We start from the raw sequence: 56,479 nt of genomic DNA on the forward strand, positions 1-56,479 counted from the left end.
ACTGGCCGCTGGAGGATCTGCGCAGCTATGTCATGGCGCAGGCGGAGCGGGTGCGTGAGCGCGGCTGGCATCTCCAGTTCTACGCGCCCGGCGCCGTCGTGCGCGCGCTGATCCCGTATCTGGCGCCGCTCGATGTGCCCTACGTCATCGATCACATGGGGTACATGAAGCGCGCGGACGGTTTCGGCGAAGCCGATTTCGAGGCGCTCACGGGGCTGCTGGACACCGGCAACTGCTGGATCAAGCTGTCCGGGCCCTACCGGGTCGCCGGGTCCGCGCCGCTGTCGTCGGTGGCGCCGCTGGGCCGTGCGCTGGTGGCCGCGCGGGCGGACCGGCTGGTCTGGGGCTCGGACTGGCCGCATCTGCCGGACGGGCAGCGCGACACCGGTGAGGTGCTCAATCTGCTGCGCGACTGGGCGCCCGACGAAGGGGACCGCCGCACGATCCTCACCGACGGCCCGACCCGGCTCTTCTTCTCCTGACCCACCCCCGCGACCCGTTCCATGAAGGGCACCCTCACGGGCGGGATCCCGGCGGGCGGGCGGCACAACGGGGGACGGATCGCCTTCGGCCCGGACGGCATGCTGTACGCCGGCGAGTCCGGCGAGGACTCCTGGGACGAGCTGAACCGGATCGCGCCGGGCGGCAACTACGGCTGGCCGGAGGTGGCGGGCGAGGGCGGGTCGTGCGCGTATCCGGAGCCGGTCGCCACCTGGCCGGTCGCCGACGCGAGCCCCGCCGGGATCGCCGTCGTCGGTGCCACGGTCGTCCGTGCTCAGCAGAGGTAGAGGCGCCGGGTCCGCCGGACGACGTCCCGCAGCGCCCGTTCCCGCCAGGCGGTGGTGGTCGCCGCCCGCCAGGCGGGATGGTCGGTGGCGCCGGGGTGGGTGAGGTCGTGGACGGTGAGCAGTTCCTCGCCGGGGCCGCGCAGTCGGCGGTACTGGCGTACGGCCAGCCAGCCGGGGTTGCGCAGCAGCAGCGGGATGTGTTCGCCGCGGTACCAGTCCAGCAGCCCGCCGGGGTCGGTGGAGGTGAGCGCGACATGGAGCTGGCAGACGACCGCGGTGTCCGGTACCGGGGCGAGTGTGGAGCTGTGGATCTGGGTGTACGCCTCCGGTGCCGCGGTGGGCGCGGTGGGGAGGTAGTGGAGGTCCAGTGCGGGGCCGTCGTCGGTCAGGGGGACGAGGTGGCGCAGGTGCGGACGGCCGAGGGCCGCCGACTCCAGGACGAGGAGCCGGCGGCCCGTTCGTTGGTCAGGAGGCATCGAACCGGTAGAGGACGGTGTCGGTGGCGAAGGTGACATCCGGTGCGAGCGCGTTGGAGACGGCGAGCAGGATGCCGCCGTCCTCGGCCGGGATGACCACGGCGTCGGTGCCACCGGTGGTGGCGAAGGTGTCGACCACTTCCGGCTTCCCGTCCTGGATGCGGTACACGTAGGACGTCTGCTGCGGGGTGGGGTTGGCCTGGCCGCCGGTGACGAAGGTGACCCGGACCAGGTAGGGCCCGCCGGGGGCGTCGACGACGGCGAACTCACGGCCGCCGGGGCCGCCCTCCAGGGTGGCGTGGGCGACGAACTCGCCACCGTTCCAGCGCAGGAGCTGCGACTCGGAGAACATCGAGGCGACGGCGAGATAGGTGGTGCCGGCGGTGGTGATCGGGGCGAAGGCGCGTCCGCCGGTGGGCACCAGGTCCTGGTGGTCGACGAAGGCGGTGCCGTCCCAGCGGTAGAGGCGGCTGGGCAGGACATGGTCGGCGTGCGCCAGGTAGTGCTGGCCGTCGAGGGAGAAGTACGCGAAGTTGTAGCCGCCCCGGGAGGGGATGTCCTGGAAGCGCTCGAACCGTTCGCCGCTCCACCGGAACACGGCGGAGCTGACATCGAGGTCGCCGGGGCGGTTCTGGGCGAGGGCGAGGAAGTGGGTGCCCTCGATCTCGAAGTGCCGCCACTGCTTGGCGGCGTAGCTCGACACCGTCTGGAACGGGACGAAGCCGCCGTCGGTCCATTCGTAGATCGGGGAGCCGGTGAGGAAGTTGTAGGGGCCGCTGCCGATCCGGATGGAGGCGACGGCGAGGAAGCGGCGTCCGTCGATCTCGAAGAACTCGGCGTCCTCGCCGCCGGTGCCGGGCAGCTTCCCGGCGGGGGTGAAGGTGTCCCCCTCGCGGCGCAGTACCAGGACGTCGGTGTTGGAGTTGCCGCCGTTCATCCCGCCCGGGGAGCCCTCCGCGTCGTAGGCGAGCTGCGGGACGATCAGGTGGCCGGCGCCGTCCACCTCGAAGTACTCGACGGCGCGGGCCGCGGAGGTCGGGATCCGCTGGATCTCGGACAGCAGGTTGCCCATGGGGTTCCTCTCAATGCCGGGTGAAGTCACGTGCATGCGGGGTTACTTGCGTGTGGGGTTACTTGTGACTGGGGTCAGTTGAATTGAGTCGAGTGGTGGGGGTCATGCGGTGAAGTTGCCGCCCGGGAGCCAGACGATGTCGTTCGCCGTGGTCTCCTCGGGCAGGTAACCGAGTGCGGAGTAGACGTCCAGGAGCCGCTGGATCACGGCGACGGGCATCGGTTCGGCGGCGTAGTCGGGCAGGTTGTCCGCGGGGACGGGTTCGTCGACGAGGCCGGTGCCGACGCTGGCCTCGGAGACCTCGTCGGGGTGGGCCGCCGCGTAGGTGTACGCCTCCAGGACACCCTGGGCGAACCGTTCCGCGGTGTCCTCGTGGTCCCCCAGGTACTCCTCGGAGGCGATGAGGACGGCGCTGGGCGCGCCGGCCACGGTGAGGTCCTCGGCGGATCCGCCCTCCAGCAGCTTGACGTCGCCGCCGTCGAGGGCCTGGCCCAGGAAGGGCTGGAAGAGGTAGCCGGCGTCGGCGGCACCGCTGGCCACGGTGTCGCCGATCGAGCCCAGCGGCACCTGGAGCAACTGCATCGCCTCGTAGTCGCCGCCCATGCCGCTGACCCGGAGGTCCATCAGCGCGGTGCGGGCGGAGTCGGGGGTCGCGAGGATGCTGACGTCACCGAGGTCGGTGGCGGTGCTGGAGGCGGGGACGATCAGGCCGTCGTAGCCGCTGTCGGCCGGGCGGAGCCGGTTGACGGCGGAGACCATGGTGACCGGGAGTCCCTCGCTCCGGGCGCTGATGTAGGAGTCGAACCCGGTCATGGCGAACTGGAACTGCTCGGCCAGGATCGTCGGTACGGCGAGGGATCCGCTGGTGGCGGTCTCGATGGTGACATCGAGGCCGAGGTCCTCGAAGGTGCCGTTGTCCACGGCCATGTACATCGGTGTGGAGGATCCGGCGATGGCGCCGACGGACACCCTGACCGGGGTGAGTCCGTCGGCGGATTCCGCATCGGTGCCGGAATCGCTGCATCCCGCGAGCGCGACGATCGAGATCGCCAGGCCCGCCGCACATGCTCTCGTCATTGAACGCATTGCTTTGCTCCTGAAGTCCGATGGGAGCGCTCCGACGTGGCGGCGCGTCCTGCGCAGAGCATAGGAGCGGCGTTCCGACAGCGATATGGAAGATATATCTTCAGTGCCCGGCGGTGAGATTGCGCTTCGCCTGGTCCAGCATTTTCGCCCCGTCCGCGCGAATGTGTTCACGCATGAGCCGGTGCGCGGTCTCCGGATTCCGGCACTCCAGGGCGTCGACCATCGCGAGATGGTCGTCGATGATCACCGACATGGGGCGGTGGGTGTCGATGTCGGCCATCAGATGGTGCAGTCGGCGCACCTGGTTGAGGAGATTGGTGACGGTGGCCGCGGCTCTGTCGTTGCGGGACAGCCGGGCGCAGGTGAGGTGGAACTCGCGGCCGGGCGGCGACTGGCCGTCCAGTCCGTCGAGGGGGTCGATCGGCTCCTCGGTCCTGCGCCGCAGCTCACTGATGTCACGCAGGGTGGCGAACCGTGCGGTGCGGGCGATCAGGGCGGGTTCGATCATCACCCGCAGCTCGAAGATCTCCCGCACGTCGTGCAGCCGCAGCCGGCGCACGAGGTAGCCGCGGCGGGGCGCGATATCGATCCAGCCCTCCTGGCTGAGCAGCCGCAGGGCTTCACGCACGGGAGTTTTCGAGACTCCGTACTGTTCGGCGAGTTCGGCCTCCAGCAGCAGATCGCCCGGTTTCCAGGTCGCATTCAGCAATGCTTCCCGCATGTGTTCGCTGACGCGGTCGCCCAATGAGGGTGCCGGGCTGATGTCCGTTGCCGATTGGGGATGCCACAGGAATGTCATGGAAGATCATCACCCGTTCGGGACGGGAGGAAAATCGAAACACTCGGCCGGATTCTCCACGAGAAGCCGGTTGAGGGTCGATTCATCGTGACAGACAATCGAGATCCCGTCGACCAGATCGGCATCGTCCGGAATAAATCCATGGGTATTGGGGTGGGGGAAGTCCGAGCCCCACACACAGCGGTCGGGGCGGTGCTCGAAGAGTTCCCGCGCGAAGCGCAGGGCGTCGTCCAGGGCGGGCGGGCGGCGGGCGAGGCGGTCGGCGGCGCTGAGCTTGACCCAGGTGTCGCCACGGTCCAGCAGGGTCAGGAGGGTGTTCCGCTGGGGGCCGTCCCGGGGGTCGATCCGGCCCATGTGGTCGATGACCACCCGGCCCCGGTACCCCTCGGCGCGCAGCCGGTCGGCGAACCGCAGGATGCCGGTGCCGATGACATGGACGTCCAGATGCCAGCCCAGCTCCGCGACGAGGGCGAGGGTCCGGGCGAACTCGGCGCGGCCCGGTTCCGAGGCCGGGGTGAACTGCACCCGGGCGCCGCGCATCCCGGCGTCGTGCCAGCGGCGCAGGGTCGGGAGGTCGGTGGCGGTGTCCAGGAGGGCGACGCCCCGGTAGCGGCCCGCGCCGCGGCGCAGGGCGTCGAGCAGGGCGGAGTGGTCGCGGCCGTGGCAGGTGGGCTGCACGAGGACCGCGCGGTCGAAGCCGAGCGCCCGGTGCAGTTCCCGCAGCCGCTCAAGGGGCACGTCCTCGGGGGTGTAGGGCCGGTCGGCGGCGTACGGGAAGACGGCATGCGGCCCGAAGACATGCACATGAGCGTCACAGGAACCGGGCGGCGGGACGAGCCGGGGGCGGTGGGTGAGGGGGCGGGGGCCGGGAGTGGTGGAGAGCGGGCCTGGGGTGGTGGGGCGGAGGCCGGGGGTGGTGGAGAGCGGGCCGGGAGTGGTGGGGCGGAGGCCGGGGGTGATGGGGGGTGGGCCTGGGGTGATGGGGCGAGGGCGAGTGGACTCGGGGAGGGACGGGGCGAGGGGACGGGAGCCGGGGGACTCGGGGAGCGGCTCGGTCATGGGCGGCCCGCCCCCACCACGCGGTCCTCGGGCGTGAGACCGGCGGCGTTGAGGAAGCGGGAGACCATGTTGTAGCAGGAGACGACCGCGAACAGCTCCACGAGCTGCGCGTCCGGGAACTCGCGCGCCGCCAGCGCTGCGGTGGCGTCGGTCAGCCCGGCGGTCCGGGTCAGCTCGTCGGTCACCGCGACGACGATCCGCAGCCGGGCGGTGCCGGGCAGGGGGTGCTCCTCACCGGGGCTCGCGGGGCTGCCGTCGCCGGGGAGGACAGGTCCGGCCTCGCCCGGCAAGCCGGAGCTGCCCTCACCGGGAACAACGAGACCCTCCCCACCCGGCAAACCAGAGCCACCCCCACCAGAGACAACGACACCCTCCCCACCCAGCAAACCAGAGCCACCCCCACCAGAGACAACGACACCCTCCCCACCCAGCAAACCAGAGCCACCCCCACCAGGAACAACGGGACCCTCCCCACCCCGCAAACCAGAACCACCCCCACCGGAAGCAACGAGACCCTCCCCACCCGGCACGACAGAGCCACCCCCGTCCCACAAGGCGGAGCCTTCCCCGCCCCGCAAGGCGGAGCCGCCCCCGCCCAGCCGAAGAGCCCCGCCCTCGCCCAACCCGGCGATGAACCCCTCGTCCAGCCCCGCCGCCCGTGCCGGCGGCAGATGGGCCGCCCATTCGTAGGCGGCGCCATTGAGGGCGGCCACGCGCAGGGCGACCGTCTCCACGGCGTCGGCGCCGATCGAGAGCCCGCTCCGTACCGTGCCGAGGAACCCGTTCCAGGCGTCGAGCAGGGCGGGATTGTGGGCGAGGGTGGCGTCGAGCGCGGTGATGACTCCCCCGCGCCGGGCCCGTACCTGCTCAGCGACATCGCCGGGCACCGGCGCGAACGCGACTCGGGGCACCGTCAGCCCTTCGCGTTCTGGACGGCGGTCAGCACCCGGGTACGGGCGGAGACGAAGGCCGGGTCGGATTTCGTGCTGATCTGGTCCCGCTCGGCGGGCAGCTCGACCACCACCTCCTCGATGATCCGCGCGGGCGCCCGCCCGAGGACGAGGACCCGGTCGGCCATGTAGACCGACTCGTCCACGTCATGGGTGACCAGGACGACGGTCATATGGAACCGTGAGCGGATGCTCAGGACGAGGTCCTCCAGGTCGGAACGGGTCTGGGCGTCGACGGACGCGAACGGCTCGTCCATCAGCAGCGCCTCCGGCTCGTAGGCGAGGGCGCGGGCGATGGCGACGCGCTGCTGCATCCCGCCGGAGAGCTGCCAGGGGTACTGGTGGGCGGCGTCGGCGAGCCCGACCGCGTCCAGCGCTTCGAGCGCGGCGGCGTGCCGGGCCCTCTTGTCCAGCCCCTTCGCGCGCAGCGGCAGCGCGACATTGCCCTCCACCCGCAGCCAGGGGTAGAGCGAGCGGCCGTAGTCCTGGAAGACGAGGGCGACCTGCCGGGGCGGCTCGTGGACCTCGTCGCCGTCCACGTACATGCCGCCGGCCGTGGGGCGTTCGAGTCCGGCGATACAGCGCAGCAGGGTGGTCTTGCCGGTGCCGGAGGGGCCGACGATCGACACGAACTCGTTGGCGTCGACGCGGAAGTCGATGCCGTCGAGGACGGCCCGGGGGCCGTTGCGGGTCGGGAAGGTCTTGCCGAGTCCCTTCGCCTCGATGCGGCACTGGATGGTGGTGGCGGGGGCGGCGCCGGGCGCCGCGGGCTCGACGTCGGACGTCGTCGTCATCGGTTCGCTCCCGTCGGGGTGGGTCGGCTCACGCTCAGGCATGCGTCCTCCCGTGGAGGCCGCGGTGCCAGGCGAGAACCCGGTACTCGAAGAGATGAAACAGCTTGTTGAGGAAAAACCCGATAAAGGCCATGACGAGAATCCCGCTCCACAGCGCGGTCATGTCGAACGCGCCCTCGGCCTGGCTGATGAAGTTGCCGATGCCGGAGGAGGAGACGACCATCTCGGAGATGATGATGAGGATGATGCACTGGGACAGCGCGACCCTCATTCCGGCGACGATCTGCGGACTGGCCGCCGGAAGGGTCACGAAGAGCAGCGCGGTCGGGCCGGAGAGGCGGTAGCTGCGCCCGGTGTCGCGGACCGTCGGCTCGATCGCCTTGACCCCGTCGAGGGTGTTGAGCAGGACGGTCCAGATCGCGGAGAAGACGACGAGGAACACCTTCATCTCCATACCGACCCCGATGATCACGATGAGGATCGGGACGATGGCCGCGCCGGGCATGGCCCGGAAGAACTCCAGCAGCGGCGCGATGAGCCGCTCCAGTCGGGGCAGCCGGGCCAGGACCACCCCGGCCGCGACCCCGAGGACCACCGAGAACGCGTAGCCCAGCAGGATCGCCGAGAGGGTCGGCATCACATCGGCGAAGAACCGCTCCGAGAACCAGGTCTCCATGAATCTGTCCCAGATCGCGCTGAGCGCCGGGAAGTAGAAGGAGGTCATGCCCAGTTCGCCGCTCAGCCACCAGGCGAAGACCAGGACGGCGGGGACGGAGAACTCGACGGCGGTCGTCAGCGCCCGCCTGCGCGTGAGGTGCGGCATCGGTCGTACCTTCCGGGCGGTCATCGGAACTTGGGGTTCCAGAACAGGGCGGTCCGCTCCACGCGCTGGAAGACATACGCGATGACCAGGCCGAGGACCGAGGCGGCGACGAAGTAGACGAACGCGATACCCGGTCGCGCGTTGGCGCTGCTGCGCAGGATCTCCAGGCCCAGTCCGGGCACGCTGGTGATCAGTTCGACGCCGATGCACACCCCGAGGGCGATGGTGGCGGCGATCCGCAGTCCGGTGCCGATGAACCCGGCGGCGCTCGGGACGTAGAGGAAGCGGATCCGGTCCGGCAGGGTCAGGTGGTACGAGACGGCCGTCTCCCTGGCGACCCGGTCGACCTCGCGCACCCCGTAGGCGGCGTGCAGGATCATCTGGGCGACCGTGGCCAGGAAGACCAGGATCACCTTGGTCAGCAGCGAGGTCCCGTAGGTGAGCACCAGGATCGGGGTGACCACGATCAGCGGCAGGGACCGCAGGATGTCGACGGTCACCCGGGTGGCGTGGTCCAGGATGGTGAAGGTCCCGATGAGCAGGCCGACGGGCACGCCGATCAGAAACGCCAGCGCGAGCCCCAGCGACCAGCCGAGCAGGGTCTGCCCGAGGGCGTTCCAGAAGGTGTCCGTGACCACCACCTGGGCCGCCGCGGTGCGGAAGGCCGGCACCGTCGGGAGGACCGGGCTGTCGACGGCCACGGCCAGCCACTGCCAGAGGGCGAGGCCGGCCAGCAGCAGCACGCCCCAGCGGGCGACCCGGGCCGGGACGGTCTCGGCGGCGGCCGGACGGCCGGGGCCCGCAGGGCGTGATTTCAGGCCGATCATGACGTGTCACCGCGCTCGCGCATGGTTCTACTCCCTTGTAGAGGCCAGACGACCGGTCGTCCGAGTGCTCGGCATCGTAAGTGCGGCCAACCCGGCGCATACATGGCAGATATATCTCCGAACCCCTGGGGTGCGGGAGGGGAGCTGCGGCCCTTTTTGTCCAGCGGGGCGCGAGTTGCGGGTTTCGGGACGGGTCAGAGCGGGCGGACGAGGCCAGTCTCGTAGGCGGGTCAGAGCGGGCGGACGGGACCGGTCTCGTAGGCGGGTCAGAGCGGGCGGACGAGGCCGGTCTCGTAGGCGAGGATCACGGCCTGGACGCGGTCGCGCAGTCCCAGCTTGGCGAGGATCCGGCCGAGGTGCTTCTTGACCGTGGGCTCGGCGAGCCGGGTGGCGGCGGCGATCTCGGCGTTGGTGAGGCCGCGGGCGACGCTGACGAGGATCTCGCGCTCGCGGTCGGTGAGCAGCCCGAGGCGCCCCTCGACATCCCGGCCGGAGGCGGGGGGCAGTTGATGGGCGAAGGTCTCCAGCAGGCGCCGGGTGATACGCGGGGAGACGGCGGCCTCCCCGGCGGCGACATCCCGGATCGCGGTGAGCAGATGCTCGGGCCGGGTGTTCTTCAGCAGGAAGCCGGACGCCCCGGCGCGCAGCGCGTCGAAGGCGTATTCGTCCAGGTCGAAGGTGGTGAGGACGAGTACGCGGGTGTGCGGCGACTCCCGCAGCAGCCGCCGGGTCGCCTCGATGCCGTCGGTCCCGGGCATGCGGATGTCCATCAGGACGACATCGGGGCGCAGTTCGCGCGTCAGACGCAGGGCGGTCTCGCCGTCGGCGGCCTCACCAACCGGCTCCAGGTCGGGTTCGGCGCGCAGGATCATGGTGAACGCCACGCGCAGCAACTCCTCGTCGTCGACCAGGAGCACGCGGGTCGTCATGCGGTGCCGTCCAGGTCGAGGCGGGTGAAGACCCGCCAGCCCCTGCCGGGTTCCGGGCCCGCCCAGTGGGTCCCGCCGAAGGCGGCGGCGCGTTCCCGCATCCCGGCGATGCCGCGGCCGGGCGGCCCGGCGGGGACGGCGGGACCGTCGTCGGTCACCTCCACGGTGACGGCCCGCGCCGAGCAGGCCACCCTGACCTCGGCGCGGGTGCCCGGAGGCGCGTGCCGGAGCGTGTTGGTCAGGGACTCCTGCACGATGCGGTAGGCGGTGAGCTGAGCCGCGGCGGGCACGTCCGCCGGGTCACCGTCCAGCCGCAGCAGCACCGGCAGCCCGGCGGCCCGCAGTTGCCCGCACAGTTCCTCCAACTCCGGTACCCCGGGCGCCGGATGAAGCCCGTCGTCGTCGCCCGCCTCCGTCCCCCGCAGAATGCCGAGCGAACGGCGCATGTCGGTGAGCGCCTGCCGACCGGTCCTGGCGATCTGGTCGATCACCGGGAACGGGTCGCCGGGCCGGGTGTGCGCGGTCGCGTCGGCGAGGGCGGTAATGACGGACAGGTTGTGGGTGACGCTGTCGTGCACGTCCCGGGTGATGCGGGCCCGCTCCTCCGCCACGGCGAGTCGCGCCCGCTGGTCCCGCTCGCGTTCGAGATGGGCGACGCGCTCCTCCTGGGCACGGCGCCTGATCCGTGCGTTCGCCCCGAGGAGGGCGGCGGCGACGACCAGGGCGGTGGTCGCGGCGGCCGAGGCGAGGAAGCGACCCTCGGGCGCCCAGCGCGCCGCCGACATCAGCGCGCCGGTCTCCAGCACGCCCACGGCCAGCAGGGCGCGCCGCGCCTCGGAACGGGCGGTGACGGTCCCGAGCGCGATCAGCAGCGCGGCATCGGCGGGCAACTGCACACCCAGCAGCCACTGCACGCCCGCGACGGCGGCGATCACCCCGAACACGGTGAGCGGCGCCCGCCGCCGCCACACCAACGGCAGCACCAGCGCCGCCTGCAACACCACTCCCCGGGCACCCTCCATCTGCCCCTGCCCGAAGGTCACCACGAAGAGCACCACCGCGAGCACCGCGTCCTGCACGACGGACGGCACCTCCACCACCCGCACCAGCAGCCGCCTGACCGGGAGCAGGACGAGGGACTCTCCGGGAGGGGTGGTGGGCATTCGAGTCATGCTGATACGTCCCGTCCAACCGATGCGCGCACTGCGACGGTCCCCCTCGCAGTTCCTGCCACTGCTGCCACTGCTGTAGATACTCCCCCACGTCACCCACCCGCCCGATCCTCCCCGGGGAGGAGGCTCCACCCCCGGGGGAGACCACCGTCTCCCGGCCGGCTCATCCCGCCGCACGGCGCCCGCCCGACCACCCTCTTGAAAGGCTCCTCCCAGCACCTGCCCACCCCTCCCGAGGAGCCACCCCATGCCACCACGCCCCACCCGCAGAACCCTCCTGAAACTGGGGACGGCCGCCCTGGCCGCGACGAGCACCGCCTACACCACCGGCCCGGCACAGGCCACCCCCGCCACCCCCGCCACCCCCTCCCCCAGCACCCCCACTCACCCCCACCCGGTAACCCTCCCCCCACCCACCTCACCCCACCCCATCGGCACCGTCGAACTGCATCTCGTGGACCGCTCACGCCCCGACCCCCTCCTCCCGTCGAAACCCTTCCGGGAGCTGATGATCGGCATCCGGTACCCGGCGGAGCGGGGAGGTGCGCACCCCAGCGCCCCATGGCTCGGCCCGGCCGCGGCGGCCGACTGGGACCGGCACTCCGCACCCGGTCTGACCATCCCGACCGGCGCGGTGGACTGGCGGGGCATCCGCACCCACGCGCGGACCGGCGCCCCGGTCGCCCGGTCGGCGGGACGGCTGCCGGTCGTGCTGTTCTTCCCCGGCGACGGCGGCAACCGCGCGCTGGGCACCACCCTGGTCGAGGAGCTGGCCGCCCGGGGCTACGCCGTGGTCACCGTCGACTCCACCTACGAGGCGGAGCAGGTCGAGTTCCCCGGCGGCCGGGTCGAACGGGCCGTCCCGCTGCCCGACGAACTGACCCCGGAGGTCATCGCGGCGCTCCTGGCACTGCACTCCCGCGCGCGCCTCGCGGACGCCGGGTTCGTCCTCCGTCAGATCGAGATCCTGGCCCGGGGAGGCAACCCCGACGCCGGGGCGCGCCCCCTCCCGGCGGGACTGCCGGCGGCGCTGGACCTCTCCCGCACCGGGGTGCTGGGCCAGTCGCTGGGCGGCTCCGTGGCCGCGCAGCTCGCCCACGACGACCCGCGGATCGGCGCGGCGGTCAACCTCGACGGCGAGTTCATCGGCGCGGTGGCCGGTACCGGTGTCGGCACACCGTTCCTGCTGCTGGCGTCCGGCCCGCACGCCCTCGACACCGTCCCCGGCTGGGACACCTTCTGGGCGGCCTCGACGGGCTGGAAGCGCGCGCTGCGGCTGCGCGGCTCGGCGCACGGCTCGTACACCGACCTCCAGGTCATCCTGCCGCAGCTCACCCCCCACCTGGAGATCCCGGCGGCGCCGGAGCTGATCGGCACGATCTCCCCGGCCCGTTCCCTGGCGGCCCAGCGCACCGCCGTGAGCGCGTTCTTCGACCTCCATCTGAGACACCGCCCGACCGGCTTCTTCGAACGCCCGGGGGTGCGGTACCCGGAGGTGGAGGTGCTGGGGTGAGTGGGGGTGCTGGAGTGACCGGACACACCTTCGCCCGACGACACCGTCCCCTCCCCCGTTCGAGCCAACCACCCCCCGCTCACGACTACCCGCCCCCGGACCGGGCAGCCACTCCGGGGCCGGGGCGGTCGGTCCCGGGTCATGGTGGAGAAAGGTGACAGTGTCATGCGTACCGAGGCCATTCAGCGGGTCACGCTCGTGTTCTCGCTGTTCGATGTGAACGGCAACGGGGTTCTGGACGCCGAGGACTTCACGCTCATGTACGACCGCGTGGCCGACGCGGCGCCGCTGGCCGATCAGGGCACCAAGGACGCGATGCGGGCGGCCTTCGAGGGGTACTGGACGGCCCTGCTCACCCAGCTCGACGCCAACGGGGACGGGGTGATCAGCCTGGAGGAGTTCACGGCGTGCGTCCTGTCGCCCGAGCGGTTCGAACCGGCGGTCACCGCGTTCGCGGAGGCCCTCGTGGCGATCGGCGACACGGACCGGGACGGATTCGTCGAGCGCGCCGACTTCACCGCCCTGATGATCGCGATCGGCTTCCGGCCCGCCAACATCGAGACCCTCTTCGACGCCTTCGGCCCCACGGCGGAGGACCGCATCCTCGGGGCGACCTGGCTGGAGGGGATCAAGGACTACTACGCCCCGGACAAGGCGGGCATCGCCGGCGATCATCTCGTCACCGGCACGGGCGTCTGACCCACTGACCCACCGTTCCCGGGCACGGGCGCTGACCCGCTGGACCGCCGTATCCGGGCACGGGGTCTGACCCACTGACCCGCCATACCCCGGCACGGGGCCTCACCCGCCGACCCGCCGTATCCCGGCACGGAGTCTCACCCACTGACCCGCCGTATCCCGGCACGGGAGCTGCCCCACTGGCCCGCCATACCCCGGCACGGGGCCTGACTCGCTGACTTGGCGATCCCGGGCACGGCGCTCCCCTCGTCCGGCCCCGGCCCTCGGCCGGGCGGTTCGCCGCTCCGGTCGAGGGCCGGGTGAGCACCGGACGGGCAAGGCCCCCAACCCGGTCGCCGCCCGCCAACCCCTTTCGCTAGGTTGCTCCTTGACCCCTCATTCGACCGGTCCGGAGGACAACGCATGACGGAGACGCCCGCCGCCTCGATCGACGCCCGCCGGCGCATCAAGACCGATCAGCCGCACACCGCCCGGATCTGGAACTACTGGCTGGGCGGCAAGGACAACTACGCGGTCGACCAGGCGGCCGGGGACCAGATCCGCCAACTGCACCCCGGTATCGGCGACTACGCCCGCGCCGACCGGCTGCTGCTCGGGCGGGCCGTGCGGTATCTCGCCGGGGAGTGCGGGATACGCCAGTTCCTCGACATCGGCACGGGTCTGCCCACCGCCGACAACACCCATGAGGTCGCCCAGAGCGTCGCGCCGGAGTCCAGGGTCGTCTATGTCGACAACGACCCCATCGTGCTGGCACACGCCAAGGCCCTGCTGACCAGCACCCCGCAGGGACGCACCGCCTACCTCGACGAGGATCTGCGCAATGTCGACGCGGTGCTGGAGCAGGCGGCGCGGACCCTCGACCTCGACCGTCCGGTGGCGCTCATGCTGCTCGGGGTCGTCATCTTCATCGAGGAGGACGAGGCCGCGTACGGCATCGTGCGGCGCCTGATGGACGCGCTCCCGGCCGGCAGTCATCTCGTCCTCACCCACACCATCACCCGGTCCGACATGCCGGACGTCGATGCCGCCGTCGCCTTCTGGAACGAGCACGGCACGCCGAAGCTGACGCAGCGCACCCCGGCCGCCGTGACCCGTTTCTTCGACGGGCTGGAGCTGCTCGACCCGGGTGTGGTGTCCGCCAATCGCTGGCGCCCGGACGACGCCGGGGCCGAACTGCCCGCCGAGGTGGCCATGTTCGGCGGCGTCGGCCGCAAGCGCTGACCAGCCGATTCAGCGGTCACTCCCCGCCGTGGAACTACCGACGCCCGCCACCTCGGCCCGGCGTTGCACGATGACCGGTATGAACACGGAAGCCTGCGACCCGACCGAGTTGGCCACCCTCCGCAAGATCTTCGCGCCCCGTCCCGAGGCGGCGCCGCCGGCCGGCTGGGCGGCGGTGCGGTCCTTCGAGGTGGAGCGCGGCATCGTGCTGCCGGAGCCTTACCTGGGTGATCAACGAATTCGGCGCGATGCCCTTCGGTACCTCGCCGAGCACCTCTCCGATGCCGGGCATCCCGGGTTTCACCGGATGGGTGACCCACTGGGCCCAGGGCCGCTCCTGGTTCGCCGGTGCTCCGGGAGACGATCCGCGAGGAACGGCCCGAGAAACGGCCTGGTTTCGCCCCGTGGTCGAGCGGACCGGCGAGGCTCCCGGCGTCCCCCGAGGGGCCCGGGGCCCCCGGCTGCCCCTGGCGTGGATGAACGCCCTCGTCGCCGCGGAGCGGCCCCGCCCCGGCCCGACCGCCGGGTCCGCTCTCGGCGGTGGTGTCCGGGAAGCCGACCGGCGGTCGCCCTGGGGAGCGGCGACCGCCGGGTACTGCCTGACGCGGTGGTGCGGCGGGCCCGCGGACCCGCTGGCACTTTTACAACAGGCCCTAGAAGACGCTCAGGCCGTAGAGGCCGAGCGGCCGGGTGACCGGCTCGTAGAACGTGGTGCCGCCGACGGTGCAGTTGCCGCTGCCGCCGGAGAGCAGGCCGTACGCGGTGTTGCCGGCGAAGAGCGGGCCGCCGCTGTCGCCGGGCTGGGCGCAGGCGTTGGTCTGGATCGTGCCGTAGACCACCTGGCCGTTGCCGTAGTTGACGGTGGCGTTCAGCGCGGTGACCGTGCCGGTGCGGTAGCCGGTGGTGCTGCCGGAGCGCTCGATGCGCGTCCCGACGGTGGGTGTGCCGGAGTTGATGATGTCGCGGTAGGTGCCGTTGTGGAGGTACACGCGGCCGTCGGCGGCGGCCGGGTTGGAATGGGCGATGACGCCGTGGTCGAAGTTCGGGAAGACGGTCTGGCCGGACACCGCGGTGCCGATGTTCCAGCTCGGCCGGCCGGAGGTGCAGTGGCCCGCGGTGAGCGCGAAGTACTGGCGGGCGGAGTTGATGACGTTGAAGCCGAGGGAGCAGCGGACGCCGGACGAGGTGATGGCCTCGCCGCCGGCGATCAGTCGGCTGAACTTGCCCGGTGTGCGCTTGATCTGGAGCGCCCCGGACTGGGCACCGGCCGCCTGCTTGATCGCGTTGATCTCCGCCGCGGTGACCGTGCTGTCGGCGGTGACCACGATCTTGCCGGACGCCTTGTCGGTGTACCAGGCGGTACCGCCGATGTCGGCGCCGAGGACGGCGTCGCTCGCCGCGGCGAGCTGGCCGGCGGTCGGCTTGGCGGCGACGGGCGCCTGGGCCGCGACGGCGGTGGGCACGAGGAGCGCGGAGACGGCCGCCAGACCGGCGACGACGGTGGCGACACGGGCTCTGCGGGTGACGGAGTCCGACGGCAGGAACGTCTTGACCTTCACATGTCCTCCGATGTGGGGGTACGGGGCCGGTTCGCAGTCCGGCCCCTCGGCGTTGTCCGCGCCGGCTCCGGGACCGGACGGGCGTCCCGGGGCCGCCACGGCGACAGTTGGATGGTCGATGTGACTCGTCCCTGACAACAAGTTCGGCTTTCGGCCGCGCCCACAAGGGATTTCATCCGCACGACATCGTTGGCAGGAAGCCGCTCTTGCCCGATCCGGGGGCACATGCGGGGGCGCCCGGCGGGCCGCCCACGCCGCTGGTTCTACGTGTCAGCGCCCGGCGGATTCCGCCGCCCGGCCGGGCGGGGGACATCCGGGGCAAACGCGCCACCCGCCGGACCACGGGCGGTCCCCGCTTGTCCCAAGGCGAGGTAAAGGCATGGCTGTTCAGCGTCACACCGGGGCCGGGGAGAGGCCCCGGCGGCCCGTCCCGCCGTCCGGCGTGGCCGATTCGCGAAGATCGAGAGGAGGATTCCGGTACGCGGGGTGACGTCTCGGGGGAGGCCGGACCCGTGGTGGGGCCACCTTTCGTACCCGGCGGAGCGAGCGGCGGGCGGCCCGGGGGCCCGGCGCACGTGACGGCGGGAAATGCATGCGGGGGGCGGTGGGCGACCGGGGCCGTATGGGGGGATTGCCCTCGTTGCGGCGCGGGGCCCGGTGTCCGGTTCGGCGCCCGCGCCGAAGGGAGCGGTTCCGCGCCCGCTCCGGAAGCTGCATCTCCGGTTAGTTGCAGACGGACCGGCGGGCGGTCGCCCCGTCACCCGGTCACCCCGTCACCCGTCCTCGGTCACCAGTCACCGGTCACCGGTCGCCGGTCCGGAGTCTTCAATCCCCGCTCCTCAATCCCGGCTCCTCGGTCCCCGCGGCGATCAGCGCCCGCGGCCCCCTCCCCCGCCACCACCACCGCTGCCACCACCGCTGCCGCTGCCGCTGCCGCTGCCGCTGCCGAGCAACTCCTCCAGCCGGTCGAACCGTTCGTGCAGCGCGCGGGCCGTCTCCGCGTAGTCGCGTGCCACGGCCGCCTCCGCCCGCCGCACCGCCCGGTGCCGGCGCTCCTGGTCCCGCCCGACGAACCAGGTCGCCAGCGCCGCCGTGACCACCCCGTACGCGGTGATCCCGACGAGCATGACGGCCACGGCGACCAGCCGGCCCCACAGGGTCACCGGGTAGAAGTCCCCGTACCCCACGGTCGTCGCGGTCTCCGCCGCCCACCACAGTGCCCTCGGGTAGGTCGTCAGTTGCGCGCCCGCCGCTCCCCGTTCGGCCGCCACGACCCCGTAGGCGCCCACCAGCGTCACGGCGGCGAGGACCGCGGTCGCGACGCCCGCCGCCCGCAGGTGCAGGGAGCGCCCGCGGCCCAGCAGCACCTCGACCGCCCGCGCCAGGAATCCGGGCAACATCCCCGCATCCTGCGCCGCCCTCCCCCGCCCGGCCCGCCGCAACCCGCCGGACCCGCGCGAACCCGACCCGAACAGCGCACCCGGTCGGCGTCCGGTCAGAAGGCGAAGGACGCGCCCACCGGCAGATGGTCGCTGGCGGTGGCGGGCAGGGTCCACGCGGAGACCGGGCGCAGTCCACGGGCGAGGAGGTGGTCGATGCGGGTGAGGGGGAAGGCCGCGGGCCAACTGAACCCGAAGCCCGCTCCCGCCGCCTCCTGCGCGGAGGTCATCCCGTGCAGCCGCACGAGGGGCGCGAGCGCGCGGTCGTCGGTGGTGCCGTTGAAGTCGCCCACGAGGAGCGTGCGCGCCGACGGGTCCCGGCGCACGGCGTCGGCCAGCAGCCCGGCCGCCTCGTCCCGGCGGGCGGTGGCGAACCCGGCGCCGACCGTCACCCGCACTGACGCGAGATGCGCCACGTACACCGTGACCGGGCCCTTCGGGGTGGTGAGGGTGGCACGCAGGGCCCGGGGCCACGGCATGATGTCCACGGCCTCGGCCCCGCTCATCGCGTAGGTGCTCCACAGGCCGACCCCGCCCTGGACGGTGTGATGCCGGTAGCGGGCGGGAAGGGCCGCCCGGAAGGCGTCCCGCGCCGCCGGGGCCAGTTCCTGTACGGCGATCACCTGGGCGCCGGTCGCCGCCAGCGCGCGGGCGGTACGGGCCGGGTCGGGGTTGTCCTCACCGACGTTGTGGCTGACCACCGTCAGCTCGCCGCCCGGGGCGCTCCGGTCGGTGAGGGTGTCCCCGAAGAGGGTCAGCCAGGCCAGCGCCGGAAGCAGGGCGCCGATCACGGCGGGTGCGGAGCGGCGGAGCAGCGCGTACAGGAGCAGCGGGGGGACGGCCAGGGCCGACCAGGGGAGGAAGGTCCCGGCGAGGCTGGCGAGGTTTCCGGGGGTGTCGGGGAGGAGGGGGTGGGTGAGGAGGGCGAGGGCGCAGGCCGCGCCCAGGGCGGCGGTCCGGCGGCCCCGGCGCGGGTCGGTCCAGCGGCTTCGGCGGGGGGTGGTGGAGCGGCCTTGGTGGGGGGCGGTCCGGCGACTTCGGTGGGGGCTGGTCCAGCGGCCTCGGTGGGGGGCGATCCAGCGGCCTCGGTAGGGGGCGGTCCGGCGCCGGGGGGTGTCGGGTGACCCAGGGCTCTCCGTCCCGTCCCGCGCCTGTTCCGGCGGGGCCGCCGACCCTGGGGCACCGGCACCGGCACCGGCACCGGCACCGGTCCCCGTCCCGGTCCCGGTCCGTCTCCGTTCCGTCGGGGTCATCGGCCCGCTCCCCGTCGTGCCGCCGTGGCGAGGCGTTCCGTCACCTCGAACGCGGTCCGCAGGCCCTGGGCGGGGGTGGTGCCGGGGGCCTGGTGCAGGACGACGCCGAGGATGAGGCCCGCCGGGTCCCCTGGGGCGGCGGCGTCGGCGGCGGCGTCCCGGGGAGCCGTGGCCCGGGGAGCTGGGTTCCCGGGAGCCGTGGCCGCCCACATCAGGGCCCCGCCCGCCGGGGTGCTCGAACCGGTCTTGATGCCGACGATGCCTGCGGTGCCCAGCAGCCTGTTGGTGTTGGCGAGCGTCCCGACGCCCTGCCCGATGGTGGTCTCTCGGGTCGCGACGATCGCCCGGAAGGCCGGGTCCCGCATGACCGTGCGGGCCAGCCGCACCTGGTCGTCGGAGGTGCTGGTGGTCGTGGGTTCGATGCCGCTCGCGCCGGTGTAGGTGGTCCGGGTCATGCCGAGTTCGGCCGCCGCGCGGTTCATCTTGGCGGTGAAGGCGGCCTCGCTGCCCGCGTCCCAGCGCGCCAGCAGCCGGGCGATGTTGTTCCCCGAGGGCAGCAGCAGCATCTCCAGCAACTGCCGCTGGCTGAACCGCTGCCCTTCCCGGACGATCACCGTCGACTCCGCGGAGGAGAACGACTCGTCCGCCGCCCGCCGGTCGACCGTCACCGCCGGGCCGGACTCCCGCTCCCCCAGCCGGTGCCCGGTGAGGATCACATGGGCGGTCATCACCTTGGCGAGGCTGGCGATCGGTACGGGGCGCTGCGCCCCGCTCGTCCCGGACCGGCCGCTCACCGTGTCGATCACGCTGGCCTGCCCCTCGTCCGGCCAGGGCAGTGACAGCGCGCCGGGTCCGGCGGCGGCGTCGGCCGTCGTGCCCACCCGGTCCGGGGCGGGGCGGGTGGCCACGACCCAGCCGCCGAGGGTGGTCAGGATCAGGGCCGTCAGCGCGCCCCACAGCAGGAGCGTCCGCACGGACGGCCGACGGCCGCCGGACGGGCCGGGACGGGGACTGCGGGTGAGCTGGTCACGCATGGGCTGCCTCCGGGGACGAACGCGCGGAACTGCGCGTGTCCCCCACCCTGCGAAGCCGTGGTCTCCGGCCCGCGGAGACGGCACGTCGGTTACCGCTCGGGAATGTGTCCGCCGTGTATCAACGCCCGCCGCCCCGTCACTCGGGCACCCCGTCCCCGCCGGGCCCCTCCCCCGGCAGGGTCACGGTGGCGACGGCCCCGCCGCCCTCGGCGGCGTCCGCGTTGGCCAGGTCGAGGGCCGCCCCGATGACCCCGGCATGGCCCAGGGCGATGGTCAGCCCCAGCCCGTGCCCGTGCCCCCGCTCCGGCGCCCCGGTGCGGAACCGCTGGGGCCCCTCCGCGAGCAGTTCCTCGGGAAAGCCGGGCCCCCGGTCGCGGACGACGACGGTCCTGCCGTCGACCCGCACCTCGACCGGCGCCCGGCCGTGGCGGTGGGCGTTGTGGACCAGGTTGGCGATGATGCGGTCCAGTCGGCGCGGGTCGGTCATGAGCACCCGGTCGTCGACGACGACCGTGCGGGCCGGCTGCCCGGTCCGGGCCACCGCGTCCGCCACGACACCGCCCACCGGGACGGGCCGCGCGTCGGCGGCCTCCGCGCCCGCGTCCAGCCGGGAGATCTCCAGCAGGTCCTCGACCAGCGCCCGCAGCACCCCCACCCGGTCCCGGACGAGATCGGTGGCCCGGCCCTCGGGAAGCAGTTCGGCGGACGTGACCAGGCCCATCAGGGGAGTGCGCAGTTCATGGGCCACGTCGGCGGTGAAGCGCTGCTCGGTGCGCAGGCGGCTCTGGAGGGAGTGCGCCATCGAGTCGACGGCGCCCGCGATCTCCGTGATCTCGTCGCCGCGCCCGGTACCAGTGCCGGTGCGGGCGTCCAGGTCACCGTGGGCGATCCGGCGGGCGGTGCGCGCGACCCGGCGCAGGCGGCGGTTGAGGAGTGCGGTGACGACGAGGGAGAGGGGGACGACCACCAGGAGGGTCGCCGCCGACACCTTGGCCATGGTCCGGTCGAGGGCGGCCAGGTTCATCCGCTCGCTGCCCATGTGCACCGCGACGGCGAGCGCCTCCCCGTCGACCGGCCGGGCGGCCCACATCCACGGCCCGTTCCGGTCGGCGGTGTCGTACCAGACCACCGGGTCGTCCGAGCCCCGCATGCGGTCCAGGAGTTCGGGCGGCATTTCCGCCGGGTCGGTGACGGTGCCCTCCGGGGGTGTGCCGCCGCTCGCCCGGTGGGCGGCCACCGAGGAGGCGAGTTCCTCGACGGCACGGGCCGCGCCCTCGCGCTGGTGCCGGTCGACGGTGGCGTTGTGGACGAGGAGTCCCACGGCCAGCGCGACCGCGCAGGACGCGGTGACCACCAGCGCGGCGATCTGCCAGCGCAGTGATCTCCAGTTCCACAGGTTCCGCCACACCGTGGCGGCCGTGCTCCGCGCGTCCACGGCGTTCAGCGCCGCAGTTTGTAGCCGAAGCCACGGACGGTCTCGACGCGGTCCGCGCCGATCTTCCTGCGCAGCCGCTGCACACACAGGTCGACGACCCGGCTGTCGCCGTCCCAGCCGTAGTCCCAGACCTTGCGCAGCAGGGTCTGCCGGTCCAGGACGATCCCGGGGTGGGCCGCGAACTCCAGCAGCAGCCGGAGTTCCGTGGGGGCGAGGGCGATCCGCTCCCCGTCCCGGAACACGTCGAGGCCACGGGTGTCGACGGTGAGATCCCCGAAGACCAGCCGGTCCGACGAACCCGCCTTGCCCTCCGTGCCCTCGGTGCCGGGCGTTTCCCGCTCGCCCCCGGGGGTGAAGGTGGCGCGGCGCAGCAGGGCCCGGATACGGGCCACCAGCACCGGTGTGTCGACGGGTTTGACGACGTAGTCGTCGGCACCTGCCTCCAGGCCCGACACCACGTCCAGCGCGTCACCGCGCGCCGACATCATCAGCACCGGCGCCTGGCTGGTCTCCCGCACCTTGCGGCACAGTCCGATGCCGTCCAGTTCGGGCAGCATCACATCGAGGATCAGCAGATCGGGCGTCCGCTCCCGGAAGCGCTCCAGGCCGGTGAGTCCGTCGGCGGCCGACCGGACCCGGTAGCCGTAGCGCTCCAGCGCCATGGCGACCGAGGTCCGGATCACCTCGTCGTCCTCCACGAGCAGCAGTGCCGGGGCCTGCCGTCCGGCCCCGCCCGCGTCACCGCCTGCGGCGGCACGTTCCGCTTCGACGCTCACTCGACCCCCTCCGTCCGTTCCGGGCTGATTACCCTACCTCGGGGGGTTTGGGCAGGTGAGGGGGGATCCCGCAGGCACCCCCACCGGCGTCAGGCGTCAGGCGTCCGCCCCGCCCTCCAGGTCCCCTTCCGTCTCCAGGTACACCTGCCGCAGCGCCTCCAGCACCGCCGGGTCCGGCTTCTCCCACATGCCGCGGGACTCGGCCTCCAGCAGGCGTTCGGCGATGCCGTGCAGGGCCCAGGGGTTGGCCTCCTGGAGGAACTCGCGGTTGGCGGGGTCCAGGACGTAGGTCTCGGTGAGCTTGTCGTACATCCAGTCGGCGAGGACGCCGGTGGTGGCGTCGTAGCCGAAGAGGTAGTCGACGGTCGCGGCGAGTTCGAAGGCGCCCTTGTAGCCGTGGCGGCGCATCGCCTCGATCCACTTGGGGTTGACGACCCGGGCGCGGAAGACCCGGGAGGTCTCCTCCACCAGGGTGCGGGTGCGGACGGTCTCGGGGCGGGTGGAGTCGCCGATGTACGCCTCGGGGGCGGTGCCGCGCAGGGCGCGGACGGTGGCGACCATGCCGCCGTGGTACTGGAAGTAGTCGTCCGAGTCGGCGATGTCGTGCTCGCGGGTGTCGGTGTTCTTGGCGGCGACCGCGATCCGGCGGTAGGCGGTCTCCATCTCGTCGCGGGCGGGGCGGCCGTCGAGGTCGCGGCCGTAGGCGTAGCCGCCCCAGAGGGTGTAGACCTCGGCGAGGTCGGCGTCGGAGCGCCAGTCGCGGGAGTCGATGAGCTGGAGCAGGCCCGCGCCGTAGGTGCCGGGCCGGGAGCCGAAGATCCGGGTGGTGGCCCGGCGTTCGTCGCCGTGGGCGGCGAGGTCGGCCTGGACGTGGGCGCGGACGTGGTTGGTCTCGGCGGGTTCGTCCAGGGACGCGGCGAGCCGTACGGCGTCGTCCAGGAGGGCGACGGTGTGGGGGAAGGCGTCGCGGAAGAAGCCCGAGATGCGCAGGGTGACATCGATGCGGGGGCGGCCGAGTTCGTCGGCGGGGACGGGTTCGAGGCCGGTGACGCGGCGGGACGCCTCGTCCCAGACGGGGCGGACGCCGAGCAGGGCGAGGGCCTCGGCGACGTCGTCGCCCGCGGTGCGCATCGCGCTGGTGCCCCACAGGGAGAGGCCGACGGAGGTGGGCCAGTCGCCGTTGTCGGTGCGGTAGCGGGTGAGGAGGGAGTCGGCGAGGGCCTGCCCGGTCTCCCAGGCGAGCCGGGAGGGGATGGCCTTGGGGTCGACGGAGTAGAAGTTCCGGCCGGTCGGCAGGACGTTGACCAGGCCGCGCAGGGGGGAGCCGGAGGGGCCCGCGGGGACGAAGCCGCCGTTGAGGGCGTGGACGGTGTGGTCGAGTTCGGCGGTGGTGGCGGCGAGGCGCGGGACGACCTCGCGGGCGGCGAAGTCGAGGACGGCGGCGACCTGATCGCCGTGGTCGGTGGGGACGGCCGCCGGGTCCCATCCTGCGTCGTCCATGGCCTGGACGAGCGCGCGGGCGCGGGCTTCCGCCGCGTCGGCGGTGGTGCGGGTGGCGGCGGACTCGTCCAGGCCGAGGGCCTCGCGCAGTCCGGGCAGGGCGGCGGTGCCGCCCCAGATCTGGCGGGCGCGCAGGATCGCGAGGACGAGGTCCACGCGGGCGGAGCCGGTGGGCGGGGCGCCGAGGATGTGCAGGCCGTCGCGGATCTGGGCGTCCTTGACCTCGCAGAGCCAGCCGTCGACATGGAGGAGGAAGTTGTCGAAGCCGTCGTCGTCGGGGCGGGCTTCGAGGCCGAGGTCGTGGTCGAGGCGGGCGGCCTGGATGAGGGTCCAGATCTGGGCGCGGATCGCGGGGAGTTTCGCCGGGTCCATGCTGGAGATCTGGGCGTACTCGTCCAGGAGCTGTTCCAGGCGGGCGATGTCGCCGTAGGAGTCGGCGCGGGCCATGGGCGGGACGAGATGGTCGACCAGGGTGGCGTGGACGCGCCGCTTGGCCTGGGTGCCCTCGCCGGGGTCGTTGACGAGGAACGGGTAGACGAGGGGGAGGTCGCCGAGGGCGGCGTCGGGGCCGCAGGCGGCGGACAGGCCCGCGTTCTTGCCGGGCAGCCACTCCAGGTTGCCGTGCTTGCCGAGGTGGATCATCGCGTCGGCGCCGAAGCCGCCGTCGGCGACGGGCGCGGCGATCCAGCGGTAGGCGGCGAGGTAGTGGTGGGAGGGCGGCAGATCGGGGTCGTGGTAGATGGCGATGGGGTTCTCGCCGAAGCCGCGCGGCGGCTGGATGAGGATCAGCAGATTGCCGTGCCGCAGGGCGGCCAGGACGATGTCGCCGTCCCCTCCCCCGCTGCGGTCCACGAACAGCTCGCCGGGCGGCGGCCCCCAGTGCTCCTCCACCGCGTCCCGCAGCTCCTGCGGGAGGGTGGCGTACCAGCGGCGGTAGTCGGCGGCGGGGACCCGGACCGGGTTGCGGGCCAACTGCTCCTCGGTCAGCCAGTCCTGGTCGTGGCCGCCCGCGTCGATCAGCGCGCGGATCAGTTCGTCGCCGTCGCCGGAGGCGAGGCCGGGCACGGGCGCGTCCCCGAAGTCGTAGCCCTCGGCGCGCAGCCTGCGCAGCAGGGCGACCGCGCTGGCGGGGGTGTCGAGACCGACCGCGTTGCCGATCCGGGAGTGCTTGGTCGGGTACGCGGACAGCACCAGCGCGAGCCGCTTGGCAGCGGCCGGAATGTGGCGCAGCTTGGCGTGGCGGACGGCGATCCCGGCGACGCGCGCGGCCCGCTCGGGGTCGGCGGCGTAGGCGGGCAGGCCGTCGGCGTCGATCTCCTTGAAGGAGAACGGGACGGTGATCAGCCGTCCGTCGAACTCGGGGACGGCGATCTGGCTGGCGGCGTCGAGCGGGGAGACGCCCTCGTCGTTGTCGGCCCAGGCGTCCCGGGAGCCGGTCAGGCACAGGGCCTGGAGGATCGGCACGTCGAGCGAGGTGAGCGCGCCGGCGTCCCAGGACTCGTCGTCGCCGCCCGCGGACGCCTCGGCGGGGCGGGTGCCGCCCGCCGCGAGGACCGTCGTCACGATGGCGTCGGCCGCCCGCAGGGCGTCGATCAGCTCGGGTTCGGGGGCGCGCAGCGAGGCCACGAAGAGGGGCAGGGGGCGGGCCCCGGCGTCCTCGACGGCCGTGCAGAGGGCGTCCACGAAGGCGGTGTTGCCGCTCATGTGGTGGGCGCGGTAGTAGAGGACGGCGACGGTGGGGGCGCCGGGCTCGGGCTCCCGCGCGGCGCGTTCCAGCGGGCCCCAGGAGGGGGCGGGTGCCGGGGCCTCGAAGCCGTGGCCGGTGAGCAGGACCGTGTCGGACAGGAAGCGGGCGAGGTGCTCCAGGTTGGCGGGGCCGCCGTGCGCCAGATAGGCGTGCGCCTCGGCGGCGATTCCGACGGGGACCGTGGAGGCGGCCATCAACTGGGCGTCCGGGGCCTGTTCCCCGGAGAGGACGACGACCGGGCGGCCGTCCGCGAGGAGTGCCGCGAGCCCGTCCTCCCAGGCCCGCAGCCCGCCGAGCAGCCGGACGACGACCAGTTCGGCGCCGTCGAGGAGCGCGGGCAGGTCGTCCAGCGGGAGCCGGGAGGGGTTGGCGAAGCGGTACGGGACCGGGCCGGTCGCCGCGCGGGCGCTGAGCAGGTCGGTGTCGGACGTCGACAGCAGAAGGATCATGCGGCGTCGGCCTTCCTCGGGGTGTCCGCGCCCCGGGCGGTGTCGGACGGCGGGAGTTCCTGACTCGCCCGGCCGTGGGTGGCCGGGCTCACAGTGGCGGGACCGCGCCGGAGTCGCACCGGGCTTCCTCCCCTGGTCGCCGTCGTGGCGATGGTGATGGATCTGATGATCCACCGATCAGCATAGTAAGGGGGCGGGTGGCGCGGGCGGACGGTACCGCCGGAATGACGATAGGTATGCTCGCCGCCATGTCCACGGCTTCCTCCCGCCCATCTCCCCAGGCCACAGCGGCGCGGGAGCGCGGCGACGCCTGTCCGGGGGCCCTGCGGCTGCACCCGGCGGACGACGGGGCGCTCGCCCGGGTCCGGATTCCCGGCGGTGTCCTCACCCTTCCCCAGGCCGAGGCCCTCGCCGACGCGGCCGGGCGCCTGGGCGACGGGGATCTGCATCTGACCTCGCGCGGCAATGTGCAACTGCGCGGACTGGCCGACGGCTGCGGGGCCGAACTCGCCGCGCTGCTGGACGCGGCCGGGCTGCTGCCGTCGTCCGCGCACGAGCGGGTGCGCAATGTCGTCGCCTCCCCGCTGTCCGGCCTAGACGGGCGCGGGTTCACCGGGGTGCGGCCCTGGCTCACCGCCCTGGACGCGCAGGTGTGCGCGAGCGGGCCCGCCCGGGAGCTGTCGGGACGGTTCCTGTTCGCGCTGGACGACGGGCGCGGGGATGTGGCCGGGCTGGGCGCGGACGTGACCCTGCGGGCGGCGGCGGACGGGGGCGCGGTGCTGTGGGCGGGCCCGCTGGACTCGGACCGCTGGATCGCCGAACGGCTGTGGGTCGCCCACCGGGACGCGCCACGGGCGGCACTGCTGGCGGCGGAGACGTTTGTCGGGTTCGGTGCGGGGATCGGTGACGGGATCAGCAGGGATGGTGGCGGGCTCGGCGGGGAAGGCGGCGGGGGTGGCAGGGATCGCGGCGGGCTCGGCGGGAATGGTGGCGGAAGTGGCAGGGATCGCGGCGGGAGTGGCCGGGGCGGTGGCGGCGCCACGGTGTGGCGGGTGGCCGAACTGGGGGACGCGCGCGGTGCGTTCAACCGTGCGCTGCGGGCCCGGCTCGCGGTCGCCGGGATCGCCTTCCGGGCCGCCAACGGGGAGCCGGTCGCCACGCCGGACAGCGCCGGGCCGCCGCCCGGAATCGCCGGGTCCGCCCTGTCCGTCCATGTCCCGCTGGGCCGGATCACTCCTCCGCAGTGGCGGGCGCTGATCCGCGCGGCGGCCGGGGAACTGCGGCTGACCCCGTGGCGCGGGGTGGTCGTCCCGACGGGCGGCGCGGGGCCGGAACGGGCGGTCGGCTCGGCGGGCACGGCGGCCGACTCGGCGGGGGCGGAAGCCGACTTGACGGGGGTAGGCGGCGGCCCGGAAGCCGACTCTGACGGCGCCGTGGCCGACTTCACAGGGATGGCGGCCGACTTGGCGGAGGTCGCGGCCGGGCTCACCGCCACCGGGCTCGTCACCGCGCCCGGTTCGCCCTGGTCCCGGGTCGGTGCCTGTGTCGGGCGGCCCGGCTGCGCCAGGTCCCGTGCCGATGTCCGGGCCGACGCGGAACGGGCCCTTCCCGGGGTGGCCCGCGCCCGGCTGCCCGTGTACTGGTCGGGCTGCGAACGCCGCTGCGGACACCCGGCGGGCGACCACATCGACGTGGTGGCGACCGCCCCGGACGACCACGGCCAGGGGTACGACCTGTCCGTGGTCACCGGCGGCCACCGGGCGCCGCCCGTCCGGGCCACCGGCCCCACCGACCTCATCACCGCCCTCACGGCCCTCGCTCCCTGAGCGCCGTACGACCATCGAGAGCAGCGAGAACACCATCGTGAGCACGCACGACCACGACCACGACCCGCCGTCCGCCCACGCGTACGCGTACACGTACGAGAAGGACGGTGCGGCCATCTATCGCCAGTCCTTCGCCACCATCCGCGCGGAGGCCGATCTGACGGGACTGCCCGCCGATGTCGCCCGGGTCGCCGTCCGGATGATCCACGCCTGCGGAATGGTCGATCTGGTGACGGATCTGGCGTACTCGCGGGACGTGGTGGCCCGGGGGCGCGCGGCGCTGCTGGCCGGTGCGCCGATCCTGTGCGATGTGCGGATGGTGGCGAGCGGGGTGACGCGCAAGCGGCTGCCCGCGGACAACGACGTGCTGTGCACGCTCTCCGACCCGGCCGTCCCCGAACTGGCCGCACGGCTCGGCACCACCCGCAGCGCCGCCGCGCTGGAGCTGTGGCGGGACCGTCTGGACGGCGCGGTCGTCGCCGTCGGCAACGCCCCGACCGCCCTCTTCCGGCTGCTGGAGATGATCGACGAGGGCGCGCCCCGTCCGGCCGCCGTGATCGGTGTGCCGGTCGGTTTCATCGGGGCCGCCGAGTCCAAGGACGCCCTGGCGGCCCATCCGTCGGGGCTGGACCACCTGGTCGTGCGCGGCCGTCGCGGGGGCAGCGCGCTCGCCGCCGCCGCGCTCAACGCGATGGCGAGCGAGGAAGAATGAGCGACGGGACGACGAACGGCGGCACGGGCAGGCTGTACGGCGTCGGGCTGGGGCCCGGTGACCCGTCGCTGATGACCCTGCGGGCCGTCGAGGTGATCGCCGGGGCGGATGTGGTCGCGTACCACAGCGCCCGGCACGGCCGCTCCATCGCCCGCTCCATAGCGGAACGGCATCTGCGCCCCGACCACATCGAGGAGCGGCTGGTCTACCCGGTCACCACGGAGACCACCGACCATCCCGGCGGCTACCGGGGCGCGATGGAGGACTTCTACGCCGAGGCGTCGGCGCGGCTCGCCGCGCATCTGGACGCCGGGCGGACGGTCGCGGTGCTGGCGGAGGGGGATCCGCTGTTCTACGGGTCGTACATGCACATGCACAAGCGGCTGGCCGACCGGTACCCGACGGAGGTGGTCCCCGGGGTCACCTCGGTGTCCGCCGCGGCGGCCCGACTGGGGACGCCTCTCGCGGAGGGCGAGGAGGTGCTGACCGTGCTGCCGGGCACGCTCCCGGAGGAGGAGCTGACCGCCAGGCTGGCGGCGACGGACACGGCCGTGGTGATGAAACTGGGCCGTACCTTCCCCAAGGTGCGGCGGGCGCTGGAGGCTTCGGGACGGCTGGCGGAGAGCCGGTACGTGGAGCGCGCCACGATGCCCGGGGAGCGGGTGGCCGCTCTCGCGGAGGTGGACCCGGAGTCCGTCCCGTACTTCTCGGTGGCGGTACTGCCGAGCCGGGTCGGGGTCGGGGTCGGGGTGGCGTCGGGTGCGTCGGCTGCGGGGGCGCCGGGCCGGGAGGGCGGTGGGCCGGAACAGGCTGCTGCGCCCGGCACGGGCCCCGGAGGTGAGGAGTCGCCGGGCCGGGAGGCCGACGGGGCGGGTGCGGAAGCGCCGGGCGAGGAAGCCGGCAACCCCGGTCGGGCCGACGCCGGGGCACCCGGCCACGAACCCGCCGCATCCGGCCCCGGCGTCGGGCAGGTCGTGGTCGTCGGGACCGGGCCCGCCGGGCCGTTGTGGCTGACCCCGGAGAGCCGGGGCGCGCTGTCCGGCGCGGACGATCTGGTCGGGTACACCACCTACCTGGACCGGGTGCCGGTCCGGCCGGGTCAGCGGCGGCACGGCTCGGACAACCGGGTCGAGGCGGAGCGCGCGGAGTTCGCGCTCGAACTGGCCCTGCGGGGGCGGCGCGTGGCCGTCGTCTCCGGGGGCGACCCCGGCGTCTTCGCGATGGCCACGGCGGTCCTGGAGGCGGCCTCGCGGGATGAGTACGCGCGGGTCCCGGTGCGGGTGCTGCCCGGAGTGACCGCGGCCAACGCCGCCGCCGCCCGCGCGGGCGCCCCCCTCGGCCACGACTACGCCACGATCTCCCTCTCCGACCGCCTCAAACCGTGGGACGTCATCGCCGGACGGCTGCGGGCGGCGGCCTCGGCGGATCTGGTGCTCGCGCTCTACAACCCCGGCTCGCGCAGCCGTGTGTGGCAGGTCGGCGAGGCCCGGGACCTGCTCCTGGAGCACCGGGACCCCGGCACCCCGGTGGTCGTCGCCCGCGATGTCGGCGGCGCCGATGAGCGGGTGCGGATCGTCCGGCTGGCGGACCTGGACCCGGCCGAGGTCGACATGCGGACGATCCTGCTGGTCGGATCGTCACAGACCCGGGTCGTACGGCGGGGGGACGGCAACGAGGTGGTGTGGACCCCGCGCCGCTACCCGGAGCCGTGAGGAGCGAGGCGGGCGAGGCGCACTCAGCGCAGCAGCCCGGCCTGGGTCTCCCTGACCCAGGCCACCGCCTCCGCCGCGCCGGTGACGACCCGCGCCCCGTCGGGCACCGGCGGTCTGCGGACCATGACCACCGGCAGCCCGGCCTCCCGGGCGGCCGTCAGTTTGGGCGCGGTGGCCGCCCCGCCGCTGTCCTTGGTGACGACGACCTCGATGCGGTGGCGGCGCAGCAGTTCCCGCTCTCCGTCGAGGGTGAACGGCCCGCGGTCCAGGAGGACCTCCATCCGGGCCGGACGGGGCGGCTCGGGCGGGTCGACGGACCGCACCAGGAACCAGAGCGGGTCCGGTGCCGCCGCGAACGCGGCGAGCCCGGTCCGGCCGGTGGTGAGGAACACCCGGCGCCCCAGGGCGGGCAGCAGACCGGCCGCCTCCGTGAGGGACGCGGCCCGGTGCCAGTCGTCACCGGCGACCGGCCGCCAGCCGGGGCGGCGCAGGACGAGCAGGGGTACCCGGGTGAGGGCGGCGGCGCGGGCGGCGTTGCGGCTGATCGTCGCGGCGAAGGGGTGGGTGGCGTCGACGAGCGCCCCGACCCGGTGTTCCCGCAGCCAGGCGGCCAATCCGTCGGCGCCGCCGAATCCTCCGACCCGCAGGCCGCCGGGCGGGGTGCGCGGCGCTGCTGCCCGTCCGGCCAGGGAGTTCGTCACCCGCAGGGCCGGAAGCGGCTCGGCCGCCAGGGACTCGGCGAGCTGCCGGGCCTCCGTGGTGCCACCGAGGATGAGGACGTGCACGGCTGATGTGTTCCCTTCGTCGGGTTCCGGAGCGGGGTGGGTCATGAGCGGCGGAGCCGGGGGCGGTCGCCACGCCCAACTGAAGCACACCGGTCTGCGGCCCGGCTGGACCACCGGCGCCTGCGCGACCGCCGCCACCACCGCCGCGTACACCGCGCTGCTCACCGGCCGTTTCCCCGACCCGGTGACGATCACGCTGCCGCGTGGGCAGACCCCGGCGTTCGCGCTCGCGGTCGAGGAGCTGGCGGACGGGCGGGCGATGGCGGGTGTGGTGAAGGACGCGGGCGACGACCCGGACGTGACCCACGGGGCGCTGGTGCGGGCCACGGTGCGGCGGCTGCCGGCCGGGGCGGGGGTGGTGTTCCGGGCGGGGCCCGGGGTGGGCACGGTCACCCGGCCCGGGTTGCCGCTGCCGGTCGGCGAACCGGCCGTCAATCCGGTGCCCCGGCGGATGATGCGGGAGCACGTGGCCGCCGTCGCCGGGCGGTACGGGGGCGGGGGCGGGGGTGATGTGGAGATCACCCTCTCCATCGACCACGGCGAGGAGATCGCCCGGTCCACCTGGAATCCCCGGCTGGGGATCCTCGGCGGGCTGTCGGTCCTCGGCACCACCGGCATCGTCGTGCCCTACTCCTGCTCGGCGTGGATCGACTCGATCCGCCGCGGGGTGGACGTGGCCCGCGCGGCGGGCCGTACGCATGTCGCCGGGTGCACGGGGTCGACGTCCGAGCGGACGGTCGTCGAGGAGTACGGGCTGCCGGAGGACGCCCTGCTGGACATGGGGGACTTCGCGGGTGCCGTGCTCAAGTATCTGCGGCGCCATCCGGTGGACCGGCTGACCGTCTGCGGCGGTTTCGCCAAGCTCTCCAAGCTCGCCGCCGGACATCTCGATCTGCACTCCGCCCGCTCCCAGGTCGACAAGGGGTTCCTCGCCGCGCTGGCCCGGCGCGGGGGCGCGGACCCGGACCTGGCCGCGCGTGTGGCGGACGCCAACACCGGGCTGGCCGCGCTCCAGCTCTGCCGGGCGGCCGGGATACCGCTCGGCGACCTGGTCGCGGTGACGGCCCGTGACGAGGCCCTGGCGGTCCTGCGCGGGGCACCGATCGCGGTGGACGTCCTGTGCGTCGACCGGGCGGGGGTGGTGGTGGGGCGGAGCGGGGTGGCGGGCGGCTGAGTACGGGCCTCCCGGCGGAGTGAGTATGGGAGCCGGGGTCCGCGGCGACGGCCCCGGCTCGGGTTCACCCTCTGCTCAAGTGACCCCGCCCAGGTCACCCCGCTCCGCTCACTCCACTCGACTCCACTCACCCCGGTCGGATCACCTCACCCCGCTCAGCACACATGCCGCTCCCGCTCCGGCGAGTACAGGTGGCTGTCGCCGAACTGCTCCGCGCCCAGGGTCCGGCCGACCATGATCACGGCGGTGCGCAGGATCCCGGCCTCCGTCAGCCGCCCGGCGATCTCGCCGAGCGTGCCCCGGATGACGACCTCGTCGGGGCGGGAGGCGTAGGCGACGACCGCGGCCGGGCACTCGGCGCCGTAGTGCGGCAGCAGCTCCTCCACCACGCGGTCCGCGTAACGGGCCGCCAGATGCAGCACGATCAGCGCGCCGGAGCGGCCCAGGGTCGCCAGGTCCTCGCCCTCCGGCATGGGGGTGGCGCGCTGGGCGACGCGGGTGAGGATGACGCTCTGGCCGACGGTCGGGACGGTCAGCTCCCGCTTCAGGGCCGCCGCCGCGGCGGCGAACGCCGGGACACCGGGGACGACCTCGTACGGCACCCCGGCCGTGTCCAGGCGGCGCATCTGCTCGGCCATGGCGCTGAACACGGACGGATCGCCGGAGTGCAGCCGGGCCACGTCGTGTCCCTCCTCGTGGGCGCGGAGGAGTTCGGCGGTGATCTCGTCCAGGGTGAGCTGCGCGGTGTCCACCAGCCGGGCGCCGGGCGGGCACTCGGCGAGGAGTTCGCGCGGTACCAGGCTGCCCGCGTAGAGGCAGACCCGGCAGGCGGCGAGGGTCCGGGCGCCGCGCACCGTGATCAGATCGGCGGCGCCGGGGCCGGCGCCGATGAAGTACACGGTCATCCGTCTGCTCCTGGTGAGATGGGATCGGTGGTGCGGGCCGGGGCGTCGGCCGTCTTCCGGGCCGTCCACTGGGTGACCGGCATCGCCTGCCGCCACCCGGTGAAGCCGCCGACGGGGACGGCGTACGCCGTGGCGAGCCGTACGAGGTCGCCGCCGAGGCGGCGGCGGGCGTCGGCGAGCAGCGCCTCCGACTCCAGTGTCACGGTGTTGGCGACGAGCCGTCCGCCCTCCGGCAGCGCCGCCCAGCAGGCGTCCAGCAGACCGGGGGTGGTGAGCCCGCCGCCGATGAACACCGCGTCCGGCGACGGCAGTCCGGCCAGCGCGCCGGGCGCGTCCCCGGTCACCACCGTCAGGCCCGGTACGCCCAGCCGCCCGGCGTTGCGGCCGATCCGCGCGGCCCGTACGGGATCGCGTTCGACGCTCACCGCCCGGCAGGACGGGTGGGCGCGCATCCACTCGACGGCGATGGAGCCGGAGCCGCCGCCGATGTCCCACAGGATCTCGCCGGGGGCGGGGGCGAGCACGGCCAGCGTGGCGGCGCGGACATGGCGTTTGGTGAGCTGGCCGTCGTGCTCGTAGGCGTCGTCGGGCAGTCCCGGCACGGCGCCGAGCCGGAGCGCGCCGGGGTCCCGTCGGCAGTGGACGGCGACGATGTTGAGGGGGTCGCCCGGCGGGTGCGCCCACTGGTGGGCGGGGGTCTCGGCGCCGAGCCGTTCGTGCGGGCCGCCGAGTTGTTCCAGGACCCGCATGGGGCTCGGTCCGAAGCCGCGCTCCCGCAGCAGGGCGGCGACCGTGGCGGGGGTGGTGGCGTCGGCGCTCAGGACGAGGACGCGCCGCCCGTCGTGCAGGGTGGCGGCGAGCCGGGCCGCCGGGCGCCCCACCAGGGTGACGACCTCGGTGTCCTCCAGCGGCCACCCGAGCCGGGCGCAGGCGAGGGACACGGACGAGGGGTGGGGCAGGACCCGCACGCCCCGGACGCCGAGGACCTCGGTGAGGGCGCGCCCGATGCCGTGGAAGAGGGGGTCGCCGCTGGCCAGGACGGCGATCCGGCGCCCGGTGTGCGCGGCGAGCAGTCCGGGTACGGCGGGCCGCAGCGGCGAGGGCCAGGGGACCCGTTCCCCGGCGCAGCCGGGCGGCAGCAGGTCCAGTTGGCGCTTGCCGCCGATCAGGACCTCCGCGGCGAGCAGCGCGGCGCGCGACCGCTCCGGCAGGCCGTCCCATCCGTCGGCCCCGATCCCGACGACGGTCACGACGGCGTCCGCAGCGACGGATTCGACAGAATCGTCAGATTGGGCAGAATCGCCAGATTCAACGGATGCGATGGATGCGGCGGATGCGATGGATTCGGCGGATTCTGCGGATTCGGTGCCCTCGGCACGTGGTTCGGGCAGAGCGGACACAGCGGGCACCTCGGGCTCGGACGAACGGCGGGGGCGGACAGACGCCGTGGCGTCGCGCGCGCACCCGCACTCTACGGGCCGGTGGCCTGCGGATCCTCGCGAGGGTACCCATCTCGCCGCCCCTTGTTGCACACTATTCGCAACAGCATTCATCTGGCAGAAGGGGTGGCGATGACTTCTCCGATCGTGCTCGGTGTGGGACCGTCCTGCGCCCGGACGGTCCGGGCGGGGCATCCGCGCGCTGTCCCGTACGCGACGCAGAATCCGACCGCGCGGGCGGTGGCCGCGTGACGGACACCGAGGTGATCCAGGTACAGGTCTTCGCCGGGGGCGACGCCCTCCTCGCGCACACCCCGGCGCTGCGCTCGGTCTACGCGGCGGCGTTCTGCGTGCCGCCCTGGGGCGAGGACGAGGAGAGGGCGACGGAGTTCACCGACCGCCTCACCGCCGACGCGCGCCGCCCCGGATTCGGCGCGGCGCTGGCGTTCCGCGCCGGGGAACTGCTCGGTTTCGCGACCGGGTGGATCACCCCCGCCCCCTTCCCCGGCGACCGCTGCTACCCCCAGGTCGCCGCCGGGCTCGGCCCCGAGCGCACCGCCGACTGGCTGGTCGGCGCCCTGGAGATCGACGAACTCGCCGTCCGCCCCACCGCCCGGGGCACCGGGACGGCCGAGGCCCTGCTGCGGGCCCTCACCGCGACCGCCCCCGGCGGCCGTTGCTGGCTGCTGACCTCCGCGCAGGCCCCGCGCGCGATGTCGTTCTACCGCCGCCGGGGCTGGACCCAGGCCACCCATCCGTCCCCCGACGGCAAGGGCGTCGTCGTCTTCCTCGGCCCCGGCCACCCGGCCCGCGCCCTGGCGGCCCGGCCCTTGTGAGCGTCCACCTCCCGGGGCTGCGAACGGGTCGTCAGCCACGCCTGGGCCCAGTGGAGAGCGAGGAGCACCGCCGCGCGCTGTTCGCCCACTCCGGGGCCGGGCATGAGGGCGGGCCCACCGGCCGGGCCCCGGCGCCCCGATGACCCCGGCCGATGAACCCGGCCGGTGACCCCGGCCCCCGTTCAGGCCCGGCCGCAGCCGCAGTGCCGGTGGCGGCTGCCGTGGACGGTGGTGAGGGACGCGGTCCGGTTCTCGGCCGCCGGGACGGCGGCGGTGCGGGTGGCCGTCGCGCCGGTCGTGTCCGTCGCGTCCGCGTCGTACGCGCGCTGTCCGCCGATCAGGGTGAGCCGTACCCGGGTGTCGCTGATCTCGCGCACCGGGACGCGGGTCACATCCCGGTCCAGGACGACCAGGTCGGCGGCGAGACCGGGGGTGAGGCTGCCGGTCAGCCGGTCGAGGCGGAGCTGGTGGGCGGAGCCGGCGGTGTGCATCCGCAGGGCGGAGGCGCGGCTGAGGGCCTCGCGTTCGGGGTAGAGGGCGCCCTGTTCGGAGTCGGCTCCCTCGCGGTCCACGGCGGTGCGGATCTGGTTCCAGGAGTTGAGGGGGTCCACCGGCCAGTCCGAGCCGCCCGCGAGGGCCGCGCCCCGGCGTTCGAGGCTGCGGGCCGGGTAGAGCAGGCGGTGGCGGTCGGGGCCGAGGTAGGGGGCGAGGGCCTCCATGGTCCAGGTGTTGCGGGTCGCCCACTGGAGCTGCATGCACGCGACGACGTCCAGGCGCCGGAAGCGGGCATGGTCGTCGGGGTGGACGAGCTGGAGGTGGGCGACGGTGTGCCGGTTGCCGCGCCGGCCGTTGGCGCGCAGGGCGGTCTCGTAGCCGTCCAGGGCGGTGCGTACGGCACGGTCGCCGATGGCGTGGGCGTGCAGTTGCCAGCCCGCGCGGTCGAACACCGTGGCCAGTCGGCCGAACTCGGCGGAGGTGGCGTACAGGTCGCCCCGGTTGTCGGTGGGTCTGCCCTGCTCGTCGAGGTAGGGGCGGAGCAGGGCCGCGGTCTGCGCCGGGTACTCGATCACCCCGTCCAGGAAGACCTTGGCCACCCCGAAGTGGAGCCCGGCCACCTCGCGGTGACGGGCGCGCAGTTCGCGTACGTACGCCAGGGCCTCCGTCGGGTTCTTCACCTGCTCGGTCTCCAGGCGCAGGGCGGGGGCGATGCGCTGGAGGAGGCGGCCGGAGCGGGACAGGGCGGCGTAGGTGTCGAGGGAGGAGGGGGTGACCAGGGCGTCCAGGAAGGAGGTGATGCCCATCGCGGCGGCCTGCTGGAGGGTGCGGGCGCAGGCGGCGAGGAGCCGGGCCTCGTCGGGTCCGGGGATGTGACGGCGGACCAGGCCCTGGGCGTCGTCCTTGAGGAGGCCGGTCGGGGTGCCGTCGGCGGCGCGGACGATCTCGCCGCCGGGCGGGTCGGGGGTGGCGGCGGTGATCCCGGCGATATCCAGGGCGCGCCGGTTGACCCACATGTTGTGGCCGTCGTTGCCGATGAGGGCGACGGGGCGGCGGGTGGGGAGGGCGTCGAGGAGGGAGTGGTGGGGGACGGTTCCGGTGGGGAGCAGGCCGATGGGGTTCCAGTCCTCGGCGAGCAGCCAGCCGTCGGGTTCCTCGGCGGCGCTCTCGGCGAGGAACCCGCCCAGGATCTCCTGGAGTTGGGGCACGGTGAAGGAGGCGTGCTGGAGGGAGGGGTTGAGGGTGCGTTCGGCGGCGCCGAGGGGGTGGGCGTGGCCGTCGACGATGCCGCTCATGACGGTGGCGCCGCGCGCGTCGACGTAGTCGGTGTCCCGCCCCGCGAAGCGGCGTACGGCGGACGAGGTGCCGGTGGCGAGGACACGGCCGTCCCGGCCCACGGCGACCGCGTCGGCCGGGCGCCCGGAGGTGCGGGCGCCGGTCAGGACACGGGCGTTGTGGACGACCAGCGCGGCGGACCGGCGGGTCCTCGTCCCGGCGGTGGCGGCCGTGCTGGCGGTGGCGGGCCCGGCCGGGACGAGGGCCGCCGCCGCGCCCAGGCTCGCGGCGGCGACGAGCTGACGGCGGGAGAGCTGAGAGGTCATGGGTGGTCCCTACGATCGGCGGTGCTCCGCGAGACGAACGGCGCGCCCCCGGCACTCCGGGTGACGGATGTGGAGGTAACTGCGCGCCGGGTGGCGGATGTGAAGGAAGCCGCGCGCCGGTTGGCGGATGCGGAGGAAGCCGCGCTCCGGTTGGCGGATGGGGAGGTGGCTGCGCTCCGGTTGGCGGCCGGCGCGCTGCCGAGCATCCTTCGTGGTTAAGCCCATAACCACCAGCGCCCGAAATCATCGATATCCGTAGCGCTCTCCCCCTTCGGCCACGGATTCCGTACTCTGGGGCGCGTGCGCCGAACGACCATCGCCGATGTCGCCCGCGCGGCGGAGGTGTCCACCGCGACCGTCTCCCACGCCCTCAACGGCACCGGACGGCTCGCCCCGGCCACCCGGGTCCGGGTCCGCGCCCTCGCCTCGGCGCTCGGCTACGGCGACCGCGACCGGCCGCGTCCCGTCACCTCCCGCACCCTCGCCCTCGCGGTGACGACCTACGGCCCCGACCCCTGGGACTTCGCCTCGGTCGCTTTCTTCGCCCAGGCCATCGCCGCCGCGACGGCCGCCGCCCATGAACACGGCTACGCGCTGACCGCGCTGCCCTCCGCGCCCGCCGAGGAGTTGTGGGCGACGCTCCCGGTGGCGGGGGTCCTGCTCATCGACAGCCCGGCCGACGACCCGGTCGCCCGGATCCTGCGGGCGCGCGGGCTGCCGCTGGCCTTCGACGGCCGCCCCGCCGCGCTGCGCCCCGGTGAGGTGTGTGTCGACAACGACCACCGGGCGATGACCCATCAGGTCCTCGACCATCTCGCCGATCAGGGCGCCACCCGGATCGCCCTGATGGACGGCCGGGGCGCCGATCACTACACCCGCACCTGCCGCGCCGCCTACCTCGAATGGTGCGCCCGGCACGGCGTCCGGCCCCGCCCGCTGCCGATGCCCCCGCCCCTGGTGGAGGACCGGGGCCGCACCTACGACGCCGTCCTGTCCGGACCCGACCGGCCGGAGGCGGTGTACGGGATCTACGATCCGTGCGGCTGGCGGATCCTGGCGTCGGCCGAGCGGTGCGGACTGTCCGTCCCCGGTGATCTGCTGGTCGTCTGCGCCAGCGAGGACCCGGCCTACGCGCGGGGCACGCCCCCGGTGTCCACGGTGACCCTCGATCCGGGGCGCAGCGCGCGGGCGGCGGTCGGCGCCCTGGTCGATCTGATCGAGCGCCCCCGGCACCGCCCGCGCCCGGTGACCGTGACCGTGCCCGCCCGGCTCCGGATCAGGGCCACCTCGGTGCGGACGGCACAGCTCCCGGCGTCAGTGGAGCCCGGACCCGGTCACTCCCACTGATCCGGACCCGGTCACTCCCACTGATAGGGGAGGTACTTCCCGTCCAGGGTGACGACCACCCGGTCACCGGCCGGGTCCGGCACCCGCCGTACGTCGAGCCGGAAGTTGATCGCGCTCATGATGCCGTCGCCGCACTGCTCATGGATCAGCTCCTTGATCGTCGGCCCGTAGACCTGGACGATCTCGTAGAGCCGGTAGACGGTGGGGTCGACGGGGACCGCGGCGTCCAGGGCTCCCCGGGTCGGCTGGAGCCGGAAGGCGAGGGCGGCGTCGTCGCCGAGTTCGAGGAGGGCGGCGGCGGTGGCCGCCTCGTCCTTGCCCATGGGGTGCTGGCCCAGGAGGGCGGCGGTGGTCCAGGCGAGCGGTTTGCCCACCGCCTCGGCGAGCTGGGCCCAGGTGACCCCGGTCTTCACCTTGGCCTCACGAACCGCTTCGGCGGCTTCGCGCTTGCTGAGCATGTCCGTCTCCTTGACTGTGGGGGGCGGGTCTCGGTGGTACGGCTCAGTGGAGCTTCTCCGCGGTGGGGCTCGGTGATGCGTCCCAGCCCCATGTCTCAGTGACATGTCTCAGTGGTGGGTCTCATTGCTGGGTCTCCGTGGTGGGTCTCCGTGGTGGGTCTCTCCTGGGCCGGGGCGGACAGGATCCCTAGGGTTCGGTGGGACCGGGGGTGCGGAGGCCGTCCGGGGGGCGGGTGGTCGTGTAGGCGCGGCTCAGCCATCGCTGGAGGTGCGGCGCCTGCGCCAGCAGGTTGCGGTAGGTGCGGACGGCGTGGTGGTGCAGGGCCTCGGCGACGGGCGCCTCGACGGCCTCGCGGCGCCAGAGCAGCAGATGGCGCTGCCACAGCGGGTCTCCGGCCAGCGGCTTGACCAGCACTCCGGCGATGGGACGCAGGGTGGGCTGGACGGCGGTCACCCCCAGCCCCTTGGCGATCATCGACTGCAACTGGTCCAGCACATGGAACTCGTGCGTGCCCCGGGGCTGGAACCCGGCGGCCTCGCAGGCGTCGTAGAAGGCGCCGGGCCAGCCGACCCCGTCGTCGGCGGAGACGAACCAGGTGTCCTCGGACAGTTCCTCCAGCGGTACTTCGACCCGGTGCGCGAGAGGATGACCGGCGGGGATCGCGACGAAGACCGGGACGGTGCCGATGGCGCGGTGGGCCAGGGCGGCGGAGTGCCGGACCGGCAGCCCGGGGTAGTCGACACCCAGCGCGGCGTCCAGTTCGCCGGATTCCAGGAGCCTGAGGAGTTCCCCGGTGGCGTAGACGCTGGACACGGAGACGGTGAGGTCCGGGCAGGTGTCCCGGAGGGTGTCCAGCAGCATCGGCACGACCGGGGTGTTGGTGACACCGAGCCGCAGCGGCCCGGCCACCCCCGTCGCGGGGCCGCCCGGCGGCCGTCGTACGAGGGCGTCGGCGCGGGTGAGGATGTCGCGGGCCCGGCTCACCACGTCCGCGCCGTAGGCGGTCAGTTCCATGCCCGCGCTGCTGCGCACGAAGAGGCCCTCGCCGAGGAGCCGCTCGATCCGGCGGAGCTGGGTGCTGAGCGCGGGCTGGGTGAAGCCGAGGGCGACCGCAGCCCGGCCGACGCTCCCGGAATCCGCGATGGCGCACAGCACCCGCAGATGGCGCAGCTCCAGTTCCATCGGTACACCTCGACCCGGCCGAAGGGGGAAACGGCGTCCATTATGCGCGGGACGGCCGGGGCGGGAGGCGTCGGCACCTCCGCACCCCGGGCCGCGGCTCAGGGTGCCCCGGCCTCCGGGGCCGGAACACGGAGCGCCCCCGCCTCCGGGGCCGGAGCACGGAGCGCCCCCGCCTCGGACCGGAGCACAGGGCACCTGCATGTCCGCCCCAGCCACAGACACAGCCCCCGCCCCGCCCCCGCCCCACTCACCCCGCCCCCGCGTTATGACCACCCCCCACGTTCTCCTATGCCTCACCCCGTTGCCGAACCACCCCCACACCCCCACCATCGAGAACGCTCTTGCGCACGCGGGCGCGCCGGGGGCGCCAAGGTGTCGCGGGGCGATCGGTCCATGACGCGTACGACGCAGGATTCAGGAGGTGCCGGTGGCCGCCGAGACGGACGAGGGCACGCAGCGCAAGAACGGTCTCTATCGGGAGGTCAGCACCGAGCTGGCCGAGAACATGAGGCAGGGCTGGGCGGACACCGAGCGCCACGGCCTCACCCCGATCCCGCAGGCGGCGTACACCGCGCGCCGCAGGGCCCGGCTGTCCGCCCGCTTCCCGGGTGAGCTGCTCGTGATCCCGGCGGGGCGGGCGAAGGTCCGCGCCAATGACACGGCCTACCCCTTCCGGCCGTCCTCCGACTACGTCTATCTGACCGGCGACCAGTCGCAGGACGCCGTGCTGGTCCTGGAACCGGTGGCGCCCGGCGACGGCGGCGGGCACTGGGCGGTCGCCCATCTGCTGCCGCGCTCCGACCGGGACAACGGCGAGTTCTGGCTCGACTACCACGGCGAACTCTGGGACGGCCGCCGCAACAGCCTCACCGAGAACGAGCGGCTGCTCGGCCTGGACTGCGCCGATGTCCGCACCCTCGCCGACCGGCTCGCCACGGTCACCGGCCCGGTCCGGCTGCTCCGGGGCCTCGACAGCGGCATCGACACCGCCCTCACCGGGAGGTCGGCGGCCGGGGACGACGACGAGTTCCGCAGCGCGCTCTCCGGGATGCGGCTGGTGAAGGACGAGTTCGAGATCGCCGATCTCCGCTTCGCCTGCGAGGCGACCGCCCTGGGCTTCGAGGACGTGGTCCGGGTCCTGGCCGGGTCAGGGCCCACCTCGGAGCGGCGGATCGAGGGCACGTTCTTCACCCGGGCGCGGATCGAGGGCAATGACGTCGGCTACGCGTCGATCTGCGCGGCGGGACCGCACGCCACCACCCTGCACTGGGTCCGCAACGACGGCGAGGCCCGGCCGGGCGATCTGCTGCTGCTCGACGCCGGGGTCGAGACCCGCCACCTCTACACCGCCGACATCACCCGCACCCTCCCCGTAGACGGCCGCTTCACCCCCGTCCAGCGCAAGGTCTACGAGGCGGTGTACGCGGCCCAGGAGGCGGGCATCGCCGCCGTGAAGCCGGGTGCCGCGTACCGCGACTTCCACGACACCGCGCAACGGGTGCTGACCGAGCACCTGGCCGCCTGGGGCCTGTTCGGGGACCGGTCGGCGGAGGAGGCGTTCGCGCTCGGACTCCAGCGGCGCTGGACCCTGGCGGGCACCGGACACATGCTCGGCCTGGACGTCCACGACTGCTCCAGGGCCCGCACCGAGCTGTATGTCGACGGCACGCTGGAGCCGGGCATGGTCCTCACCGTCGAGCCGGGCCTCTACTTCCAGTCCGACGACCTGACCGTGCCCGAGGTGTACCGGGGCATCGGCGTCCGGATCGAGGACGACATCCTGGTGACCGCCGACGGCAACGAGAATCTCTCGGCCGGTTTGCCGAGGGAGGCGGACGAGGTGGAGCGGTGGATGGCACGGCTGCGCGCCTGACCCCCGCCCCGGCCGACCTCGCTCCCTCCCCGAGAGCCATGCCCGCCACATCCGCCACGACACAGGGAACCCAGCCATGAGAGAGCACAACGGCCCGCACGGCGGTGCGGGGCACCCCGGTGGCCCCTTCGGGGGCGGCTGGGCGGACACCGGCCGGACGCTGCCGCCGCTGCCGGGCGCGGCCTACGCGGCGAAGCGGCGCTCGGCGGTGTCGGAGCGGTTTCCCGGCGAGCGGATCGTGATTCCGGCGGGTGGGCCGAAGGTCAGGAGCAATGACTTCGACTACGCGTTCCGGCCGCACTCCGCGTTCGTCCATCTCACCGCCGAGCAGGGACCGGAGGCCGTTCCCGACAGCGTCCTCGTCCTCGAACCCACCGGCGGCGGCCACACCGTCACCCTGTTCACCCGGCCCCGTTCCCCGCGCGACGGCGGACCGCGCGGGACGGAGTTCCACAGCGACCGGCGGCACGGCGAGTTCTGGGTCGGCCGGCGCCGGACCCTCGCGGAGACCGCGGACGCCCTCGGCGTCGAGGCCGCCGCCCGCGACGACCTGGACCGGGCGCTGCGCCACGACGTGCCGACCCGGCTGCTGCGCGGCACGGACGCCCACCTCGACGCGCAACTGTCGACCGATCCCCGCGCCGACGCCGAACTCCTCACCTTCCTGGCGGAGTTGAGGATGGTGAAGGACGAGTGGGAGATCGGTCAGTTGCGGGCGGCCGTGGACTGCACGGTCGCCGGTTTCGAGGATGTGGTGGGTGAACTTCCGTACGCGACCCGGCTCGCGCGCGGGGAGCGCTGGATCGAGGGCACCTTCGGCCGGCGGGCCCGGCTCGGCGGGTACGGGCTGGGGTTCGACACCATCGCGGCGGCCGGGGCGCACGCCTGTGTCCTGCACTGGATGCGCAACGACGGCCCGGTGCGGGACGGCGATCTGCTCCTGCTGGACGCGGGCGTGGAGGCCGACTCCTTCTACACCGCCGACATCACCCGCACCCTGCCGGTCGGCGGGCGCTTCGGCGAGGTCCAGCGCCGGGCGTACGACCTGGTGTTCGCCGCCCAGTCGGCGGGCATCGCCGCGCTGCGCCCCGGTGCCCCGTACGGCGCCTTCCACGAGGCCGCGATGCTGGTCCTCGCGGAGGGCCTGGACGCCTGGGGGCTGCGGCCGTACGGCAGCACCGCCACGACGCCCCGGGCGGAGCTGTACCGGCGCTACACCGTGTGCGGCTCGGGTCACATGCTCGGCCTGGACTGCCATGACTGTGCCGCCGCCCGCAGCACCGCTTATCTCGACGGGGCGCTGGAGGCGGGTCAGGTACTGACCGTCGAACCCGGGCTGTACTTCCAGCCCGACGATCTCACCGTGCCCGAGGAACTGCGCGGTATCGGGGTGCGGATCGAGGACGATTTCGTCATCACGGCCGACGGGGCGGAGTGTCTGTCGGCCGGACTGCCCCGGAGCGCCGACGCGATCGAGAGCTGGATGGCCGACGCCCTGCCGTGATCGCTGGGGGGGTGGTGTTCAGGTGTCACTCCCGGCGCCGCACCGGGCTCGCGGACCGTCCGTCACAGCAACGTCACATTGTATAGTGGGAGGTTAATGGGCTGATCGGATTGAGGGACCTCGGAGGATCACGGATGCCTCATCTCGAACCGCAGGTGATCTCCGTGCAGACCCATCTGCGGGACCAGGTCGCCCATGCCCTCCGCGCCGCCCTCACCGCGGGTGAACTCCGCCCGGGGCTCATCTACTCGGCACCCACCCTGGCCGCGAAGCTCAGTGTCTCCGCCACCCCGGTGCGCGAGGCCATGCTGGACCTGGTCCGGGAGGGGCTGGTCGAGGCGGTGCGCAACAAGGGTTTCCGGGTCACCGAGATGACCGAGCAGGACCTGGACGAGTTCACCGAGATCCGGACGCTGATCGAGGTGCCCATGGTCGGGCGGGTCACCGCGACGGCGAGCGCGGAGCAGTTGGAGGCGCTGCGCCCGCTGGCCCGGCGGATCGTCACGGCGGCCGAGGAGCACGACGTCCTCAAGTACCTCGAAGCCGATCACCGGTTCCATCTGGAGCTGCTGGCGCTGGCCGGGAACCGTCATCTGGTGGATGTGGTGGCCGATCTGCGCAAGCGGTCCCGGCTGTTCGGCCTGGGCAGTCTCAACGAGACGGGGCGGCTGGTCGCCTCCGCGCAGGAGCATGTGGAGCTGCTCGATCTGATGGTGGCGGGCCGGGTGGAGCAGGCGGAGGAGTGCATGCGGCGCCATCTCTCCCATGTCCGCACCCTGTGGGCGGACGGCCGGTAGCCGCCGCTTCCGGCTGCCCTCGAACCCTGGGTCACCCCGTCCCGGGTGACTTGGCCAAGTAGCCCCGCTCAGGCGTCAACTCACCTGTCCCGTAAGCCGATTGGCCACTCCGGATTCAGCCGTATGACTTCCCTCTGACATGTCACCTGTGCAATGGTACATGTCACATCAGGTCGTGGTCATGTCAACTCTGCTCGGGCTTCACTCAGCGGTTGGCACCGGTCGTGCTCCCCCTGGATCGACGGCACGGCCCTCTCCCGGTCCACGGCCCTCTCCACCCCCATAGACCACACATCCCGTGGTCCCACCCCTCATGGGAGGCGTAGTGAGAACGTCATATGTCCGGCGCGGTCTGGGCGCGGCGCTGCCGCTGGCCCTGGCCGTCGTCATGGGTGCCGGTCTGCTGACCCAGCCGGCCAGCGCCCGGCCGGGAGCACCGGTGGCCTCCATACCCAGCGCCGCCGGAAGCGACCGGCAGGACGGTCCCCCGCCCGTCGCCGAGTCCGCCCCCGCCGACTCCGAGCATGTCGGGGACGGCAGGCTCAAGGTGTCCGAACTCCCGCCGCTCGCGGCGAGCAAGGACGCGCTCAGGGAGTCGTACGGCAGCCACGACGAGCTGCCGCTACGGCCTTCGAAGTCGGCGGAGTCCGCACCCGCGAAGTCTGCGGAATCGGCCCCGGCGAAGTCGGCGGAATCGGCGCCCGCGCAGTCGACGCGGTCCGCATCGGGAGCGAAGGCAGGGGCCGGGGCCGAGGCCGCCGCCTGTGCCGTCTCCGACTTCACCGGCCGTACCGGCAGCGCCCTGGTCCAGCAGATCAAGGCGTCCACCACCGACTGTGTGAACACCCTGTTCAGCCTCACCGGCAGCGACGCCTACGGGGCCTTCCGCGAGGCGCAGATGACGACCGTCGCCTACGCCCTGCGCGACGGCTCCGCCTCCTACCCGGGTGACGCCACCACCGGCATGCCCCAGCTCGTGCTGTTCCTGCGGGCCGGGTACTACGTCCAGTACTACAACTCCGCCGCCGTGGGCTCCTACGGCACCGGGCTCCAGACCGCGATCCGCTCCGGCCTGGACGCCTTCTTCGCCAGCCCGCGCTCGCGCGATGTCAGCGACGCCAACGGGGAGACCCTCGCCGAGGCCGTCACCCTGATCGACAGCGCAGAGGAGAACGCCCGCTATCTGTATGTCGTCAAGCGGCTGCTGGCCGACTACGACTCCACCTGGAACTCCTCCTGGTGGATGCTCAACGCGGTCAACAATGTGTACACGGTGACCTTCCGGGGCCATCAGGTGCCCGCGTTCGTGACGGCCGTCCAGTCCGACCCCAGTCTGATCGACGCCCTGTACTCCTTCGCGTCCGGTCATCTCTCGCTGCTGGGCACGGACCAGTCGTACCTGACCTCCAACGCGGGGCGGGAGCTGGGCCGGTTCCTCCAGCACTCGGCGCTGCGGACCAAGGTCCGTCCGCTGGCCGCCGGTCTGCTGAACTCCAGCTCCCTCAAGGGCACCACCGCCCCGCTCTGGGTCGGCGTGGCCGAGATGACCGACTACTACGACAAGGCCAACTGCTCGTACTACGGCACCTGCGACCTCCAGGGCCAGTTGGCGCGGGCGGTCCTGCCGGTGACGTACACCTGTAGCTCCAGCATCACCATCAAGGCGCAGCAGATGGCGTCCGCCGAGCTGTCCGCGAGCTGCGACAGCCTGCGCAGCCAGGACGCCTACTTCCACGGCATCGCCCGGGACAGCGGCCCGGTCGCCGGTGACAACAACACCACCATCGAGGTCGTCGTCTTCGACTCCAGCACCGACTACCAGACCTATGCCGGTGCCCTGTACGGCATCGACACCAACAACGGGGGCATGTACCTGGAGGGCGACCCGGCCGCCGCGGGCAACCAGGCCCGCTTCATCGCCTACGAGGCCGAGTGGCTGCGTCCGGAGTTCCAGATCTGGAACCTCAACCACGAGTACACCCACTACCTCGACGGCCGCTTCGACATGTACGGCGACTTCGGCGCCAACATCACCACCCCGACCATCTGGTGGATCGAGGGCTTCGCCGAGTACGTCTCCTACTCCTACCGCGGGGTGCCCTACACCGCGGCGATGACCGAGGCGGGCCGCAAGACCTACGCCCTGAGCACCCTCTTCTCCACCACCTACAGCCATGACACCACCCGGATCTACCGGTGGGGCTATCTCGCCACCCGGTACATGCTGGAGAAGCACCGCGCCGATATGGACACCGTGCTGGGCCATTACCGGGCCGGTAACTGGAGCGCCGCCCGCACCTATCTGACCAGCACCATCGGCACCCGCTACGACAGCGACTGGTACACCTGGCTGGCGGGCTGCGCGGCCGGTGACTGCGGCGGCGGCACCAACCCGCCCGGCAACCAGGCGCCCACCGCGGCGTTCACCACCGCCGTCCAGGATCTGTCGGTCACCTTCACCGACCAGTCGGCCGACTCCGACGGCACCATCGCCGCCCGGTCCTGGAACTTCGGTGACGGCACCACCTCCACCGCCACCCACCCCGTCAAGACCTACGCCGCCGCGGGCAGCTACCCGGTGACCCTGACCGTCACCGACAACAAGGGCGCCACGGCCACCGCCACCAGAACCGTCACCGTCAGCAGCGGCGGCGGCACCGTCACCGAGTGCACCGGCAGTGACATCCGGGAGCTGGGCCGGAACTGCCGGCGCAGCAACCAGTCCGCCACCACCGGGAACTACGCCTACCTCTATCTCTATGTCCCGGCCGGCACCACCCAGCTCAGGATCACCACCTCCGGCGGCACGGGTGACGCCGACCTCTACTACAGCGGCAGCGGCTGGCCCAGCACCACCAGCAGCACCCATCGCGCCACCGGCAGCGGCAACAGTCACACCCTGACCGTGACCAACCCGCCCGCGGGCGCCCAGTACATCAGCCTCCACGCGGTGAGCGGCTTCAGCGGCGTCACCGTCAGCACCAGTTACTGACCCCTGTCCCGAGGGCCCGGGGCGGCGCGCGCGGTACGGGGTCACCTCCGTACCGGCGTCCGTCCCGGGCCCGCCGCGCCGTCACTGTCCCTCACGCCTGGCGCAGCACCCGGAACCGGCCGGGGTCAGCCGGGTCCCGGTCGGCGACCTGGACCGGGGGCCGGGTCCACTGCCACACCCCGCTGCCCGGCGGGCGCGAGAACCCGATGCGGCCCCGGGTGCCGTCGACGGTGGTCCGGCCCCAGGACGCGGCGAGCCGGGCCCGGTCGGTGCCGTGGGCGCGGAGGGCGTCCGCGAGGACCAGGATCGAGTCGTAGCCCTCGAAGGCGACGAAGGACGGGGTGCCGGGGAGCTGTGAGCGCAGGGTGGCCGCGACGCGGGTGCCGAGGGGGGTGAGGCGCGGGGGCAGATAGCGCAGGAAGGGGATGCCGGTGCCGTCGGCGCCGAGCAGGGTCTGCCAGGCGGGCAGTTCCGGCTGGCCGGCCGGGGCGCCGAGGGTGAGGCCGGTCAGCCGTCTGTCGCGGCGGACGGCCCGGACGATCGGCACGGCGGGTTCCGGGTGTCCGACGAGAAGGAGCAGCGCGGTCGCGCCCTGGTCGGCGAGGGCGTCGCACAGGGCCTCGGGGGTGTGGGTGCGGGCGTCGAGGGCGGTGAGGGTGGCGCCGCGCGGGGCGAGGTGCTCGCGCAGGACCTGGGTTCCGGACTCCCAGTAGACGCCGGGGTCCGCGGTGACGGCGATGCGGCGGTGGCCCGCGTCGAGGAGGTGGTCGGCGTAGATCCGCCAGCCGTGGGACTGGGCCGGAGCGATGCGGGCCACCCGGTCCGTCGGCCGCTCGGTGAGGGGGTCGAGGACCGCCGACGAGCAGAGAAACGGCAGTCCGAGGGCGTCCGCGCGGGCCGCGGCGGTCCGGGCGACGACGCTGTGGTACTCGCCGACGACCGCGGGCACGCCCAGCCCGGCCAGTTCGTCCATCGCCGCGGCGGCCCGCCGGGGGTCGGCCGCGGTGTCCCGGACGAGGAGTTCCAGGGGCCTGCCGTCGATGCCGCCGCCGGTGTTGACATCCCGGATCGCGAGTTCCAGTCCGGCGAGGAGCTGCCGCCCGGCCTCGGTCCAGCCGGGCGGGGTCAGCGGGGCGAGAGCGCCGATCCGGACGGGGACTCCCCCGGGCCGTGTTTCCGTGGGTGCTGGGTTCTCATGGCTCGGCATGGCCGCCATTGCATCCACGGCCGTCGCCGTCCGGCAACCGATTAATCACCGGCCGCCCCGGGACTTGAGTCTGCCGTCGGCGCTGGCCAGCAGCATGTCCAGGGCGACCGGGTAGGCGCTGTGGTTCATGCGGGCGGCGAGCAGCGGGGCGGTCGCGGCGATGTGCGGATAGGTGTCGGGGGGCAGCCGGGCGTAGGTGGACTCCCACTGGCTCTCGTCGGAGGTGCGGGAGGTCTCGGTCAGGGCGAGGGCCCCGGCGTCCAGCGCGGCGAAGGCGAGGGACTGGTCGATGAAGGCGTGGAAGATCAGGACCGCGTCGGGGTCGGGGAACCCTGCGGTGCGCAGGATGCCGAGGACGGTCTCGTCGGCGGCGATCTCCCGGGGTCTGCCGGTCACCCGGCTCGCGGTGAGGACGGCGGCTTGGGGGTGGGCCAGATAGGCGCCGTGGATGCGCAGGCCGATCTCCCGCAGGTCGGTGCGCCAGTCGCCGGTGGGGGTCCAGCCGTCGAGGGCGCGGCCGATGAGTTCCTCGCCGATGGCGAGGGTGAGGCCGTCCATGCCGTCGAAGTACCGGTAGAGGGTGCTGGGGTCGGCGCCCAGGGCGGTGCCGAGGCGGCGGACGGTGAGGCCCGCGCTGCCGTGTTCGCGGAGCATGCGCAGGGCGGTGTCGACGATCAGCCGCTCGGACAGGACGGTGCCCTGCCGGGTGGGGCGGCGCCGCCTGCGGGCCGCTTCGGGGACGACGGGCTTGGCCATGCACACCTCCGAAGAACGGGTCGAACCGGTTGAACCGGTCGAACGGGGCCGCGCGGATTCGGCGGGGCCGCGCGCCCGGTCCCCTGCCGGTCCTCTTATGCCAACACCATTGACCTTACCTCCCGGGCCCGGCTTTCATCCCTCCCAGGGGCGCGGACCTGCGCGGACCCGGGAAGAGAGGGCTTCGTCATGCGTGTACTGCTGGTGGGTGCCGGTGGTGTCGGTACCGCGATCACCCGGATCGCGGCCCGCCGCGACTTCTTCGACCACTTCGTCGTCGCCGACTACGACCTCGCCCGCGCGGAGGCGGCGGTGGCGGCGGTGGGATCGGTGGCTTCGGCAGGGTCAGCGGGGCCGGCGACTGCGGTGGGATCGGCCGGGTCGGCGGGGTCGGTCGACGGGGCCGGGGGGCGCTTCTCCGCGCGCCGGATCGACGCCTCCGACCAGGACGCGGTCACCGCGCTGCTCACCGAGGAGCGGTGCGATGTGCTGCTGAACGCGACGGACCCGCGCTTTGTGATGCCGCTGTTCGAGGCGGCGCTGGCGGCGGGCAGCCACTATCTCGACATGGCGATGTCGCTCTCCCGGCCGCACCCCGAGCGGCCCTACGAGCGGTGCGGGGTCAAGCTGGGCGACGAGCAGTTCGCGCGGGCGGACGCCTGGGCGGCGTCGGGTCGGCTGGCGCTGGCCGGGATGGGGGTGGAGCCCGGTCTGTCGGATGTCTTCGCCCGGTACGCGGCGGAGGAGCTCTTCGACGAGATCGAGGAGATCGGCATCCGCGACGGCGCGAATCTGACGGTCGAGGGGTACGACTTCGCCCCGTCGTTCAGCATCTGGACGACGATCGAGGAGTGCCTCAATCCGCCGGTGGTGTACGAGCGGGAGCGGGGCTGGTTCACCACCGAGCCGTTCAGCGAGCCGGAGGTCTTCGACTTCCCCGAGGGCATCGGCCCCGTCGAGTGCGTCAACGTCGAGCACGAGGAGGTGCTGCTCGTACCGCGCTGGGTGGACGCCCGGCGGGTCACCTTCAAGTACGGGCTGGGCGACGACTTCATCGGCAAGCTGAAGACCCTGCACGCGCTCGGCCTGGACGCGACCGAGCCGGTGACGGTCCGGGGCGAGGACGGCACCCCGGTACGGGTCTCCCCGCGGGACGTGGTCGCCGCGTGCCTCCCCGACCCGGCGGCGCTCGGCTCCCGGATGACCGGCAAGACCTGCGCGGGCACCTGGGTCAAGGGCACCAGGGACGGCCGCCCGCGCGAGGTGTACCTGTACCACGTGGTCGACAACCAGTGGTCGATGCGGGAGTACGGTTCCCAGGCCGTGGTGTGGCAGACCGCGATCAACCCGGTTGTCGCCCTCGAACTCCTCGCCACCGGGGCCTGGTCCGGGACGGGCGTACTCGGCCCGGAGGCGCTCCCTCCGCGTCCCTTCCTCGATCTGCTCACCGCGTACGGCTCCCCGTGGGGGATCCGCGAGGACGGCACGGAGGCAGCCTCCACGGTGTGATGAGCGACGACGCCCGGCTGAACCGTCGGTGAGGAGCCGTCTGCCCGTTCCGGGCCGGGCGTTCCACGCCGGGGCGAGCGGGCGGGCGGCGGCGGTGGCTCCGGGGCGGTCACGGGCTGTCGCCGGTCCAGTCGAAGCGGCGGGGGTCGCCGGGGCGCGGGTCGTATATGGCCCGGCCGCCGACGCCGTGGCGCCCCAGGTCGGTGCGCAGGGTGGCGCCGGCCGCGATCTCGCCGGGGGTCCACCCGGTGATGTCCAGCAGCAGGCCGTCCAGCGGGCCGCCGATCAGATGGACGTAGACCTGCCCCGGCCGGACACCCGGGCGGTCGGGGTCCGTGCCGTAGACCCGGCCGCGCAGCAGTCGCTCCTCGTCGCTGTTCATCCCCCCAGCGTCGCAGCCGCCACTGACAATCGCCCGCCCGCCCACCGGACCGGAGCCACCCGGACGCGGCCGTAGCCGACCGGACTGTGGCCGGAACTCCCCCGTGCCCGAGGGCATCCAACCCCTCCCCGCGCGGGTCTCACAGGGCAAGCCCGCTCGCCCTGGAGGAACCGATGCACCGACGCCTCGTCATCTCCGCCGTCGTCACCGCCCTGTGCGGCGGAACCCTGATCGGCACCACCGCCCCCGCCTCGGCCGCCGCCGTCGACTGCCGCAAGGTGAAGTGCGTGGCGCTCACCTTCGACGACGGCCCCGTCGCCGACACCACCCGCCTGCTGACCCTCCTCAAGGACCACGGCGTCAAGGCGACCTTCTACCTGGTCGGCAAGAACGTGCAGCGCTACCCGGCCACCGCGCGCAACGCGTCCCGCGCCGGACACCAGATAGGCAACCACAGTTGGGACCACGCCGACCTGACCCGCCTCACCAGCGCGCAGATACGCTCCCAGCTCTCCCGCACCGACACCGCGATCAAGCAGGCCACCGGGATCAGGCCCACCACGATGCGCGCCCCGTACGGCGCCCACAACACCGCCGTCCGCCAGGCGTCCGACCGGCCGCTGGTGCACTGGAGCGTCGACACCCTGGACTGGAAGTACCGGGACCCGGCCCGCATCGTGCGCACGGTCAGGGACCAGACCAGGCCGGGGGACATCGTCCTGCTGCACGACATCCACCGGACGACCGTCAACGCGGTGCCGGACATCATCAAAACCCTCAAGGCCAAGGGGTTCCACTTCGTCACCGTCGACCAGCTCTTCGCACCGGCCAAGCTGCCCGCGGAGAAGGTGACGTACCACAACCGGGCCGCGTACCGCCCGTAGCCAGTCACGCCCTCCGGGCCCTCAGTCGGCCCCGTCCAGGACCAGCCACACCTCCGAGAACGCCAGCCCGTGGTCCCCGGTGACCGTCCCGCACGCGCAGCCCAACGTGAACGCACGCCAGTCGCAGCGCACCGTCCACGGGCCCGACCTGCCCCCGCACGCCGGGCAGGCGAACGTGTCGGCGGTCCAGACGGAGGGGGACGGTCTGCCGTAGTGACGGAAGCGGCCCTCGTGGACGACCGCCCAGGGCTCCGCGCGCGGGGTGAGCGGGACGGTCCCGGGCGGCAAGGGTGCCGCCAGTGTCCCGAACAGGTCGGCCAGCGGGCCGAGCAGGGCCTCGCCCGCCGCGGTCGGCGGGGTGGACGTACTCCCCGGGTACCGGGGGGCCGCTGCCGCGCGGGGCGGGTTGGGGAAGGGGTGCCAGGGCCGGAACGCCCGTGCCACCGCTGCCAGCAGGGCCGTCGCGGGCGGGCTGAGCGCGCCGCCGTCCAGATGGTGCAGTGTCGTGCGCAGGATCCGCTGGAGCCGGCGGTCGCGGTCGGTGGCGGCGAGCACGGACGTCCCCGCGCGGTCCGGGAGCCGGGCCGTCAGCCGGGTGCGGACGCCCGCCGCCGCGTCGGCGTCGGACTCGGCGGGACGCCACTCCCCGCTGGCCAGGAGCCGCCGGGCCGCGTCGACCGTCCGGCCGACACCGGGCGGGGCATCCACCGCGGGCGCCCCCGGACCGCTGTCACTCCCCACGCCGCTCCCCCTCCTGATCACTGCTCCTGAGCGCTGCTCCTGATCACCGCTATTCAACACCGCCCCTGAGCACCGCCCCGGCCGCACTTTCTGGCCAGCTACGCCCGTCCACCTGGCGTATTAGGCATTTTGTCAGTGGATTGCGCATCTATCGTGCTCAACTGGTGAGCAGTTGCGCACACAGGGTACGCGCATGCGCGGAAAGCGAGCGAAGGAACAGGATCGAGCAGCACGGCCGGGGCCGAGCACGCCCCGGGACGGCACGCACGACCGGCGGTGCCGTCATCGACGTACCGAGCGGAGGAGTTCTCCATGACGACCGTTCTTTTGGTCCACGCGGTGCCCCTGTGGCGGGCCTCGCTGGCCTGTCTGCTCAGTACGGACCCCCGGATCAGGGTACGGACCACGGACAAGGGCGGACTGCGCGGCTGCATGACGGAGTGTCCGGCGGAGGTGATCCTGGCCGACCTGGAGTGTCCGGACTCCATGGAGGTGCTGACCTTCATGGAGTCGCTGAGCCCCGCCTCCGACCACTCCCCCGCGCTGGTGGTGCTGGCGCGGGGCGACCGCGCCGGTGATCTGCGGCGGGCCGGTGACGCCGGGGCCGTCGGGTATGTCGACAAACTCGGCGCCGTGGAGCATCTGCCCGCCATCGTCCACAAGGTGGCGGGCGGCGGGCGGCACATCGACGAGTCGCTCGCCTTCGGTCTGCTGCGCGCCACCGAAGTGCCGCTCTCGCCGCGCGAGTTACGGGTCCTCGCCCTGGCCGCCGAGGGTGAGTCGGTCAGCTCGATAGCGAACGCGCTGCACCTGGCGAGCGGCACGGTACGGAACTATCTCGCGGCGGCGATCCGCAAGACCGGCGCCCGCAATCGGATGGACGCGATCCGGTTGTCCCGGGACTTCGGCTGGCTGTAGTGGGCCGGGGGCCCTCTGCCACGGGGTGCACCCCGGCAACTCCCTTCAGGCCCCACCCGATGGCCCGCCCGTTCTCGTCAGGCCCCGTCCCAGTGGCCCGCCAGTTCCCGGAACAGAGGTGAGCGGGTCAGGAGGTCGCCGGGGGTGCCGAGGTCGGTGTGCTCGCCGTCCAGGACCAGGACGCGGGGCGCGCGGCGGGCCGAGGTCAGGCGGTGGGCGATGACGACGAGGGTGTCCGCGCGGGCGGCGAGCGCCTGCTCCGCGCGGGCCTCGGCGGGCGGGTCCAGATGGCTGGTGGCCTCGTCGAGGATCAGCAGCGGCGCGGTCGCGACATGGGCCCGTGCCAGGGCGACGAGCTGCCCCTCGCCCCGGGACAGCCGACGCGGGTCGAAGGGGGTGTCGAGGCCGCCGAGCCGGTCCACCAGCGCCTCCAGGCCGATCGCCGTCACCGCCGCCGCGATGTCGGCGGGCGGGGCGGCGGGGCGGAGGTAGCGCAGATTGTCGCGGAGGGTGCCGGTGAGGACGTACGGCTGCTGCGGGAGCAGGGTGCGCAGGGCGGGGGCGCGGTGGGCGAGGGCGGGCGCGGGGCGGTCCTGCCAGCGGACCTCGCCCGCCGTGGGTGCGAGGACGCCCGCGAGGACCGCCGCGAGCGTGGACTTGCCGCTGCCGCTCGGTCCGACGACCGCCAGGTGGTCGCCCGGCCGCAGCAGCAGGTCCAGCCGGTCCAGGACGGGGCGGGCGCGCGGACCGTACGCGAAGGTGACGCCGCGGAGTTCGGCGTGGAGGGGGGCGGGACTGGGACTGCGTCGCGGGATGGGGGGCGGGAGGAGTTCGGGGGCGGGGGGCGGGGGCGGTTCGGGAGCAGGGGGCGGGGGCAGCTCGGGGGCGGGGGGTGTGAAGCGGTCCAGGACGACGATCAGGCGTCCGCCCGCCGCGCCCACCGCCGTCAGGAGGGCGTTCAGGGCGGGGGCCAGGGATGCCGTCAGATAGGTGAAGGCGCCCAGGAGTTCGCCGGTGGTGACTCCGCTGCGGGTGAGCCAGGGGGCGGCGGCGAGCAGGGTCAGGGGCGGGAGGCGTTCGGCGACGGCGAGGGCGACGACCCGGGCCGCCGACCAGCGGGCGAGGGCGCGGGCCGCGCGGGTCTGCCGGGCGGTGAGGTCGGCCGCCCGTCGGGCCGTCGGTCCGGCCGCGCCCGCCGCCGCGATGTCCCGCAGGCCCCCGGCGGTCTGCCCGAGGTGGGCGGCGTACTCCTCGTCCAGGTCGAGGCAGGCGCGCTGGCGGGCGCCCATCGGGGCCAGGGTCGCCAGGAACAGGGCCGCGCCCAGCAGCAGCGGGGGCAGGACGGCCAGCAGGAGGCCCGGCGCGAGGGCCGCCAGCCCGGCCAGCGCCCCGGCGGCGGTGAACACGAAGCCCCGGGCGGCCAGCACCAGCCCCGCCCAGCCGTCCCGGGCGGTCTCGCTCTGCTGGGTGACCTGCGCGAGCGCGCGGGCCGCCGTCGCCGGACCGCCCGTGCCGCCCTCGCCGAGCGCCCGTCGCACCGCCCTGCGCACCAGCCCGTCCCGCAACGGCTCCACCAGGTCGGCGAGGCGGGCGAAGACACCCCGGGTGGCGAGGAACGCCGGGATCAGGGCGAGGGCGGCGAGCGCCAGCCAGAGCAGGCCGGTGGCGGGGTCGGCGGTGAGGAAGCCGTCGTCGAGGGCGCGGGCGACGGCGTACCCGCCGGTGAAGGTCTGTCCGGCCTCCAGCAGTGACCAGCCGCCGAGCCGCACCAGCGCCCCCCTGCGGGCCCGGAGATACGGGCGCCCCTCCCGGACCACCCGGCGCAGCGCCCCCGTCTCACCCCCCTCACCCCCCTCCCTCACCTCACGCACCTCACTCATCGACGGCCGCCCCGAACAGGGCCCGGTACTCCGGGTCCCGCCACAGCTCGCGGTGCCGCCCGGCCGCCCGGACCGCGCCGTCCGCCAGCCAGATCACCTGGTCCGCGGCGGCGGCCGTGGCGGCGCGGTGGGTGACGATCAGACGGGTGCAGGTTCCGGCGCGGCGGGCGAGGGCGCGGTGGACGCGGTGTTCGGTGACCGTGTCGAGGCTGGAGGTGGCGTCGTCCAGGACGAGCAGCCGCGCGTCCCGTGCGAACGCCCGCGCCAGCCCCAGGCGCTGGTGCTCGCCGCCGGAGAGCGGGGCGTCGGCAAGGGGGGTGGCGGGGCCGAGGGGGAGCCGGTCGACGTGGTCGGTGACGCAGGCGTCCCGGAGCGCCGCCGTCAGCCGGTCCGGGCCGGGGCGAGTGGGGCCCGCCGTGACCGTGTCCGCCACGGTCGTGCCGAGCGGCGCGGGGCGGGCGAAGGCGTAGGCGACGGCCCGGCGCAGGGGTTCGGGGGCGACGGCGGTGAGGGGGACGCCGTCCAGGAGCACGGTCCCGGCGTCCGGGTCGGCCAGCCGCCCGGCGACGGCGGCCACCAGGGACTTCCCGGCGCCGGAGCGGCCCACGAGGGCGGCGCAGGTCCCGCCCGGCACGGTGAACGACACCCCGGTCAGCAGCCGTCGTCCCGCCCCCCGCACCTCGACGTCCCGCAGCTCCAGCGTCCCGGCCCCGCCCGGCGGCAGTACGCGCCCGTGATGGGGCACGGCGGGCAGGGCGAGCAGCGGCTCCAGGCGGCGGGCGGCGCTGCGGCCCCGGGCGATGCCGCTGAGGGCGCCGGTGAGGACACCGACCCCGACCGCGAGGACGGCGTAGCGGGCGGCGGCGAGCAGGTCGCCGACGCTCAACGCGCCCGCGGCGGTGCGGAGTCCGGCGACGGCGAGGACCAGCAGGCCGAGCAGCGGCAGCAGGACGGCCGCCCCGGCGGCGGCGCGGCCGTGGATGTCCCAGGTGCGGCGCCCGTGCGCGGCGAGGCGGCCGAGGGGTTCGGTGATCCGGGCGTGTTCGCGGGCGGCGGTCCCGGCGGCCCGTACGGTCGCCGCGCCGTCCAGGACCTCGGTGAGGCGGGTGGCGATGAGGGCCTGTTCGCGCTGGTAGTCGGCGGCGGTGACGGAGGTGCGGCGG

Annotated in this window: 48 protein-coding genes and 1 riboswitch (2 of these 49 cut by a window edge); of the genes, 18 read left to right on the forward strand and 30 right to left on the reverse strand. The window is 73.8% G+C overall.

What is annotated here, in order from left to right:
• On the forward strand, window positions 1–482 hold the 3' portion of the coding sequence (locus tag AB0O01_RS02060) for an amidohydrolase family protein (protein WP_365310011.1). The gene continues 391 nt to the left of window position 1, outside the view; only the last 482 of its 873 coding nucleotides appear in the window; its start codon lies off the left edge, out of view; it ends in the stop codon at window positions 480–482.
• A gap of 21 nt (window positions 483–503) precedes the next feature.
• Window positions 504–788, forward strand: coding sequence for a PQQ-dependent sugar dehydrogenase (locus tag AB0O01_RS02065; RefSeq protein ID WP_365310013.1), 285 nt, complete (start codon window positions 504–506; stop codon window positions 786–788).
• On the opposite strand, the gene AB0O01_RS02070 is transcribed toward AB0O01_RS02065, so the two are convergent.
• The 11 genes from AB0O01_RS02070 to AB0O01_RS02120 form a co-directional block, all read right to left on the reverse strand.
• Entirely contained in the window at window positions 776–1,264 is a 489-nt protein-coding gene (locus AB0O01_RS02070; RefSeq protein ID WP_365310015.1) for a hypothetical protein, read from the reverse strand. The two genes, AB0O01_RS02065 and AB0O01_RS02070, sit on opposite strands and share 13 nt — an antisense overlap.
• The gene (locus tag AB0O01_RS02075; RefSeq protein WP_365310017.1) at window positions 1,254–2,336 is read right to left on the reverse strand and encodes a hypothetical protein; all 1,083 of its coding nucleotides are present in this window, start codon (window positions 2,334–2,336) and stop codon (window positions 1,254–1,256) included. The genes AB0O01_RS02070 and AB0O01_RS02075 overlap by 11 nt, the downstream gene beginning before the upstream one ends.
• Before the next feature lie 102 nt (window positions 2,337–2,438).
• Window positions 2,439–3,413 carry an ABC transporter substrate-binding protein gene (locus AB0O01_RS02080; RefSeq protein WP_365310019.1) on the reverse strand — a complete coding sequence of 325 codons (975 nt, stop codon included), beginning with the start codon at window positions 3,411–3,413 and terminating at the stop codon, window positions 2,439–2,441.
• Between the two features lie 109 nt (window positions 3,414–3,522).
• Window positions 3,523–4,221 (reverse strand): GntR family transcriptional regulator, encoded by a 699-nt coding sequence (locus AB0O01_RS02085; protein ID WP_365310021.1) that lies wholly within the window; start codon window positions 4,219–4,221, stop codon window positions 3,523–3,525.
• Window positions 4,222–4,230: 9 nt separating this feature from the next.
• Window positions 4,231–5,280, reverse strand: coding sequence for an amidohydrolase family protein (locus tag AB0O01_RS02090; RefSeq protein ID WP_365310023.1), 1,050 nt, complete (start codon window positions 5,278–5,280; stop codon window positions 4,231–4,233).
• A complete protein-coding gene (locus tag AB0O01_RS02095) occupies window positions 5,277–6,191 on the reverse strand; it encodes a carboxymuconolactone decarboxylase family protein (protein WP_365310026.1) in 915 nt (304 codons plus the stop codon). Before AB0O01_RS02095 ends, AB0O01_RS02090 begins: the two co-directional genes overlap by 4 nt.
• Before the next feature lie 2 nt (window positions 6,192–6,193).
• A complete protein-coding gene (locus AB0O01_RS02100; protein ID WP_365310028.1) occupies window positions 6,194–7,024 on the reverse strand; it encodes an ABC transporter ATP-binding protein in 831 nt (276 codons plus the stop codon).
• A gap of 34 nt (window positions 7,025–7,058) precedes the next feature.
• On the reverse strand, window positions 7,059–7,847 hold the full coding sequence (locus AB0O01_RS02105) for an ABC transporter permease (RefSeq protein WP_365310030.1): 789 nt from the start codon (window positions 7,845–7,847) through the stop codon (window positions 7,059–7,061).
• 20 nt (window positions 7,848–7,867) lie between these two features.
• The gene (locus AB0O01_RS02110) at window positions 7,868–8,674 is read right to left on the reverse strand and encodes an ABC transporter permease subunit (protein WP_365310033.1); all 807 of its coding nucleotides are present in this window, start codon (window positions 8,672–8,674) and stop codon (window positions 7,868–7,870) included.
• Between the two features lie 266 nt (window positions 8,675–8,940).
• Window positions 8,941–9,603, reverse strand: a complete 663-nt coding sequence (locus AB0O01_RS02115) for a response regulator transcription factor (protein ID WP_365310034.1) — start codon at window positions 9,601–9,603, stop codon at window positions 8,941–8,943.
• Window positions 9,600–10,766 (reverse strand): histidine kinase, encoded by a 1,167-nt coding sequence (locus AB0O01_RS02120; protein WP_365310036.1) that lies wholly within the window; start codon window positions 10,764–10,766, stop codon window positions 9,600–9,602. Before AB0O01_RS02120 ends, AB0O01_RS02115 begins: the two co-directional genes overlap by 4 nt.
• Before the next feature lie 256 nt (window positions 10,767–11,022).
• On the opposite strand from AB0O01_RS02120, the gene AB0O01_RS02125 reads away from it, so the two are divergent.
• The 3 genes from AB0O01_RS02125 (at window position 11,023) to AB0O01_RS02135 (ending at window position 14,208) form a co-directional block, all read left to right on the forward strand.
• A complete protein-coding gene (locus AB0O01_RS02125) occupies window positions 11,023–12,288 on the forward strand; it encodes a hydrolase (RefSeq protein WP_365310037.1) in 1,266 nt (421 codons plus the stop codon).
• 165 nt (window positions 12,289–12,453) lie between these two features.
• The gene (locus AB0O01_RS02130; protein ID WP_365310039.1) at window positions 12,454–12,987 is read left to right on the forward strand and encodes an EF-hand domain-containing protein; all 534 of its coding nucleotides are present in this window, start codon (window positions 12,454–12,456) and stop codon (window positions 12,985–12,987) included.
• A gap of 402 nt (window positions 12,988–13,389) precedes the next feature.
• Window positions 13,390–14,208 (forward strand): SAM-dependent methyltransferase, encoded by an 819-nt coding sequence (locus tag AB0O01_RS02135; RefSeq protein ID WP_365310041.1) that lies wholly within the window; start codon window positions 13,390–13,392, stop codon window positions 14,206–14,208.
• Window positions 14,209–14,861: 653 nt separating this feature from the next.
• Here AB0O01_RS02135 and AB0O01_RS02140 read toward each other — a convergent pair.
• The 7 genes from AB0O01_RS02140 to cobN all read right to left on the reverse strand — a co-directional run bounded on the left by AB0O01_RS02140 (window position 14,862) and on the right by cobN (window position 25,400).
• The gene (locus AB0O01_RS02140) at window positions 14,862–15,767 is read right to left on the reverse strand and encodes a S1 family peptidase (protein WP_365310043.1); all 906 of its coding nucleotides are present in this window, start codon (window positions 15,765–15,767) and stop codon (window positions 14,862–14,864) included.
• An 869-nt stretch (window positions 15,768–16,636) separates the two neighbouring features.
• On the reverse strand, window positions 16,637–17,167 hold the full coding sequence (locus AB0O01_RS02145) for a potassium channel family protein (RefSeq protein ID WP_365310045.1): 531 nt from the start codon (window positions 17,165–17,167) through the stop codon (window positions 16,637–16,639).
• 95 nt (window positions 17,168–17,262) lie between these two features.
• The gene (locus tag AB0O01_RS02150; RefSeq protein WP_365310047.1) at window positions 17,263–18,459 is read right to left on the reverse strand and encodes an endonuclease/exonuclease/phosphatase family protein; all 1,197 of its coding nucleotides are present in this window, start codon (window positions 18,457–18,459) and stop codon (window positions 17,263–17,265) included.
• The gene (locus AB0O01_RS02155) at window positions 18,456–19,493 is read right to left on the reverse strand and encodes a D-alanyl-D-alanine carboxypeptidase (protein WP_365310049.1); all 1,038 of its coding nucleotides are present in this window, start codon (window positions 19,491–19,493) and stop codon (window positions 18,456–18,458) included. Before AB0O01_RS02155 ends, AB0O01_RS02150 begins: the two co-directional genes overlap by 4 nt.
• A gap of 136 nt (window positions 19,494–19,629) precedes the next feature.
• Entirely contained in the window at window positions 19,630–20,928 is a 1,299-nt protein-coding gene (locus AB0O01_RS02160; protein WP_365310051.1) for a HAMP domain-containing sensor histidine kinase, read from the reverse strand.
• Window positions 20,929–20,933: 5 nt separating this feature from the next.
• Window positions 20,934–21,635: a two-component system response regulator CseB gene (cseB, locus tag AB0O01_RS02165; RefSeq protein WP_365310477.1), complete on the reverse strand. Its 702-nt coding sequence runs from the start codon at window positions 21,633–21,635 to the stop codon at window positions 20,934–20,936.
• Window positions 21,636–21,800: 165 nt separating this feature from the next.
• A complete protein-coding gene (gene cobN, locus AB0O01_RS02170; RefSeq protein WP_365310053.1) occupies window positions 21,801–25,400 on the reverse strand; it encodes a cobaltochelatase subunit CobN in 3,600 nt (1,199 codons plus the stop codon).
• Window positions 25,401–25,453: 53 nt separating this feature from the next.
• Window positions 25,454–25,530: riboswitch (cobalamin riboswitch) on the reverse strand.
• Window positions 25,531–25,648: 118 nt separating this feature from the next.
• On the opposite strand from cobN, the gene AB0O01_RS02175 reads away from it, so the two are divergent.
• From AB0O01_RS02175 to AB0O01_RS02185, 3 genes are read left to right on the forward strand one after another with little or no spacing between them, the layout of a single operon-like run.
• Window positions 25,649–27,226 (forward strand): cobalamin biosynthesis protein CobG, encoded by a 1,578-nt coding sequence (locus AB0O01_RS02175; RefSeq protein ID WP_365310055.1) that lies wholly within the window; start codon window positions 25,649–25,651, stop codon window positions 27,224–27,226.
• A gap of 37 nt (window positions 27,227–27,263) precedes the next feature.
• Entirely contained in the window at window positions 27,264–27,938 is a 675-nt protein-coding gene (locus AB0O01_RS02180) for a precorrin-8X methylmutase (RefSeq protein ID WP_365310057.1), read from the forward strand.
• A complete protein-coding gene (locus tag AB0O01_RS02185) occupies window positions 27,935–29,650 on the forward strand; it encodes a precorrin-2 C(20)-methyltransferase (protein ID WP_365310059.1) in 1,716 nt (571 codons plus the stop codon). The genes AB0O01_RS02180 and AB0O01_RS02185 overlap by 4 nt, the downstream gene beginning before the upstream one ends.
• A 23-nt stretch (window positions 29,651–29,673) precedes the next feature.
• Here AB0O01_RS02185 and AB0O01_RS02190 read toward each other — a convergent pair whose 3' ends face one another.
• Window positions 29,674–30,435: a cobalt-precorrin-6A reductase gene (locus AB0O01_RS02190; protein WP_365310061.1), complete on the reverse strand. Its 762-nt coding sequence runs from the start codon at window positions 30,433–30,435 to the stop codon at window positions 29,674–29,676.
• Between the two features lie 43 nt (window positions 30,436–30,478).
• Here AB0O01_RS02190 and AB0O01_RS02195 point away from each other — a divergent pair, with 43 nt between their 5' ends.
• Window positions 30,479–31,609: a cobalt-precorrin-5B (C(1))-methyltransferase gene (locus AB0O01_RS02195; RefSeq protein ID WP_365310063.1), complete on the forward strand. Its 1,131-nt coding sequence runs from the start codon at window positions 30,479–30,481 to the stop codon at window positions 31,607–31,609.
• 155 nt (window positions 31,610–31,764) lie between these two features.
• On the opposite strand, the gene cobM is transcribed toward AB0O01_RS02195, so the two are convergent.
• Both cobM and cbiE read right to left on the reverse strand, forming a co-directional pair.
• The gene (gene cobM, locus AB0O01_RS02200; protein WP_365310065.1) at window positions 31,765–32,514 is read right to left on the reverse strand and encodes a precorrin-4 C(11)-methyltransferase; all 750 of its coding nucleotides are present in this window, start codon (window positions 32,512–32,514) and stop codon (window positions 31,765–31,767) included.
• The gene (cbiE, locus tag AB0O01_RS02205; protein ID WP_365310067.1) at window positions 32,511–33,764 is read right to left on the reverse strand and encodes a precorrin-6y C5,15-methyltransferase (decarboxylating) subunit CbiE; all 1,254 of its coding nucleotides are present in this window, start codon (window positions 33,762–33,764) and stop codon (window positions 32,511–32,513) included. The genes cobM and cbiE overlap by 4 nt, the downstream gene beginning before the upstream one ends.
• Before the next feature lie 437 nt (window positions 33,765–34,201).
• Between cbiE and AB0O01_RS02210 the strand changes: the two genes are divergently transcribed.
• The gene (locus tag AB0O01_RS02210; RefSeq protein WP_365310069.1) at window positions 34,202–34,789 is read left to right on the forward strand and encodes a GNAT family N-acetyltransferase; all 588 of its coding nucleotides are present in this window, start codon (window positions 34,202–34,204) and stop codon (window positions 34,787–34,789) included.
• A 182-nt stretch (window positions 34,790–34,971) separates the two neighbouring features.
• Here the strand turns inward: AB0O01_RS02210 and AB0O01_RS02215 are convergent, their stop codons facing one another.
• Window positions 34,972–36,885: an amidohydrolase gene (locus AB0O01_RS02215; protein ID WP_365310071.1), complete on the reverse strand. Its 1,914-nt coding sequence runs from the start codon at window positions 36,883–36,885 to the stop codon at window positions 34,972–34,974.
• Window positions 36,886–37,185: 300 nt separating this feature from the next.
• Here AB0O01_RS02215 and AB0O01_RS02220 point away from each other — a divergent pair, with 300 nt between their 5' ends.
• Window positions 37,186–38,232, forward strand: coding sequence for a LacI family DNA-binding transcriptional regulator (locus tag AB0O01_RS02220; RefSeq protein WP_365310073.1), 1,047 nt, complete (start codon window positions 37,186–37,188; stop codon window positions 38,230–38,232).
• A gap of 11 nt (window positions 38,233–38,243) precedes the next feature.
• On the opposite strand, the gene cynS is transcribed toward AB0O01_RS02220, so the two are convergent.
• Entirely contained in the window at window positions 38,244–38,690 is a 447-nt protein-coding gene (cynS, locus tag AB0O01_RS02225; protein WP_365310075.1) for a cyanase, read from the reverse strand.
• 187 nt (window positions 38,691–38,877) lie between these two features.
• Complete coding sequence (locus tag AB0O01_RS02230; RefSeq protein WP_365310077.1) at window positions 38,878–39,873, reverse strand: LysR family transcriptional regulator; 996 nt, start codon at window positions 39,871–39,873, stop codon at window positions 38,878–38,880.
• Window positions 39,874–40,300: 427 nt separating this feature from the next.
• Here AB0O01_RS02230 and AB0O01_RS02235 point away from each other — a divergent pair, with 427 nt between their 5' ends.
• From AB0O01_RS02235 to AB0O01_RS02250, 4 genes are all read left to right on the forward strand, one after another.
• Entirely contained in the window at window positions 40,301–41,746 is a 1,446-nt protein-coding gene (locus AB0O01_RS02235; RefSeq protein ID WP_365310079.1) for an aminopeptidase P family protein, read from the forward strand.
• A 76-nt stretch (window positions 41,747–41,822) separates the two neighbouring features.
• The gene (locus AB0O01_RS02240) at window positions 41,823–43,250 is read left to right on the forward strand and encodes an aminopeptidase P family protein (protein WP_365310081.1); all 1,428 of its coding nucleotides are present in this window, start codon (window positions 41,823–41,825) and stop codon (window positions 43,248–43,250) included.
• Window positions 43,251–43,384: 134 nt separating this feature from the next.
• Window positions 43,385–44,047, forward strand: a complete 663-nt coding sequence (locus AB0O01_RS02245) for a GntR family transcriptional regulator (RefSeq protein ID WP_365310083.1) — start codon at window positions 43,385–43,387, stop codon at window positions 44,045–44,047.
• A gap of 313 nt (window positions 44,048–44,360) precedes the next feature.
• The gene (locus AB0O01_RS02250; RefSeq protein ID WP_365310085.1) at window positions 44,361–47,039 is read left to right on the forward strand and encodes a collagenase; all 2,679 of its coding nucleotides are present in this window, start codon (window positions 44,361–44,363) and stop codon (window positions 47,037–47,039) included.
• Window positions 47,040–47,130: 91 nt separating this feature from the next.
• Here AB0O01_RS02250 and AB0O01_RS02255 read toward each other — a convergent pair whose 3' ends face one another.
• Together AB0O01_RS02255 and AB0O01_RS02260 are read right to left on the reverse strand one after the other, a co-directional pair.
• Window positions 47,131–48,246 (reverse strand): ABC transporter substrate-binding protein, encoded by a 1,116-nt coding sequence (locus tag AB0O01_RS02255; protein ID WP_365310087.1) that lies wholly within the window; start codon window positions 48,244–48,246, stop codon window positions 47,131–47,133.
• 45 nt (window positions 48,247–48,291) lie between these two features.
• On the reverse strand, window positions 48,292–49,002 hold the full coding sequence (locus tag AB0O01_RS02260; protein WP_365310089.1) for a TetR/AcrR family transcriptional regulator: 711 nt from the start codon (window positions 49,000–49,002) through the stop codon (window positions 48,292–48,294).
• A 189-nt stretch (window positions 49,003–49,191) separates the two neighbouring features.
• On the opposite strand from AB0O01_RS02260, the gene AB0O01_RS02265 reads away from it, so the two are divergent.
• Window positions 49,192–50,511 (forward strand): saccharopine dehydrogenase C-terminal domain-containing protein, encoded by a 1,320-nt coding sequence (locus AB0O01_RS02265; RefSeq protein ID WP_365310091.1) that lies wholly within the window; start codon window positions 49,192–49,194, stop codon window positions 50,509–50,511.
• Between the two features lie 109 nt (window positions 50,512–50,620).
• Here AB0O01_RS02265 and AB0O01_RS02270 read toward each other — a convergent pair whose 3' ends face one another.
• The gene (locus AB0O01_RS02270) at window positions 50,621–50,893 is read right to left on the reverse strand and encodes a hypothetical protein (protein WP_365310093.1); all 273 of its coding nucleotides are present in this window, start codon (window positions 50,891–50,893) and stop codon (window positions 50,621–50,623) included.
• Window positions 50,894–51,066: 173 nt separating this feature from the next.
• Between AB0O01_RS02270 and AB0O01_RS02275 the strand changes: the two genes are divergently transcribed.
• Window positions 51,067–51,777: a polysaccharide deacetylase family protein gene (locus tag AB0O01_RS02275; RefSeq protein ID WP_365310095.1), complete on the forward strand. Its 711-nt coding sequence runs from the start codon at window positions 51,067–51,069 to the stop codon at window positions 51,775–51,777.
• A 21-nt stretch (window positions 51,778–51,798) separates the two neighbouring features.
• On the opposite strand, the gene AB0O01_RS02280 is transcribed toward AB0O01_RS02275, so the two are convergent.
• Window positions 51,799–52,518 (reverse strand): hypothetical protein, encoded by a 720-nt coding sequence (locus AB0O01_RS02280; RefSeq protein ID WP_365310097.1) that lies wholly within the window; start codon window positions 52,516–52,518, stop codon window positions 51,799–51,801.
• Window positions 52,519–52,830: 312 nt separating this feature from the next.
• On the opposite strand from AB0O01_RS02280, the gene AB0O01_RS02285 reads away from it, so the two are divergent.
• Window positions 52,831–53,436, forward strand: a complete 606-nt coding sequence (locus AB0O01_RS02285; protein ID WP_365310099.1) for a response regulator transcription factor — start codon at window positions 52,831–52,833, stop codon at window positions 53,434–53,436.
• A 77-nt stretch (window positions 53,437–53,513) separates the two neighbouring features.
• On the opposite strand, the gene AB0O01_RS02290 is transcribed toward AB0O01_RS02285, so the two are convergent.
• Together AB0O01_RS02290 and AB0O01_RS02295 are read right to left on the reverse strand one after the other, a co-directional pair.
• Window positions 53,514–55,316, reverse strand: coding sequence for an ATP-binding cassette domain-containing protein (locus tag AB0O01_RS02290; RefSeq protein WP_365310101.1), 1,803 nt, complete (start codon window positions 55,314–55,316; stop codon window positions 53,514–53,516).
• Window positions 55,309–56,479, reverse strand: partial view of an ABC transporter ATP-binding protein gene (locus AB0O01_RS02295; protein ID WP_365310103.1) — the 3' portion only. It continues 566 nt past the right edge of the window; the window shows 1,171 of its 1,737 coding nt (coding positions 567–1,737); the start codon falls outside the window, past its right edge — the gene reads right to left on this strand; its stop codon occupies window positions 55,309–55,311. Before AB0O01_RS02295 ends, AB0O01_RS02290 begins: the two co-directional genes overlap by 8 nt.

It is taken from the genome of Streptomyces sp. NPDC093252, from assembly GCF_040683675.1.
Lineage (GTDB): Bacteria > Actinomycetota > Actinomycetes > Streptomycetales > Streptomycetaceae > Streptomyces.

Excerpts from the sequence above, each read along its gene's own strand:
- AB0O01_RS02065 (WP_365310013.1), top strand. The coding sequence starts at position 504 with ATGAAGGGCACCCTCACGGGCGGGATCCCGGCGGGCGGGCGGCACAAC.
- AB0O01_RS02070 (WP_365310015.1), bottom strand. The coding sequence starts at position 1,264 with ATGCCTCCTGACCAACGAACGGGCCGCCGGCTCCTCGTCCTGGAGTCG.
- AB0O01_RS02075 (WP_365310017.1), bottom strand. The coding sequence starts at position 2,336 with ATGGGCAACCTGCTGTCCGAGATCCAGCGGATCCCGACCTCCGCGGCC.
- AB0O01_RS02080 (WP_365310019.1), bottom strand. The coding sequence starts at position 3,413 with ATGACGAGAGCATGTGCGGCGGGCCTGGCGATCTCGATCGTCGCGCTC.
- AB0O01_RS02085 (WP_365310021.1), bottom strand. The coding sequence starts at position 4,221 with ATGACATTCCTGTGGCATCCCCAATCGGCAACGGACATCAGCCCGGCA.
- AB0O01_RS02090 (WP_365310023.1), bottom strand. The coding sequence starts at position 5,280 with ATGACCGAGCCGCTCCCCGAGTCCCCCGGCTCCCGTCCCCTCGCCCCG.
- AB0O01_RS02100 (WP_365310028.1), bottom strand. The coding sequence starts at position 7,024 with ATGACGACGACGTCCGACGTCGAGCCCGCGGCGCCCGGCGCCGCCCCC.
- AB0O01_RS02105 (WP_365310030.1), bottom strand. The coding sequence starts at position 7,847 with ATGCCGCACCTCACGCGCAGGCGGGCGCTGACGACCGCCGTCGAGTTC.
- AB0O01_RS02110 (WP_365310033.1), bottom strand. The coding sequence starts at position 8,674 with ATGATCGGCCTGAAATCACGCCCTGCGGGCCCCGGCCGTCCGGCCGCC.
- AB0O01_RS02115 (WP_365310034.1), bottom strand. The coding sequence starts at position 9,603 with ATGACGACCCGCGTGCTCCTGGTCGACGACGAGGAGTTGCTGCGCGTG.
- AB0O01_RS02120 (WP_365310036.1), bottom strand. The coding sequence starts at position 10,766 with ATGCCCACCACCCCTCCCGGAGAGTCCCTCGTCCTGCTCCCGGTCAGG.
- AB0O01_RS02125 (WP_365310037.1), top strand. The coding sequence starts at position 11,023 with ATGCCACCACGCCCCACCCGCAGAACCCTCCTGAAACTGGGGACGGCC.
- AB0O01_RS02130 (WP_365310039.1), top strand. The coding sequence starts at position 12,454 with ATGCGTACCGAGGCCATTCAGCGGGTCACGCTCGTGTTCTCGCTGTTC.
- AB0O01_RS02135 (WP_365310041.1), top strand. The coding sequence starts at position 13,390 with ATGACGGAGACGCCCGCCGCCTCGATCGACGCCCGCCGGCGCATCAAG.
- AB0O01_RS02145 (WP_365310045.1), bottom strand. The coding sequence starts at position 17,167 with ATGTTGCCCGGATTCCTGGCGCGGGCGGTCGAGGTGCTGCTGGGCCGC.
- AB0O01_RS02150 (WP_365310047.1), bottom strand. The coding sequence starts at position 18,459 with ATGACCCCGACGGAACGGAGACGGACCGGGACCGGGACGGGGACCGGT.
- AB0O01_RS02155 (WP_365310049.1), bottom strand. The coding sequence starts at position 19,493 with ATGCGTGACCAGCTCACCCGCAGTCCCCGTCCCGGCCCGTCCGGCGGC.
- cobN (WP_365310053.1), bottom strand. The coding sequence starts at position 25,400 with ATGATCCTTCTGCTGTCGACGTCCGACACCGACCTGCTCAGCGCCCGC.
- AB0O01_RS02175 (WP_365310055.1), top strand. The coding sequence starts at position 25,649 with ATGTCCACGGCTTCCTCCCGCCCATCTCCCCAGGCCACAGCGGCGCGG.
- AB0O01_RS02185 (WP_365310059.1), top strand. The coding sequence starts at position 27,935 with ATGAGCGACGGGACGACGAACGGCGGCACGGGCAGGCTGTACGGCGTC.
- AB0O01_RS02195 (WP_365310063.1), top strand. The coding sequence starts at position 30,479 with ATGAGCGGCGGAGCCGGGGGCGGTCGCCACGCCCAACTGAAGCACACC.
- cobM (WP_365310065.1), bottom strand. The coding sequence starts at position 32,514 with ATGACCGTGTACTTCATCGGCGCCGGCCCCGGCGCCGCCGATCTGATC.
- AB0O01_RS02215 (WP_365310071.1), bottom strand. The coding sequence starts at position 36,885 with ATGACCTCTCAGCTCTCCCGCCGTCAGCTCGTCGCCGCCGCGAGCCTG.
- cynS (WP_365310075.1), bottom strand. The coding sequence starts at position 38,690 with ATGCTCAGCAAGCGCGAAGCCGCCGAAGCGGTTCGTGAGGCCAAGGTG.
- AB0O01_RS02230 (WP_365310077.1), bottom strand. The coding sequence starts at position 39,873 with ATGGAACTGGAGCTGCGCCATCTGCGGGTGCTGTGCGCCATCGCGGAT.
- AB0O01_RS02240 (WP_365310081.1), top strand. The coding sequence starts at position 41,823 with ATGAGAGAGCACAACGGCCCGCACGGCGGTGCGGGGCACCCCGGTGGC.
- AB0O01_RS02245 (WP_365310083.1), top strand. The coding sequence starts at position 43,385 with ATGCCTCATCTCGAACCGCAGGTGATCTCCGTGCAGACCCATCTGCGG.
- AB0O01_RS02250 (WP_365310085.1), top strand. The coding sequence starts at position 44,361 with ATGGGAGGCGTAGTGAGAACGTCATATGTCCGGCGCGGTCTGGGCGCG.
- AB0O01_RS02255 (WP_365310087.1), bottom strand. The coding sequence starts at position 48,246 with ATGCCGAGCCATGAGAACCCAGCACCCACGGAAACACGGCCCGGGGGA.
- AB0O01_RS02260 (WP_365310089.1), bottom strand. The coding sequence starts at position 49,002 with ATGGCCAAGCCCGTCGTCCCCGAAGCGGCCCGCAGGCGGCGCCGCCCC.
- AB0O01_RS02265 (WP_365310091.1), top strand. The coding sequence starts at position 49,192 with ATGCGTGTACTGCTGGTGGGTGCCGGTGGTGTCGGTACCGCGATCACC.
- AB0O01_RS02270 (WP_365310093.1), bottom strand. The coding sequence starts at position 50,893 with ATGAACAGCGACGAGGAGCGACTGCTGCGCGGCCGGGTCTACGGCACG.
- AB0O01_RS02275 (WP_365310095.1), top strand. The coding sequence starts at position 51,067 with ATGCACCGACGCCTCGTCATCTCCGCCGTCGTCACCGCCCTGTGCGGC.
- AB0O01_RS02285 (WP_365310099.1), top strand. The coding sequence starts at position 52,831 with ATGACGACCGTTCTTTTGGTCCACGCGGTGCCCCTGTGGCGGGCCTCG.
- AB0O01_RS02290 (WP_365310101.1), bottom strand. The coding sequence starts at position 55,316 with ATGAGTGAGGTGCGTGAGGTGAGGGAGGGGGGTGAGGGGGGTGAGACG.